Annotated in this window: 45 protein-coding genes and 2 pseudogenes; 18 read left to right on the top strand and 29 right to left on the bottom strand. The window is 70.0% G+C overall.

Annotated elements, in window-relative coordinates; translation table 11 throughout:
• The first annotated feature begins 110 nt into the window (after positions 1-110).
• The 4 genes from WME79_RS41495 to csb2 all read left to right on the top strand — a co-directional run bounded on the left by WME79_RS41495 (position 111) and on the right by csb2 (position 5,163).
• On the top strand, positions 111-1,394 hold the full coding sequence (locus WME79_RS41495; RefSeq protein WP_437526600.1) for a hypothetical protein: 1,284 nt from the start codon (positions 111-113) through the stop codon (positions 1,392-1,394).
• Positions 1,395-1,481: 87 nt separating this feature from the next.
• Complete coding sequence (locus tag WME79_RS41490) at positions 1,482-2,213, top strand: PspA/IM30 family protein (protein WP_437526597.1); 732 nt, start codon at positions 1,482-1,484, stop codon at positions 2,211-2,213.
• A 287-nt stretch (positions 2,214-2,500) separates the two neighbouring features.
• A complete protein-coding gene (locus WME79_RS41485) occupies positions 2,501-3,238 on the top strand; it encodes a hypothetical protein (protein WP_437526594.1) in 738 nt (245 codons plus the stop codon).
• A 539-nt stretch (positions 3,239-3,777) separates the two neighbouring features.
• On the top strand, positions 3,778-5,163 hold the full coding sequence (csb2, locus tag WME79_RS41480; protein ID WP_437526591.1) for a type I-G CRISPR-associated protein Csb2: 1,386 nt from the start codon (positions 3,778-3,780) through the stop codon (positions 5,161-5,163).
• A gap of 354 nt (positions 5,164-5,517) precedes the next feature.
• Here csb2 and WME79_RS41475 read toward each other — a convergent pair whose 3' ends face one another.
• A complete protein-coding gene (locus WME79_RS41475; RefSeq protein ID WP_437526588.1) occupies positions 5,518-7,977 on the bottom strand; it encodes a hypothetical protein in 2,460 nt (819 codons plus the stop codon).
• A gap of 552 nt (positions 7,978-8,529) precedes the next feature.
• Between WME79_RS41475 and WME79_RS41470 the strand changes: the two genes are divergently transcribed.
• The 3 genes from WME79_RS41470 to WME79_RS41460 all read left to right on the top strand — a co-directional run bounded on the left by WME79_RS41470 (position 8,530) and on the right by WME79_RS41460 (position 16,548).
• Positions 8,530-10,266 (top strand): S53 family peptidase, encoded by a 1,737-nt coding sequence (locus tag WME79_RS41470; protein WP_437526585.1) that lies wholly within the window; start codon positions 8,530-8,532, stop codon positions 10,264-10,266.
• A 70-nt stretch (positions 10,267-10,336) separates the two neighbouring features.
• Positions 10,337-13,801: a poly-gamma-glutamate biosynthesis protein PgsC/CapC gene (locus tag WME79_RS41465; protein WP_437526582.1), complete on the top strand. Its 3,465-nt coding sequence runs from the start codon at positions 10,337-10,339 to the stop codon at positions 13,799-13,801.
• On the top strand, positions 13,798-16,548 hold the full coding sequence (locus WME79_RS41460) for a hypothetical protein (protein WP_437526579.1): 2,751 nt from the start codon (positions 13,798-13,800) through the stop codon (positions 16,546-16,548). The genes WME79_RS41465 and WME79_RS41460 overlap by 4 nt, the downstream gene beginning before the upstream one ends.
• Before the next feature lie 151 nt (positions 16,549-16,699).
• Here the strand turns inward: WME79_RS41460 and WME79_RS41455 are convergent, their stop codons facing one another.
• Genes WME79_RS41455 through WME79_RS41445 form a run of 3 tightly spaced genes read right to left on the bottom strand, consistent with a single transcriptional unit; the run spans position 16,700 to position 19,217 of the window.
• Positions 16,700-17,227, bottom strand: a complete 528-nt coding sequence (locus tag WME79_RS41455; RefSeq protein WP_437526576.1) for a hypothetical protein — start codon at positions 17,225-17,227, stop codon at positions 16,700-16,702.
• Positions 17,228-17,229: 2 nt separating this feature from the next.
• Positions 17,230-17,949: a hypothetical protein gene (locus WME79_RS41450; protein WP_437526573.1), complete on the bottom strand. Its 720-nt coding sequence runs from the start codon at positions 17,947-17,949 to the stop codon at positions 17,230-17,232.
• Complete coding sequence (locus WME79_RS41445; protein ID WP_437526570.1) at positions 17,946-19,217, bottom strand: hypothetical protein; 1,272 nt, start codon at positions 19,215-19,217, stop codon at positions 17,946-17,948. The genes WME79_RS41450 and WME79_RS41445 overlap by 4 nt, the downstream gene beginning before the upstream one ends.
• A gap of 998 nt (positions 19,218-20,215) precedes the next feature.
• On the opposite strand from WME79_RS41445, the gene WME79_RS41440 reads away from it, so the two are divergent.
• The 3 genes from WME79_RS41440 to WME79_RS41430 all read left to right on the top strand — a co-directional run bounded on the left by WME79_RS41440 (position 20,216) and on the right by WME79_RS41430 (position 27,898).
• On the top strand, positions 20,216-21,304 hold the full coding sequence (locus WME79_RS41440) for a PEGA domain-containing protein (RefSeq protein WP_437526568.1): 1,089 nt from the start codon (positions 20,216-20,218) through the stop codon (positions 21,302-21,304).
• Positions 21,304-22,251: a formylglycine-generating enzyme family protein gene (locus WME79_RS41435; protein ID WP_437526565.1), complete on the top strand. Its 948-nt coding sequence runs from the start codon at positions 21,304-21,306 to the stop codon at positions 22,249-22,251. Before WME79_RS41440 ends, WME79_RS41435 begins: the two co-directional genes overlap by 1 nt.
• Before the next feature lie 244 nt (positions 22,252-22,495).
• Positions 22,496-27,898: a hypothetical protein gene (locus WME79_RS41430; protein WP_437526562.1), complete on the top strand. Its 5,403-nt coding sequence runs from the start codon at positions 22,496-22,498 to the stop codon at positions 27,896-27,898.
• A 105-nt stretch (positions 27,899-28,003) separates the two neighbouring features.
• Here WME79_RS41430 and WME79_RS41425 read toward each other — a convergent pair whose 3' ends face one another.
• The 10 genes and pseudogenes from WME79_RS41425 to WME79_RS41380 all read right to left on the bottom strand — a co-directional run bounded on the left by WME79_RS41425 (position 28,004) and on the right by WME79_RS41380 (position 37,119).
• Positions 28,004-29,083: a hypothetical protein gene (locus WME79_RS41425; protein ID WP_437526559.1), complete on the bottom strand. Its 1,080-nt coding sequence runs from the start codon at positions 29,081-29,083 to the stop codon at positions 28,004-28,006.
• A 19-nt stretch (positions 29,084-29,102) separates the two neighbouring features.
• Entirely contained in the window at positions 29,103-30,386 is a 1,284-nt protein-coding gene (locus WME79_RS41420; protein ID WP_437526556.1) for a glucuronyl esterase domain-containing protein, read from the bottom strand.
• 835 nt (positions 30,387-31,221) lie between these two features.
• Entirely contained in the window at positions 31,222-31,968 is a 747-nt protein-coding gene (locus tag WME79_RS41415; protein ID WP_437526551.1) for an AraC family transcriptional regulator, read from the bottom strand.
• The gene (locus tag WME79_RS41410) at positions 31,965-32,423 is read right to left on the bottom strand and encodes an N-acetyltransferase family protein (RefSeq protein WP_437526548.1); all 459 of its coding nucleotides are present in this window, start codon (positions 32,421-32,423) and stop codon (positions 31,965-31,967) included. Before WME79_RS41410 ends, WME79_RS41415 begins: the two co-directional genes overlap by 4 nt.
• Positions 32,424-32,561: 138 nt before the next feature.
• Complete coding sequence (locus WME79_RS41405; RefSeq protein WP_437526545.1) at positions 32,562-32,948, bottom strand: VOC family protein; 387 nt, start codon at positions 32,946-32,948, stop codon at positions 32,562-32,564.
• 107 nt (positions 32,949-33,055) lie between these two features.
• Positions 33,056-33,664 carry a GyrI-like domain-containing protein gene (locus tag WME79_RS41400; RefSeq protein WP_437526542.1) on the bottom strand — a complete coding sequence of 203 codons (609 nt, stop codon included), beginning with the start codon at positions 33,662-33,664 and terminating at the stop codon, positions 33,056-33,058.
• A 68-nt stretch (positions 33,665-33,732) separates the two neighbouring features.
• Complete coding sequence (locus WME79_RS41395; RefSeq protein ID WP_437540127.1) at positions 33,733-34,152, bottom strand: hypothetical protein; 420 nt, start codon at positions 34,150-34,152, stop codon at positions 33,733-33,735.
• 579 nt (positions 34,153-34,731) lie between these two features.
• Positions 34,732-34,857: pseudogene (locus WME79_RS41390) on the bottom strand (LysR family transcriptional regulator); the annotation flags it as partial.
• A gap of 382 nt (positions 34,858-35,239) precedes the next feature.
• Entirely contained in the window at positions 35,240-35,536 is a 297-nt protein-coding gene (locus WME79_RS41385) for a hypothetical protein (RefSeq protein ID WP_437526539.1), read from the bottom strand.
• 740 nt (positions 35,537-36,276) lie between these two features.
• Entirely contained in the window at positions 36,277-37,119 is an 843-nt protein-coding gene (locus WME79_RS41380; RefSeq protein ID WP_437526537.1) for a hypothetical protein, read from the bottom strand.
• 669 nt (positions 37,120-37,788) lie between these two features.
• Here WME79_RS41380 and WME79_RS41375 point away from each other — a divergent pair.
• Complete coding sequence (locus WME79_RS41375; protein ID WP_437526535.1) at positions 37,789-39,612, top strand: cytochrome-c peroxidase; 1,824 nt, start codon at positions 37,789-37,791, stop codon at positions 39,610-39,612.
• A 226-nt stretch (positions 39,613-39,838) separates the two neighbouring features.
• On the opposite strand, the gene WME79_RS41370 is transcribed toward WME79_RS41375, so the two are convergent.
• On the bottom strand, positions 39,839-41,131 hold the full coding sequence (locus tag WME79_RS41370) for a hypothetical protein (protein ID WP_437526533.1): 1,293 nt from the start codon (positions 41,129-41,131) through the stop codon (positions 39,839-39,841).
• Positions 41,132-41,503: 372 nt separating this feature from the next.
• Here WME79_RS41370 and WME79_RS41365 point away from each other — a divergent pair, with 372 nt between their 5' ends.
• The 3 genes from WME79_RS41365 (at position 41,504) to WME79_RS41355 (ending at position 43,279) form a co-directional block, all read left to right on the top strand.
• Positions 41,504-41,647: a hypothetical protein gene (locus WME79_RS41365; protein ID WP_437526530.1), complete on the top strand. Its 144-nt coding sequence runs from the start codon at positions 41,504-41,506 to the stop codon at positions 41,645-41,647.
• Between the two features lie 55 nt (positions 41,648-41,702).
• On the top strand, positions 41,703-42,383 hold the full coding sequence (locus tag WME79_RS41360; RefSeq protein ID WP_437526527.1) for a TetR/AcrR family transcriptional regulator: 681 nt from the start codon (positions 41,703-41,705) through the stop codon (positions 42,381-42,383).
• Between the two features lie 143 nt (positions 42,384-42,526).
• A complete protein-coding gene (locus tag WME79_RS41355; protein WP_437526524.1) occupies positions 42,527-43,279 on the top strand; it encodes an SDR family oxidoreductase in 753 nt (250 codons plus the stop codon).
• A gap of 187 nt (positions 43,280-43,466) precedes the next feature.
• Here the strand turns inward: WME79_RS41355 and WME79_RS41350 are convergent, their stop codons facing one another.
• The gene (locus WME79_RS41350; RefSeq protein ID WP_437526521.1) at positions 43,467-43,952 is read right to left on the bottom strand and encodes a DUF4260 domain-containing protein; all 486 of its coding nucleotides are present in this window, start codon (positions 43,950-43,952) and stop codon (positions 43,467-43,469) included.
• A gap of 113 nt (positions 43,953-44,065) precedes the next feature.
• Here WME79_RS41350 and WME79_RS41345 point away from each other — a divergent pair, with 113 nt between their 5' ends.
• Entirely contained in the window at positions 44,066-45,028 is a 963-nt protein-coding gene (locus tag WME79_RS41345) for a LysR family transcriptional regulator (protein ID WP_437526518.1), read from the top strand.
• A gap of 600 nt (positions 45,029-45,628) precedes the next feature.
• Positions 45,629-46,042 (top strand): LIC_13387 family protein, encoded by a 414-nt coding sequence (locus WME79_RS41340; RefSeq protein WP_437526516.1) that lies wholly within the window; start codon positions 45,629-45,631, stop codon positions 46,040-46,042.
• Between the two features lie 141 nt (positions 46,043-46,183).
• On the opposite strand, the gene WME79_RS41335 is transcribed toward WME79_RS41340, so the two are convergent.
• The 3 genes from WME79_RS41335 to WME79_RS41325 all read right to left on the bottom strand — a co-directional run bounded on the left by WME79_RS41335 (position 46,184) and on the right by WME79_RS41325 (position 47,095).
• Positions 46,184-46,396: an addiction module protein gene (locus WME79_RS41335; protein WP_437540044.1), complete on the bottom strand. Its 213-nt coding sequence runs from the start codon at positions 46,394-46,396 to the stop codon at positions 46,184-46,186.
• Positions 46,397-46,554: 158 nt separating this feature from the next.
• Entirely contained in the window at positions 46,555-46,815 is a 261-nt protein-coding gene (locus WME79_RS41330) for a type II toxin-antitoxin system RelE/ParE family toxin (RefSeq protein ID WP_437540042.1), read from the bottom strand.
• Positions 46,816-46,843: 28 nt separating this feature from the next.
• Positions 46,844-47,095 carry an addiction module protein gene (locus WME79_RS41325; protein ID WP_437526513.1) on the bottom strand — a complete coding sequence of 84 codons (252 nt, stop codon included), beginning with the start codon at positions 47,093-47,095 and terminating at the stop codon, positions 46,844-46,846.
• A gap of 108 nt (positions 47,096-47,203) precedes the next feature.
• On the opposite strand from WME79_RS41325, the pseudogene WME79_RS41320 reads away from it, so the two are divergent.
• Positions 47,204-47,514 (top strand): annotated as a pseudogene (locus WME79_RS41320) (hypothetical protein); the annotation flags it as partial.
• A gap of 31 nt (positions 47,515-47,545) precedes the next feature.
• Here WME79_RS41320 and WME79_RS41315 read toward each other — a convergent pair.
• The 10 genes from WME79_RS41315 to WME79_RS41270 all read right to left on the bottom strand — a co-directional run bounded on the left by WME79_RS41315 (position 47,546) and on the right by WME79_RS41270 (position 56,991).
• Positions 47,546-48,496 (bottom strand): TauD/TfdA dioxygenase family protein, encoded by a 951-nt coding sequence (locus WME79_RS41315; protein ID WP_437526510.1) that lies wholly within the window; start codon positions 48,494-48,496, stop codon positions 47,546-47,548.
• Positions 48,497-49,399: 903 nt separating this feature from the next.
• Positions 49,400-49,840: a hypothetical protein gene (locus WME79_RS41310; RefSeq protein WP_437526507.1), complete on the bottom strand. Its 441-nt coding sequence runs from the start codon at positions 49,838-49,840 to the stop codon at positions 49,400-49,402.
• Between the two features lie 152 nt (positions 49,841-49,992).
• Positions 49,993-50,217 (bottom strand): hypothetical protein, encoded by a 225-nt coding sequence (locus WME79_RS41305; RefSeq protein WP_437526504.1) that lies wholly within the window; start codon positions 50,215-50,217, stop codon positions 49,993-49,995.
• A gap of 529 nt (positions 50,218-50,746) precedes the next feature.
• Positions 50,747-50,971, bottom strand: coding sequence for an addiction module protein (locus WME79_RS41300; RefSeq protein WP_437526501.1), 225 nt, complete (start codon positions 50,969-50,971; stop codon positions 50,747-50,749).
• A gap of 508 nt (positions 50,972-51,479) precedes the next feature.
• Positions 51,480-53,813, bottom strand: coding sequence for an NACHT domain-containing protein (locus WME79_RS41295; RefSeq protein ID WP_437526499.1), 2,334 nt, complete (start codon positions 53,811-53,813; stop codon positions 51,480-51,482).
• The gene (locus tag WME79_RS41290; RefSeq protein WP_437526497.1) at positions 53,810-54,607 is read right to left on the bottom strand and encodes an SIR2 family NAD-dependent protein deacylase; all 798 of its coding nucleotides are present in this window, start codon (positions 54,605-54,607) and stop codon (positions 53,810-53,812) included. The genes WME79_RS41295 and WME79_RS41290 overlap by 4 nt, the downstream gene beginning before the upstream one ends.
• A gap of 495 nt (positions 54,608-55,102) precedes the next feature.
• On the bottom strand, positions 55,103-55,303 hold the full coding sequence (locus WME79_RS41285; protein ID WP_437526494.1) for a hypothetical protein: 201 nt from the start codon (positions 55,301-55,303) through the stop codon (positions 55,103-55,105).
• Between the two features lie 247 nt (positions 55,304-55,550).
• On the bottom strand, positions 55,551-55,805 hold the full coding sequence (locus WME79_RS41280; RefSeq protein ID WP_437526491.1) for a hypothetical protein: 255 nt from the start codon (positions 55,803-55,805) through the stop codon (positions 55,551-55,553).
• Positions 55,802-55,939, bottom strand: a complete 138-nt coding sequence (locus WME79_RS41275; RefSeq protein ID WP_437526488.1) for a hypothetical protein — start codon at positions 55,937-55,939, stop codon at positions 55,802-55,804. The genes WME79_RS41280 and WME79_RS41275 overlap by 4 nt, the downstream gene beginning before the upstream one ends.
• A gap of 248 nt (positions 55,940-56,187) precedes the next feature.
• Positions 56,188-56,991 carry an SDR family oxidoreductase gene (locus WME79_RS41270; protein ID WP_437526485.1) on the bottom strand — a complete coding sequence of 268 codons (804 nt, stop codon included), beginning with the start codon at positions 56,989-56,991 and terminating at the stop codon, positions 56,188-56,190.
• Between the two features lie 188 nt (positions 56,992-57,179).
• On the opposite strand from WME79_RS41270, the gene WME79_RS41265 reads away from it, so the two are divergent.
• A complete protein-coding gene (locus WME79_RS41265; RefSeq protein ID WP_437526483.1) occupies positions 57,180-57,575 on the top strand; it encodes a winged helix-turn-helix transcriptional regulator in 396 nt (131 codons plus the stop codon).
• The last annotated feature ends 96 nt before the right edge of the window (positions 57,576-57,671 follow it).

The raw sequence follows: 57,671 nt of genomic DNA, 5'->3' as shown, positions 1-57,671 counted from the left end.
GCGCGGGCGGCGGCGGCGCGTCCGAGGGCGGCAGCGGCAGCGGCGATTTCGTTCCGGATAACGGCCTTGGCGGGGCTGCCCCTGGCGACGACGACGCCGGCGATGCTGCCGTGAACCCGTGCGGGACCCAGTGCGGTCCCGAGGAGCTCTGCGACCTCAACCATCTCGGCCTCGACGACGACTGCGACGGTCGGGTCGACGAGACGTGCTCCTGCGTCGCGGGGCAGGCGCACGCGTGCTTCATGGGCGATCCGTCGTACCGCGGGGCGGCGGGGTGTTTTCCGGGCACCGAGCTTTGCAACGAGGTGGGCGTCTGGGGGCCCTGCGTCGGCGGCAGCCACGCGACCGAGGCCTGTTTCAGCGAGAACCCCGCGGGGTGCCACGCGCTGAGGGTGCCTCCGTTCGCGAACGTGGATCTGAAGGAGGGGACAGGCACGTTCAGCGTGGACGCCGAGCCTGGCTCGGAGACCTGGAGCGTCGTTTGCCCCGCGGGCATCGATCCGTGTCCGGCGGTGTCCGGAGCGAGCCCGGCGGATGATTACAAGCCGCTCCAGTCGGGGGAGTACACGGTCATCTACACGAAGCGCCTCGCCGACGGCGCGACCGACTCGTGCGAGTATGCCCTTTACGTCGGCGCGCCCGGCCTGCGGGTCGAGCTCGAGTGGGAGCACGATCTCGGCGGCGAAGGGGTGGATCTGGATCTGCACCTGCACAAGCCGGGCGATACGCAGCCGTGGCAGGTCGCCGGCTCGCCGAGCGACTGCGGATACAACAACTGCACCGTGGACACGCTGGGGTCGGATCCGGAGCTCCGGTGGTTCAGCGACGGCGCGTCGCCGCCGGAGCCGGTGAGCTGGTATTCGGACCCGGAGGAGGCCAAGAACACGTGTTATTACGCCCCTCGCGGCGCCGGGCAGGCGTGGCGCGATCTCGGTCAGGGGTGCTACAACCCGCGGCTCGATATCGACAACATCACGTGCGACCCCGACGTCACGAACCCGGACAGCGATGATTTTTGCGCGCCCGAGAACATCAACGTCGATTTTCCGCCGTTCGGGCAGTGGACGCGGATCGGCGTCCATTACTACTCGGCTCATGGCCGGAATTACTCGGTGCACCCGCGGATCAAGATCTTCTGCAATGGCTCCCTCGGGGCGGATCTCGGCCCGACCGGGTTCCACGACCCGGAGGCGCCTGTCACGTTCGCGCCGGCCGACGGGAGCACCCGGTACTGGCTGGTCGCCGACGTCGCGTTCGTCGAGGGGGGTGAGTGCGGGGAGGACACCTGCGTGGTGAGGCCGCTGTACGAGGACGAGACGCTGAAGACGCCGCTGCTGACGACGCGGTCGTCCGTGGAGTCGAGCTTCGGTCCGGCGTACCCGCCGGCGCCCTGATCGCCGGTCTCCCCGGGGCCGCGGGGGCGCCCGCGGCCCCGTGCGCGGGCGCTTTACAGGGGCGGCGGGGCGGTGCACGCTAGCGGCATGGGCATCTTCGACCGGATGGGAAAGGTCATCTCGAGCAACGTCAACGCGCTCCTCGACAAGGCGGAAGATCCGAAAAAGTCGCTGGATCTCATCGTCGAGGAGATGAAGGACCAGGTCCGCGCGGCGCGGAAGGAGCTGGTCGACGCGGTGGCGGCCGAGAAGGTGCTGCGCAAGAAGGTCGACGAGCTCGATGCCGAGGCGGAGAAGTGGGAGAAGCGCGCCGAGCTCGCGCTGAAGGCGAACGACGAGAAGCTCGCGCGCGAGGCGCTCGTGCAGAAGAAGCGGGTGGTGGGCGAGCGCGACCGCGCCGAGGCGATGCGCGCGGAGCAGCGCTCCGCGGTGCTCTCGATGAAGACCGAGCTCGAGCGCATGGAGGCCAAGCAGGAGGAGTTCCAGGCGCGGAAGGGCACGCTCGCGGCGCAGATCCAGCAGCAGCGCGCCGGCGGTGGCGCCGAGGGGCTCGGGGCGAGGGGCGGCCAGAGCGCCTTCTCCGAGTTCCGGCGGATGGAGGAGCAGGTCGAAGGGCAGGTGGCGCAGGTCGCGGCGTCGCGCGAGATCGAGGAGGCGATCTCCGGCGGCGGGCTATCGGCGGCCGAGCTGGAGGCGAAGTTCGCCCAGCTCGAGCACGGCCGCGGCAGCGCCGGCGCCGGCAGCGCCGACAAGCCGGGCGGGTCGGCCGTCGACGACGAGCTCGCCGCGCTGAAGAAGCGGATCCGGATCGGGTCCTGAGGGGCTGAGAAGAGCGGCAGGAGGGCGGGGAGCGGCAGCCGTCCTCGCCGGACGCGCCGCGGCGCCGGCGTCTCGTCGAGCGCCACGCCGCCGCATCGAGCGCATTCCTTCGACAGGTGAAGAAGGCTCCATCACGGAGCGGCGCGGGCGACATCGCTCACGCCGGCACGCGTGGGCCGCGGGGGAGCGCGCGCTGCGAGATCGCGGGGGAAGCCGTCCGGGCCGATATTTTTGCGTATCTGTAGCTCATGTTACGCTGCCGCGCGTCACAGAGAGCCGAGGTGCAAATGAAGTGGATATCGATCGTCTTTCTTGGGTGCTTGCTGGTTGCCTGCGGGGATGATGAGGTCAGCTTTGGCAGCGGCGGCGCGGGTGGCAATGCGGAGGGCGGCGGCGGCGCGGGTGCGGGCGGCAATGCGGAGGGCGGCGGCGGCGCAGGCTCGGGCGGCAATGCGGAAGGCGGCGGCGGCGCGGGCTCGGGAGGCCGTGCGGAGGGCGGCGGCGGCGCGGGCTCGGGCGGCAATGCGGAGGGCGGCGGCGGCGCGGGCTCGGGCGGCAGTGCGGAGGGCGGCGGCGGCGCGGGCTCGGGCGGCAATGCGGAAGGCGGCGGCGGCGCGGGCTCGGGCGGCAATGCGGAAGGCGGCGGCGGCGCGGGCGGCAGCAGCCTCGACAGGACGGAGCTCGCGATCGCTTCCGATGAATTCGCCACGGCGGGGTGCGCGACGTTCGTGAACGGGGCCTGGGGCGTCGGGGAGACCGACTTCATCGATGGTGAGCCCACGAACGACGCGTGTGCCCTGGTGCCCGTGCTCGTTGAGGGGAATTCCTACTGGATCGCGTCGCGCGAGTTCGAGGGGGACATCCATATCGACAGCCTGGAGCACTCGTTTTCGGACGCGACGGCGGCGATCGGCGAGGGGAGCTATTCGTTCGTCCTCCGCAACTTCACGTTCGATGCGATCTTCACCGGAACGCTCGACGTGGAGAACGTGACGGACGATGCCGTCACGTTCTCGATCGAATAGAGAACGTCGCCCCTCGCGCCTCGCCCGGATCGACGCGCCGGCGCGGCTGACGCTCACGGTCGAGGCACCGGGCGGCCTGCTAAGGATGCTGAGGATGGCGTCGTAGGGAGCTCTCGGGAACGACGCGCTCGCGTCCCGGGTCGTCTACGCCGCATTGCCGGCGGCGTCGGCCAGGCGCGCGGGCCGCCGGCCGGCCCCCCCGCCCTCCGGCGGAGGCCGCCCGGAAGGCGGCAGCGGACAGGCTGCGGCTCGCGCGGGTAGGGCGGCGACTGCCGCCGGTGCTAGACGGATCTACGCTATGGCGCTGGACAGCATTTGGCCTTGCGGCGCAGAGCCGATCCGTAAGATTTTTGGTGGGGGAGGTCATAAAAGGCGACGATTTAGACAAACCTGGTCCGGCGGCTTCGGTTGACCAATCGATTGATAGTTTGGGGGACCGGCCGATCGGCGCCTCATCTACGGTACCAACACCGTTGCCTAGGCACTGCGGACCTTTCATCGCAGTTGCGGTCGCGACAAGTGTTGAGTAGCGTGCCTCCATGCCGACCAAGCAGCAGTTTACGGAAGGAGCAGGAAGCGCTAGCGCCGAGATTGCGAATCCTGCTCCGATGTTGGCGACGGAGGATGAATACCACAGGATGGTATTCCCTGGGCCGCGAGGTAAGGGGCCTTTCGGCGATCTGCTGGTGCTGAGAAAAACCTCAGGCCCCCGCCTTCCTCTAACAGCCGCCGGGCAAGTTGCCCTCGCCCTCCGCGGCGCTATCATGAAAAAGATTGAACGTCAGCCGGTTCCTGACGTTCTTACCGGTCGGCACGCTATTGGGAGCTCGAACGCTAGGCCACATCCTGCCTATGTTGCGCTACCTGGTATCTCACGAGGCGACGGGGGCTTGTTGGGAGCCGCTGTGGTACTGCCGCGGAGCTTAAAGTCCGAAGAGCGCCGCATGGTAGAGCGGGCCGCACAATCGGTGACGCATCTCGTAATGGGCGCAGCGGGTGCATGGGAAGTGATGCCTGCGGGCACCGAGGAGATGCCTAAAGAACTTCGACCAGAGACATGGATGCAGGACAGCCACTACTGGACCACGGTAACGCCTGTTCTCCTCGACAAGTTCCCAGATGCTCCATTTGGCATGCAGGCGGAAGCTATTGTCAAGGAATCTTGCGAGCGGTGTGGTCTATTGGTCCCTGACAGCGTGACTCTTGCAGTCGCGTCTGAATTCGATGGGGTACCGCCCAGCGCTCTCTTTCACGTTCCTGAAAGGAGCAACCTGCCACCGAGGGTTCGTGTACATGTCACCATGAGCTTCCCGGTGCCGGTTCGTGGGCCCATACTACTTGGAGCGGGGAGACATGTAGGGCTTGGGTTGTTCCACCCATTTCAGCCTAGGTCCTTTAGGGAGGACCTGGTCGGCGCAGCCTTGCAAACCATGGCTGAAACGGGGAGCATCCTTCCCGTGCTGGGCGTGATCTATGAGCAGATTCTAAAGCTATCACGTCGAGACTTGATCCACACAGATGAGAAGAGTTTCAAGTTACTCTTGATGGCCTATCTGGGGTTGAGTCCGATTTTTTCGATCTTCAGTGAATTTGAAGGATCTGGGGGATACGCAGATCTTGCTCTTTTCTTGAACCGAAGCTACCAGCGGAAGGGGTACAATTTTCTAATCGAACTCAAGTACGTCAAGGCATCAGCGTCTCGCTCTAAGGCGTCACGGCGAAATATGGCGGCTCGTATTGAGGACGCAATGGTTCAAGGCGAAGGGCAGCTGCAGCGGTACATGTCGGACGGTCGACTGGTGGAGGTGTCAGGGAGCAACCGCTGGAAGACCGTGACCGTGGTATTCGTTGGGATTGAGGACATTTGTTTTCGTAGCCCGGGGCAGCCTACGCAGTCAGTAAAGAAGCTCTGGGAAGTTGATTGAGGAAGATGAAGCAGCTGCGCGAAGCGGGCCCCTCCCCGTCTCCCCGTCTCCCCGTGTGCTCTCTTGCTTTATCTCCCGCCCAACAAGCCGCTGGTGCCGACCACGCTCCGCGTGGCGACACACCGGCAAGACGTCAGGCGACGCGGAACGAGCGCTGCTGTCGGAAGTCGAGGCGCGAAGCGACGCGCTATGACGCCAAGAACCACGGGAGCAGGAGGGGCCGGGATGGTCCTCGCCCTCTCTTCTTGGCGGTCTAGGCGCTATGGCCATTCTTCTGCGGATCCGGGGCGACCCCAGCGGTAATGCTAGAGGGGCCGCGTTGCACGACCGGCATCGCAGCCGCGCGCCCGCCCCCTACTTCGGGCTCGCCCTGCCGATCGCGATGACGTTCTGCTGCGCGGCGGGCTTTCCGCCCTCGTTCGCCGACACGAACGCGCGGGGGTGCGCCCTGAGGAGCGTCACGGTGAGCGTGATGCCCCAGCCGTCGTTGGTCTTGAGCTCGGCGTGACCGTGGCTGTCCTCGACCGCCACGATCAGCCGTCCGAGCGGCTCTAGGCCGGCGGGCGCGGAGCCAGGGGCGGTGAGCACGCGCTGGAGCGCGGACTCCGGCAGCCCCAGGCCGAAGCCGACGTCCAGGATCGACAGCTGCACGCCCTGGGGCGCCTCGCGCACCGACACGACCGGGCCGTGGCCAGGGAGCCCGCGGCCCGCGACGTCGGTGAGGAACGCCTCGAGCACCTGGCCGAGCTCGCCGCGGTGCCCGAGGGCGTGGGTGGCGCCGCGGATGGGCTCGAGCCGCACGGCCCGGCCCGTCGCGCGGGCGGCGCTCGCGACGGCATCGGCCACGACGTCGCCGAGCTGGAAGGCGCAGAGCGGATCGGCGGCGTCGCGCACGGCGAGCGGCCGCACGTTGTCGGACACCGGGGCGGCCTGCTGGACGGGGATGAGCGCGGCGACGTAGCCCGCGATCCACGAGGAGCCGTCGGACTCGCGCCGCAGCGGACGCACCGAGAGCACGGCCGGCTCGGGCGCGCTGACGCTCAGCTCGATGCCGTCGTCGCTCGCCATCACGCTGGAGAGCGACACGGCAGCGTCGCTCGCGGACGTGGCGCCGAGGACGTCGCCCAGCGTGAGCGAGCCCGGCGGGAGCGCAGCGCTCGCGCTCTCCGCGGGCACCGTGACGTCGCGCGCCCGCAGCCACTTCGCGAACTCCGGCGCGACGAAGCGGACGTCGCCGAAGGCGTCGGCGTACAGCAGCCCGACCGGCGCGCTGCGCAGCATCGAGCCGAAGAGCTGGAGGTCGTCGAGCGCGACGCGCGCGCCCTCGACAAGGTCGTCCTCCGGCGAGCCGCCGCCGCGCGCCTCGCCCGCGCCGCCCTGCGCCGTGCGGGCGAGGCGCTTCCTGCGCAGGAGCAGCGCGAGCTCGCGGCCGACGTGATCGGCCCGCTCCGGCTCGCGCGAGAACGTCGACTCGGCGAGCGGGCCGCAGAAGAACACATACCCCTCGATCTCCCCGAACGCGATGAGCGGGACCACGACCGCCGGCATGTCCTGCTTGGCCAGGAACCGGCGCGAGAGGCGGATCGCCGGCACGCCCTGCTCGCTGCTGTACGGCGGGCGGCGGACGTCGCGGCGGAGCTCGGCGACGAGGCTCTCGCTGCCGCCCTGCCGATCGTTCCAGAACCGGAGGTGCCAGCTCCCCACGGGCAGCTCCGCGACGAGCACGAGATCGGCCGGGTGCGCCTGCTCCGCGAGGCGCGCCACGCGCGGCCAGAACTCCTCGTCCGGGAGCGTGTGGACCCCCTGCATACGGAACAGCGCGGCGCGCTGGATGAGCTCCGCGGCGCGATCGACGCAGCGCTGGACGACGAGCCCGCGTACGATCATGACCCCCGCGAACGCGACAGAGAGGCCGAACAGCGCGCTCGGCAGCGCGATGAGGCTCGCCTCGACCCGCGCGGCGAGCACGCCCTGCCCCGCCGCGAGCGCGAACACGCCGAGGAAGAGCGCGGCCGTGGCGACCAGGCTCCCGTAGCGGCGGCGCGCGATCCACACGAGCCCGCCCGCGAGCAGCACGAACAGCGCGGGGACCCACGCCGGCGCCGCGGCGCGCCGGCCGCCGTCGAGCAGCCCGCCGAGCACCGCGGCGACGCCCCTCGCCGGCGGCAGCGCCGACGTCGCGACCGCCTGGGGCGCAATGCCGCCGGCGCCCACCGCGACCACGGCGACGCGGCCCTCGAGCGCGCTCGAGGGGACCTGGCCGTCCGCGAGATCGCGCAGGCTGACCGCCGGGACGCTCTGCGGCGCCTTCTTGAGCACCCAGGGCGCCGCAGAGACGCCGAGCGCGCCGAGCTCCGGCGCGCGCTCCGCCGCCGCCAGCGGGAAGAAGCCGACGACCTCCCCGGCGCTCAGGCGGAGCAGCTCGGGCGGCATCCGGACGACCGGCGCGGTGCCCGCGGCGCCCGTGGCGCTGGTGGCGCCCGTGGCGCTGGTGGCGCCCGCGCGGCTCGCGGCATCGCCGCCGCAGAACGCGTCCGCCGGGGGGATCAGCAGCGCGCCGCGCGCGCGCCCGCGCTCGAGCAGCCCGGGGAGCGAGCGCTCGCAGAGCCCTTCGCGCAGCGCCTCGGGCGAGGCCGTGACGAGCAGCACCTGCGCGGATGGCGCGGCGTCGGCGAGCGCGGACGCGGTGAGGCCGCGCGCCACGTAGTCGAGCCGATCGAGCGGCGCCACGGCGGCGATCAGCGCCCCCGCGACGATCGAGAGCACGTCAGGCGTGAGCCACCCGAAGCGCGTCGCCTCCCCCTGCGTGGCCATCGGGCGCGGGATGCGAAAGGGCTTGGGGATCCGCGGACGGTAAGTCTTCGCCATAATCGCTGAAGGCCGCGGCCCTCGAGGGGGGCGCGGGACGCCCCGGGCAGCCTGAGCGTCGCATCGTGGTCGAATCAATACAATTGTCCACCCGGGTCCGCCGCGCCAAAAACATCGGCTGTGCGACAAGAAGGTCGCTCCCTACGGCCGCAGGCGCAGCCGTTGCGCCCGCCTCTATCGCCCTCCGGTGCGCCGCGATCTCCGACCGGGCCGTGGCGCCGCGGTGAATCCCGGGCCGCGGAGAAGCCGTTCGCGACAGGGTGCGACGTGGTGCTCCCAACGCTCCGCCGACGCGCGTTGTGTTGCGGGCGGCGCACGTGTGATGCGACGTCCGCGCCCTGTGACGATTCGGCTGGATCGGCCTCTCGGAAGGGGTTTGAATCCTTGATGCGTATGCGCCGTGCTTCACCTGTGCTTCGTACCGCGCCCGTCCTTGGTCTGCTCAGCTTGGTCTGCAGCGTGGCCTTCTCGGCCTCTGGCTGTGGCTGCGAGTCGGATGTGCAGATCGCCGATTCTTCGGGCAGCGGGGGCGGCGGCGCAGGCGGCGGGGGCGCCGGAGGCGCGACCGGGAGCGGCGGCGAGGGCGCGGCTGAGGCCGGCGGCGGGGGCGCGGCTGAGGCCGGCGGCGGCGGGGCTGGCGGCGCCGGTGGGGAGGAGCTGCCGGACGAGCTGCCCGACTTCACCGAGGAGGAGCGTGAGCCCACCGAGGCCACGGACGGCATCCCGAGCCCGCTGCCGGACGTGTACACCGACAAGGGCGTGGCCGGGGGCGACGAGGTGGTCCGCGCGCTGATGGGCTTCCCCATCCGCAACTCGGGGCTGCTCGAGCAGAGGATCGCGGAGATCTACGACCCGACGGGCCCGCGGTTCCGCCAGTACCTCACCCGGGACGAGTGGATCGCGGCGTACGCGCCGCGCGAGCTCGACGTGCACCTCGTGAAGCTCTGGCTCGAGGAGCAGGGGATGCAGGTGAACTTCACGGCCACGAACCGGCTGCTGATCCAGTTCACCGGCACGGTGAGCCAGTTCAACGAGACCTTCGGCACGGAGCTCCGGGTCTTCGAGCGGGAGAACCCTCAGGCGGGGAATCCGCCCTTCGACGTCTACGGCACCCTCGGCCAGCTCACCGTGCCGACGTGGGTGTCCGATCGCACGACCGGCATCATCACCGCGGATCTCGCGGCGAGCACGAGGCCGCTCCCGGGCGAGGCCGGGGAGATCGAGCCGGATCCGCCGGCCGACGTCGAGAGGGGGCTGACCCCCGCGAAGATCGCGGGCGCGTACGACGTCGACGACCTCTACGAGCTCGGGTTCACCGGCGAGGGCGTGAAGCTCGGGGTCACGATCGGCGCGACCTTCAAGTACAAGGACCTGCAGTCGTTCTGGCGGGCGCTCGGCGTGGAGCGGGCGAACCCGGAGGTCATCGAGACCATGGAGCCCGTCTCGACGCGCTATGTGGAGTCGACGCTCGACGTGGCGTGGTCGGGGGGCCTCGCGCCAGGCGCAGACCTCGTGGTGTACCAGGGCCCCGACGCGCGCAACACGTCGATGGTCTACACGTTCAACGAGGCCATCGGCCGCGGCGAGGTGTCGGTCATCACGGACTCGTTCGCCCACCGCGAGGACTCCGAGCCGCCGGCCGTGCGGCTCCAGTACCACCGCTCGGCGCAGATGGCCGCGGCGCTCGGGATCACCGTGGTCGCGGCGACCGGCGACTCGGCGCAGACCGACACGCCCTCGGCGAGCCCGTACGTGACAGGGGTCGGCGGGACGTCGCTCTCGCTCGACGAGGACGGCGAGGTCGAGGACGAGCGCGCCTGGTCTGGCTCCGGCTCCGGCCCGACGCTCTCGTTCGCGATCCCTTCCTGGCAGGTCGGGGTCGTCGAGGGGTCCGACGGCAAGCGGGCGGTCGCGGACGTCGCCATGCACGCCGCGAGCTCGCCGACCCCGTACTGGGTCTACTACCTCGGCGAGTGGCGGCAGTACGGCGGGACGTCGTTCTCGGCGCCCTGTTTTGCGGGGCTCATCGCCGTGGTGAACAGCTACCGCGCCGCGGAGGGCCTGCCGCGCGCCGGGTTCCTCAACTCGATCCTCTACACGACCCCCGCGGTGCAGGCGACGTTCCGCGACGTCGTGCGCGGCGAGACGGAGTTCTTTGCCGCGGAGCCCGGCTGGGACTACCCGACGGGCTGGGGCGCGCCGAGCGCGATCGGCCTGGCCACCACGCTGCCGTAGCGCGCCCGCGCTGGCAACCGCGCCGGGCGGCGGCGCGCGCCGACCCGCCCCGCCGCCGCCGTCCCGCCGCATGCTCGAGAACCTGCCGCTCTTTCCACCGAACGGGCTCGATCGGAGCCTCCACACCGCGGTCCTGATCGGCCTCGTCTTCGGGACGTTCTTCACCGAGACGCTCGGCTGGACGTACGCGGGGCTCGTCGTGCCCGGCTACCTCGCGACGGTGTTCTTCGCGGCCCCGGTCACCGCGGTGTTCATCGTGGCGGAGTCGATCGTGACGTACCTGTTCGTCGCGCTGATCGGCCGCTGGATCACCCGGACCGGCGCGTGGTCCACGGCGTTCGGGCGCGAGCGGTTCTACCTGTTCATCGTCGGCGCGGTGATCGTGCGGCTCTTCGTCGAGGGCTTCGTCGTGCCCGAGGTCTCGGCGCGCTACGACTTCGTGCACTCGCGGGAGCTCTACAGCATCGGGCTCGTGCTGGTGCCGCTCATCGCGAACGCCTTCTGGAACAGCGGCTTCTTGCGCGCGGCGCCGCGGCTCGGGGTCGTCACGGCGCTGACGGCGCTCGTGCTCGGCGTGCTGCTCCGGACGACGAACCTCTCGGTCTCGCGCTTCCAGGTGCTCAACGAGAGCCTGTCGCTCGAGTTCCTCGAGCTGCCGAAGGCCCACATCATCCTGGTCATCGGCGCGCTGATGGGCGCGCGCAACAACGTCCGTTACGGGTGGGACTACAACGGCATCCTCGTGCCCGGCTTGCTCGCCGTGGCGTGGTACGAGCCGACGAAGCTGCTCACGACGACCATCGAGGCGCTGGTCGTCTTCTACCTCTCGCGCTGGATCACCTCGGTCCGCCCGTTCTCCCGGATGCTGCTCGTGGGGCCGCGGCGGATGATCTTCGTGTACGTGCTCGGCTTCTTCGTGAAGATGGCGATCGGCTTCGCCATGGTGCGGTACGCGCCGGGGCTGCAGATGGTCGACTACTTCGGCTTCGGTTACCTGCTCCCGAGCCTGCTCGCCGTGAAGATGTGGAACAAGGAGCACGTCGGCATCGTGATCATGCCGACGATCCAGGTGTCGTTCACGGCGTTCCTTGTCGGCAACGGCGTCGGCTACGCGCTCGTGGCGCTCGGCTGGGGCGGCGCGCCGCCGCCGCCCGCGGCCGCGGCGAGGCCGGTGCCGCGCATCGAGAGCGCCGCGCTGTCGCTCGTGCTGGCGGACACGGCGCCCCGGCCCGGCCCGCGCCCGAGGGCGGCGGCGATCGCCGCCGACATCGAGTCGCGGCGGATCGCCCACCGGCTCGCGCGCAGCGTGCTGCGCGACGGGCGGCCGGCGGATGAGCTCCTCGGCGCGGCGGAGCGCGCGCGGGTGTCGGTGGCGCGGGAGGGCGACGGCGAGCGCCCGTGGTACGTGCTGAGCCCGCGGTTCGACGATCCGGACGACACGCCGAGCGCGCCGCGGGCGGCGCTCCGCAAGCGCGTCGGTCGGAGCCCCACGTCCGCGCCCGAATGGCTGGTGCTGGCGGCGCCCACCGAGCTCGGCTCGGCGCTGCCGGCGGTGGCGCTCCGGGTCGCGGAGCTGCTCGACGCCGCGGGGGTCGTGCTCCTGTCGCGCCACGGGGCGATCCGGCGCCACGACGAGGCGTTCGCGGCGGCGATGATCGACGCCCTGGAGAACCCCCAGGTGCTCATCGTCGAGCCGGGCGGCGGCGACGGGCCGGAGCTCAGCGTGGTCGGCTCGCCGGCGGGGCTGCCCGTGGTGTCGATCGGCCTGGGGCTCGGCGCCGACACGGCGATGACGTTCCGCCCGGCGGCGGAGCCGTCCACGCCCCTCGGCGACGCGCCGCGCTTGCACGTGCCGCGCGAGGTCGCAGAGGCGGTCGGCGCGCGCTCGCTCGGCGCGCCGGAGGCCGTGCGCTGGACCGGGACGCTGGAGGAGGAGCTCGCGAAGCGGATGGTGTCCTTGACGGAGGTCCAGCCGGGCCGCTTCCGTCCGCCGTCGCTCGAGGAGCTCAGGCTGTTCGACGCCGTGGTGGCGCCGCGGCTGATCGCGGCGGCGACGCGCCCCGGCGGCGCGTCCGGCGCGGCGCCGCCGACCGCGTGGGAGCGGGCGATCCTCGGGCGCCTCGGCTTCCGCGAGGTGCGCATCGGCGGCTCCGCCGCGGCGCCGGCGGCGTGGGGCATCGCGGAGCCCGGGCCGGCCGAGGGCGGCCCGGAGCGGCGCGGGAACCCTGCGTGGCTCGTGCTGGCGCATCAGTCCGCGTCGCGCACGCTGCCGCCAGCGGCGTCGACGGGCGCCATCTTGCCCGCGCCGCCCTCGACGGAGGCGGTCCGGTCGCCGCTGACGGGCGCGATGCTTGTCGAGGTGCCCGCGCCGCGGTGGCAGATCGGGGCGTTCGGCGCGGGGCTCGCGCTCGCCGACGCGCTCTCGGCACAGTCGCTGCTGCTCGCCGGGGCGGTGCCCACGGCGGAGCCGAGCGGGGCCGCCGACGTGCGGCGCACCCCGGGGCTGCGCAGCTACTTCCAGCGGGCGCACGAGGTCTGGGTCGGGGACGGCGGCAACGCGCTGTCGGTGCAGGCGATCGAGGCGGATCGGACCTACGAGCGGGACGCGGTGATCTCGTTCGGGTACGAGGTCGTGCGGCCGGGGCACGTGCCGACGTTCGCGGGGCCGCTGCTGGAGACGCTGCGCGATCTCGAGCTGCGCGTGGGGATCTTCGACGGCACGCGCGAGCAGGTGCCGTTCAGCGGCGCGACGGACATGGCGATGGCCTACGCGAAGCGGTTCGCCGAGGGGCGGTTCGCGATCGTGTACCTGGGCAGCGCGATCCGCCGCTTCTTCGAGCTCCGGCGCTTCGTGGAGCCGGGGCAGGGGGAGACGCGCCTCGAGGCGCGGCTCACGCGGCTCGGCGTGACGCCCGAGCCGATCGACGTGGCCGCGCGCGCTCAGGCGCTCGCGTCGTGCGCGGGGAGCGCCGGCGCAGGTGCGAGCGGGGACGAGCTCTGCCCGACCCGAGGTGTGACGGCGGAGTGCGATCTTTCCGCTGCGATAGAGCCCTTCCGGCGCTACACGACCGAGCGGAACCCGTATTACCTGAAGGCGCACTTCTCGCCGCAGGCCGCGGGGCCGGGGGGCGCTCCGGCGAAGGCGGACGCGTCGAGGGCGGGCGTGGCGGACGCGCCTCGGGCCGGGTCGGACGCGTCGCGGGCAGCGGTGGCGGTGGCGCCTCGGGCAGGGGTGGCGGCTGCGGCGCGCGCCGCAGCGGCGGCCGCGCTGCGTGGGAGCGCGCCGGCCGCGCCGCGGCGCGAGGCGCAATGCCATGTGGAGATCGGGCGCGACGTGATCACGGGGCGCCCATGGGTCATCGCGGCGCGGCCGGGGGAGGCGCAGGTGCTGCCGATCGACGGCGCGCTCGTCGCGGTGCCGGGCGCGGCGGTGCCCGGCGGTTCGCGGCTGCGGCGCGCGGTCACCGTCGGCACGAGCGCGCTCCGGGTCGAGGCGGCTGGTCCCGCCGCGGCGCCGCAGCGGGGGACCCCATGACCGCCCCGGCGAAGCGCCGCGAGCCGGCGGGCCACAAGGCGGCCGCGCCGCCGCGCTCCCACGCGGCGCGGCCGCCGTCCCGGGCGCGCCTGGCGACGGCGGGGTTCCGCGCCCGCGACGGCGCGCCGCGCAGGGCGCTGAACCCGCGGTGGCTCATCGCGATGGCGCTGCTCGGGGTGACGGCGTTCGCGCTCTCGCAGCTGTCGAGCGCGCCGCCGCTGGTCAGCTCGCTGCCGGCCGAGGACGAGATCCTCGCCTACCACATCGAGCCGGAGCGGGACCTCGTGATCAAGGTCCCGGCCGAGATCGACGCGGTGGAGGTGACGACCTGGGGGAGCGTGAGGGCCGACGCCTGCGACTCGGCGCGGCGCTACCCGTACGGGTTCATCGCGGCGTTCGTGAACGAGCGCGGGGAGGAGGTCGCGCGGCACGCGATCGATCTGGAGAGCCGGGTCAGCTGCGATCCGGATCGACCGCTCGGCGAGGGCGAGTACGCGGCGCGGCTCGCGAGCGGCGGGGGCGCGGTGACGGATCCGCGCTCGACGCTGCTCATCACGCATGACGTGCTCCCGCAGGGCGGGCAGGTGCGGCTCCGGGCGAAGCCTGCGGTGGGGAGCGACGGCGGCGATGGCGCGCGCGTGCCGAGCGAGCTGACGATCCTGTCCCGGCTGGAGGGGCGCTACCAGCGCAGCGAGGCGTCGCGCGCGGTCTACGAGCAGAGCCTCGACGCGGAGGAGCGGCGGCAGCTCGGGCTGCGGGTGTCGGCGCTCGGCTTCGCCGATCTGCCGGAGCCGGCGCGGAAGGAGCTGCTCCGGGGCTGGGCGCGGCGGCTCGAGGCAGGGGGCCGCGAGGGGATCGACTACGAGATGTCGCGCCTGCTCTTGCGGCGGTTCCGGATGCCGTACCCGCGCGCCGAGGGGCGCGGCGCGTCCGAGTTCGTGATCGGCGAGCGCCGCGCGGCCGCGCTGAACTTCCGCGGTCCGCTGTCGCTCGACATCGAGGGCCCGCCGGGCCGCGTGGTGCGGCTCGCCGACGGCGCGAGCGGGTCCGCGGGCGTCGAGCTCGGCCCGCTCGGGCGGGCCACGGTGCGGCTCCTGCGGGAGGACATCCGGACGGTGGTCATCGACGGCGTCGGTCCGGATTTCGGCGTGCGGTTCGGCGCGTCGCAGGCGCAGGCGATGCAGCAGGTCGGCGAGATCGTCCACCCGGCGATGCCCTCGCCCGCGGGCGCGGGCGGCCCCGGCGCTGCGCCGGGGGCGCTCCCGACGGGCGCCGCCGCGGAGCCGCCCGCGCCCGCCGCTGCGCCGGCGGAGGCGGCTCCGGTGCGGCTGCAGACGCCGCCGGACGTGCGGATCGTGCGCTACCTGGCGCTGGATCCGAGCGACCCGGTGATCGCGCGGATGGCGCCCGGGCAAGAGCTCCTCGGGCTGCTGATCCGGGTGGAGATCGACGCGAGCGGGGGCGCGAACCAGGGCGACGCGACGGTGGTGGCGCGGTGGGGTCCTGGGCCGTCCGAGCGCGCCGAGCTCAAGGTGACGCTCCCGCGGTCTCGGTTCGAGTGGTGGAACGAGGGGTTCGACGCGTCCGAGCCGCGGCTCGCGATCCTCCGGCCGCCGGCGGGGGTGGAGCGGATCGAGATCACGGGCGACGCGAGGACGCGCCTGCGGCTGCGCGCGATCGAGCCGGGCGTGAACGAGACGCTGTACCGGCTGCCGTACCGGGTCACGCTGGCCGAGGACGAGACGTGGCGCTACGCGCCGTTCGACGTGAGCACGTGGACGGACGTCCGGGCGCTCAACCTCGACGATCTGGAGCGGAAGGAGCGCTTCTCGGATCTGCGCGAGCAGGTGCGGATCGAGCGGGCGGGGGAGGGCGGGAGGTCGGACGCGGATCGGCCGGAGCGGGTGCTCATCCCGGAGCACGCGCCGGTGCGCCGGCGGCTGCTGATGCCGGCGTGGCAGTCGGCGGGGGAGCCGTCGCCGGGCGATGCGTGGACGCCGCTGCTCGTGGCGAAGGACGTGCGGGTGGACGGGGCGGGGGCGCGGGCCGGGCGGCTGTCGGTGATCTACCGGGCCGCGCGCGCGTCGCTGGGCAAGGAGGTGGCGGTGCGCGTGGACGGCGAGGTGGCGCTGAAGGAGCCGATCGTGGCGCTGTCGGGGTCGCTGCGGGTGGCGGCGCCGGCGGGCGCGCGGCGGGTCGAGGTCGAGGGGCTGGGCGAGACGGGGGTGGCGTACACCGACGCGCCGCCGGCGAACGGCGGGGCGATCGTGCGCCGGCGCGACGTGTTCGAGCTGACGCGCGGCCGGCCGATGACGTACGAGTTCGAGCAGGAGGCGGGCGAGACGCTGCACCTGGTGCTGTTCGTGGTGACGCCCGGGGAGAACGCGGACTACCGGATCCGGTACCGGCTCGACGGGGCGAAGCCGGCGTCGCGGGAGGCGGCGTTCTTCCGGCGGGTGACGATCCCGGACGGCGTGCTGGCGGGCCGCGGCGGCGACCTGACGCGCGCGACGCTGTGGGAGGCGGCGACGGAGAAGCGCGGCACGGATGGCGTGGGGCGCGGGGTGATCCGTCTGGGCGACGATCTGGCGCCGGGGAAGCGGGCGGTGAGGCTGTCGCTGCTGGGGGCGCAGCCGGGCGATACGGGGGAGCCGGCGAAGGCGGTCTGGGTGGCGGCGGTGCTGGTCGGGCAGAAGGCGCCGGGGCGGGACGACGGGCCGAGGCTGTGGGTGGAGGACGATCCGTGAGGACGGTCCGGATGAAGCGTGGCGCCGGGCCTCGGCAGGGGATTCCAGCGCCGTCGGGGACCGATGTTGGAGAAGGCGCGCAGCCTCTTTTCTTGACCGAGCCCAGGCGGAAGGCAATCAAGCCAGCTCGATGAGCGCTTCCTCCCCCGAGTTAGTCGAGCGCCCGACGAACCTGATCGCGCCGTCGCTGATTGTCCTCGTCGTCGGGTAACAGGAGCGAGAAATTTTCGCCGTCGATCACGAGGAGTATCCCGTAGTGCCGAAGGAAATCCCGGCCGAGCAAAAGATCTTCATAGCCTGGCATTTCTCGGAATTGCGGCCGCTCAGCCCCGCCGACCTGCCATGCGAGCTGGGGCGATGGTGGGAACTCAAGCACGCTGCCGCCGATGCTGATCGCGACCTTCTCGCGGATCCAGCCCTCAGGTGAGACGAGCGGCAAGCGCGGCTTTTCGTGAGGCAACGCAGTCCTCCAGCACGCCTCGAGCCAGCGATGGCTCAGCAGCGTGCAGTCGGCTCCAGAATCGATGAAGACATCAGCCTCGAGCAGCTTGCCACCGAGCCACCGCTCGAACTGGATCCTGACCGGGACGACGAGACCCAGCTCATGTTCCTGAGGCTGGCCCTTGTGCTTCGTAAAGAACCGGGAGACGCCGAACGGCTGACGTTGGACGATCACCATGCTCAGGCGCCGCGCAGCGAGCGACCACGGACTACCGGATCGCGTTCAGGTAGCTGAACCCCAGGCTCGATAAAGACTGGCGTGCCGTCGAGAGCCTCCTCGAACGCCGACTCATAGCTGTGGATCGCCTCCTCCCGATCGGTGGAATGAAAGAACACTCGCGTCTCGATCATGACGACGAACTCGCCAGGGAACTTGCTCGCTTCCTCATACTGGCGCCGGATCAAACGCCGCCGTGCTTGTGACGGCGAGTCATTGACATGAGTTGACGACCGCTGGGCCGCCTCTATGTCCTCTTCGGCCGTATCGTCAGGGTCGCTTTCCAGGTTCCATAGAGGTGGACTGATGAAGCTCGACAGGTTGGGCGCGGCTCTGGCCAGCAGATCCAGGGATCTCGGCGAGAGGACAAGGATGGTGGGCCCTTCGCGCGAGAGGCGGCTCCTCAGCAGATCGAGGCGCTTCCACTCGTCACCCGAGAACGCCTCCAGCCCGGAGACGACGAACAGCGCGTCTCCGCTCGCGCGCAGACGCCTCGCGAGCGCGGATGCATCCGGGGGAGCGTCCAGATGCTGCCCCCTGGAACTGTGAGCGATGCGCCGCGCCAGGGACAGCGTGTCTCCCTCGGAGACGACGACCGCCCGGATTCCGCCAGGAGCGAGCTCTGCGTCGTTCCTGCGGCACAGCTCGTCAAGGCGAATCGACGGGAGCCCGACAGCGCTCATGCCGCCCCCTGGCGATGGGCCATCTGCTCGAGGAGAGGTTCCAGTGTGGGCTGAACGACGAACCGCGAGCTGCCGTTCCGATACTCCAGCACGCGGCGGGTCATGAGGAGCACCATGTCGTCGTCCGACGTCGGGACGAAGGTCCCTGTCTGCCGTACGCGCTGCAGGAACTCGATTTCGGCGGGCTTGAGCCCGAAGATCAGCTGACGCCCGAAGGCGTCGGCTATCACATCGATGTGCTCTTCCTCGACACGATCCGCGCCGCGCATATACGCCTCTTCTCCTGCCGAACGCGCCAGAGAAATGAGATCGCGGAGTACGCCGCCGGAGCGCTCGGCGAGCTTTCGACACACAGGTTCGGGGAGCAACTCCGACGGCGCTCGCCTTCGAAGGACGTCGACCAGGAAGGCGCGCCCTTGCTCGTCCTGCTGAACGTCGACCGCGTGCTGCGGGTAGAAGTGCTGAAAGTAGTCGGTGATCGTGCGGTGCGGACCGAACATCGATCGGAGCGGCCCCACAAGGACGAGACCGATGCCAGCCTTCTGGATGGCGCGGACGTCCTGCTCGACCACGGTCGCGAACGCCGCCGGGTCCGGTAGCCGGTCGAGTGAGTCGAACAAGAGCACGAGGTGCGGGAAGCGCCCGCGGAGGCCGCTGCGGATCTGAGCGAGCCGGTGGGCCTTGTCCTCCACAGACCATTTGATCGGCTTCTCCGGCGAGGACAGGAGCGGCTTCTCTTCAATGATGTCGTAGTAACCGCGCTCCAGCTCATCATCGGGCTCACCGGGGTCGTCGTCGAAGGGGATCCATACGTGATGACGATGACCGTACGCCCAGCGCCGGAACTGCTCGCCGGCCTCGTGCGCCACCTTGTCATCCCCGGGTTCCAGGTGTCGATGGGCGGCAAGCCCGGCAGCGATGATCAGCGTCCCAGGTGCCATGTCCTGGAGATCATGGATGAGGCTCAGGTCGATGTACTCGGCGCGCGTGTCCGCGAGTTGATTCAAGCGATCGCACGCGACCAGGAGCTGCGTGGTCTTGCCCGAGCCGATACCGCCGACAATCAGGTGCGACGAGGTGGGGTCGATCTCCAGCCGCGCGGCGACCTCGTCGGCCGTGGACCGCCCCGGTCGTGGTACGTAGAGGCCGTCGCGGACCGTGCCGCGCGGATCTCCGGCGGGGTTGAACCGCGCCATGTACTCACGGAATTTTTCGAGCCGCGTGGTCACCTGGGGAGTATGGCAGCTTGCTCCCGAGGACGTCCACATGCGCGGCGCGTGAGCCCACGAGGGGCCCAGACGTGGACGTGGCCCCCTGTACGCTGCCCTGGCGCATGCCATGGCAGCACCACCGGCAGCAAGCACGCCCATGGAGACCAGCGCCGACCCCGCCGCGTTCGACCGTGACGATCTCCTGGCGCGCTTCCCGCCGGCGCCGACCGGCCGAGGTGGTCGCCGCTGGGGCCGCAGGCGGGCCACACGGGGGAGCCGGCGGGGGCGATCTGGGTGGGGATGGTGCTGATTGGGCAGCGGGCGTCGGGGCGGGACGATGGGCAAAGGCTGTGGGGGGAGGACGATCCGTCAGGCGGAGCCGGGGCGGAGTGGAGCACCCGGGCGATGGCTGGACGGCGAGGCGTATCGTTGTTGACGGCGGCTATCGTTCAGCTCCAGGGAGCTCCGATTTTTCGAACAGGTCCCACGCGATGCACGCGATCCCGAACGATTGGTATCTGCAAGTCGTTGGCACACGAGTGACCCCAGATCGGTCTGGAGGGCAGAACTTCGTCGAAGCGCTTCGCTCGTGGTGCGCCCTGGACTTCGCTTCTCGCGTTGCTCCTGTTGCGTGTTTGCTGCTCGGGTCGGTGTGGACTCCATCATCGGGCCAGGAGACATGCGTCGCGTCCACGGCCATGGCCATCCGAGAGGCCTACTCGTCGCCGACGGGAACGAGCTGGCACAGGGCCTCTTCGCACAGGTCTCCTTTGCCGCCGTGGCCGCAGCTGCCGCAGTCCGCCGCGTCGCTTCCGGTGCGCATGCGCCGCCCGCCGCACGGGACCTCGGGCGCAGCGCAGCCTCTCGCTCCATCGGGGCTTGCGCTGATAGCACCGCCGGCGGTGCCTCGCGCTCCGACGACGCTGCCGGCGCCCGCGCCGTCGGCGTCCTCGTGCTGGCCGCTCGCATGGCGTTGACAGGTTGGTCGTGCGGCCCTTTTTGTTGTAGGGTCTCCCCGCGCGCCCCCGCGGCTCGCTGCAGCGGAACGAGCACACATGGCGGAAACGACGACGAGCCCGCTCGGGAAATGCCTTGTTGCGGTGCCAATTCTTCGCCACCCCGAGACCCGTCGTGGTGCCAGCCGCGCGCGAGGCGCGCGCGTCTTCGCCGGCCTCGCGTCTGCTGCCGCGGTCGCGTTCGGCGGCGCGGCGGCGCACGCGCAGGAGCCCGCGCGCGACCCGGTGGCCGCGGAGGCGCTCTTCAAGGCCGGGCGCGCGCTCGTCGACAAGGGGGACGACGCTGCGGGGTGCCCGAAGTTCGAGGCGAGCCTCGCGCTCAACCCCTCGGCGAGCACCCAGATCAACATCGCGCGTTGCCGCGAGCGTGAGGGCAAGCTCGCGACGGCCTGGCACGATTACCATCGGGCCCTCGTCCTGAACCGCGAGACGGTTGGGGAGCAGCGGCGGCGAAGCCTGGAGGAGGTCGCGAACAAGGGGATCGCGGCCCTCGAGCCGCGCGTGCCGAAGCTCGTGATCGTGGTCAAGGGCGCGCCCGCCGGCATGGAGGTGCTGCGCGACGGCACGGCGCTCCCGGCGGCCGCGCTCGGAGAGCCCCTGCCGGTCGATCCTGGCCCGCACGAGATCCGCGCGAGCGCCCCCGGGCACGAGGCAGAGACCCGCTCGATCACGCTTGCAGAGGGCGAGACGACGACGGTCGAGCTCACGCTGCGAGAGGCGGCCGGGGCCAGCACCGCGAAGCCGCCCACCACGGCGAACGAAGCGCGCGGCGGGGGCGCCCCGACCTGGGCCTGGATCTCCGGAGCCGCCGGGATCGCCCTTGCCGGCGCGTCGGTCGGGTTCCTGATCGACGACCTCTCCGCGATCAGTGCATTGCGCGAGAACTGCCGCGATGTCTCGGGCGGGACGTACTGCGAGCCCGGCTATGACTTCGCGGCCGACAATGCGCGCAAGAACCGCGATTTCGGCCTCTTCGCCGGCCTGGGCGCGGCGGGGCTCGTCGCGATGGGGGTGGCGGTCTATGGGATCGTCCGGTCGAGCGACGAGGCGGCGCCCGCGCCGGCGGCTGTGGCGGTCCCCTGGATCGCGCCGTCCGGCGCTGGCGCCAGCATCTCCGGGAGCTTCTGATGCGCATGGGCGAGAGCAACCGCGTGGTGTTCTTCAGGCCTCTTGCCGCGCTGGCGATCCCGCTGGCCGCGGCGGGCGCGTGCATCCCTGACGTGGAGCCCGACGTCTTCGTCGCGCCGCACTGCGAACAGGTCGCACCCACCTGCGGTCCGGCGGCCGACGAGAGCTGCTGCGCGGCGGGCGAGGTGGTGGGCGGCCAGTTCAACCGCCTGAACGACGTGCGTTATCCGGCCACGGTCGCCGACTTCCAGCTCGATCGCTTCGAGGTGACGGTGGGCCGGTTCCGGCAGTTCGTCGCGGGCTACCCGGCGACCAGGCCGAAGGCGGGAGCGGGCGCCCATCCGCTCATCCAGGGCAGCGGCTGGGACCCGGCGTGGGATGCGAGCTTGCCCGTGGGGCAGGACGAGCTGCGGGCCTCGCTGGAATGCGACGCCAATTTCCGGACGTGGACCGACGAGCCCGCCAGCAACGAGGCGGCGCCGATCAACTGCGCGAGCTGGTATCTCGCGTTCGCCTTCTGCGCCTGGGACGAGGGCCGGCTGCCCACGGAGGCGGAGTGGAACTACGCCGCGGTTGGGGGGAACGATCACCTCGCCTATCCGTGGGGAGACGAGGTCCCGAGCCAGGATCTGGCGGTGTACGGCTGCGATACCACGACGACGGTGTGCCCGATCCCGTCTGTCGGATCGAAATCCCCTGCGGGCGACGGGAAATGGGGACAAGCCGACCTGGCGGGCAGCTTGTTCGAGTGGGTCCTCGATTACCACGCCGATCTGACGGGGACGTGCACCAACTGCGCGGCGCTGACCGACGGAGGCTTCGGGAGGGGCTCTCGCGGAGGGGCGTTCTCGCACGCCGAGGAGACGCTCAGCCCGACGTACCGTATCGGTGAGCTGCCGGAGAGGACTCTGTCTTTCTACGGTTTCCGCTGCGCGCGGGACGAGTAGGGGTGTTCGGCGACGCGACGCGATGGTGTCGTCGACTCGATTGCTTTCAGGAACCGTTTCCGGTGTTCCGGGGCTGTCGGACCGGTCGGCCGGGAGCGTTTCCGGTGTCCTGCGGGTGGTCGGACCGGTGCCCGGGAACGTAGGCGCCCTCGCCGATCCCGTGCTTGCGCTCCAACCCGGAAATCGGGTAGCCCGGTAGCTCACGGCGCGGGGCGTAAGTGGGCATGGTGCAAGGGTAATCGCCGTGGATCTCGATGCCTTCCCCGGGGCCGCCGCCCGCCGCGCGCTGCTCGCCGCGGCGCTCGTGCTCGCGTTCGGAGTCGCCCACGGCGTTCCGGGCGCACGCGAAGCCGCCGCCGCTGAGCCCCTCGCCTGGGTGGCGCCCGAGAGCGTGCGCGTCGTGCCGTGGAGCAACGGCCCGCAGCAGGGCGCTCCCGCTCCGGACGAGGCGCGCGCCGCGCCCGTCGCAGCCGACCCGACCAAGCCGGTCGCGCTCGCCGCGGGGCAGCTGCTCCTCGTGCCCGTGGAGCCAGGCGACCGGCTGGAGGTGCGCGGCGACGTCGCGGGGATCGGCCTCGGCTCCGGCATCGGGAGCGCGCCCGACGTGATCACCTGGATGCCGCTGCCTCCCCTCAGGGCCGGCGCGCGCGATTTCGCGGTGCCGACGTGGTCGAGCGCGCGCTTCGTCGTTGTGCGCGCGGCCGCCGCGCGCGGCGCCGGGAGCACGCCGATCGCCGTGCGGGTCGCCGCACGGGAGAGCGCGCCGCTCGCCTGGTACCGCCTCGACGAGGACGTCGCCGCATGGCTCGGCGGCCGCGCGCCCGCGCCGGTCACCGCGCCGGGCGAGGCGGGCGCGCTGCTCCGCTGGGTCGACGCCGCGCGCGCGGCGCTCTCCGCCCCGGCCGCGGCGGGCGCGCCCTCCGCGCGCCTCGATTCGGCCGCCGCGCGCCTCGCCCCGGCCGCGGCCGCATGGCTCACCGCGCGCTATCTCGAGGAGTCGCTGCTCCTCCGGCCGCTCGTCGAGCCGTACTTCGTGGCGCGCGGCGTCGAGCTGCGCGGAGGCCGCGAAAGCCCCGATCTCCCGGCCGTCGAGCGCGCCACGCCATGGCGCTCGCTCGGCGCCGGGGCGCGGCTCGAGCTCCGCGCGCCCGGCGCGGACGTGCTGCGCATCGCCCTCCGGGCGCGCACCTACGGGACCACGCGCGTCGTGGTGCGCGCTGGCGGTGCCGTCGTCCGGGAGCTCGTCGTTCGCACCGGGTCGCGGCTCGCGGACGCCGCGCGCTGGAGCGAACCGCGGTGGATCCGGGTGCCGCTGCCGGTCGATGCGCGCGCGGCGACCGTCGACGTCGTCGAGGGGGAGCTCGCCGTCGCCGCCAGCGGCCACCAGCAACGCGCCGGCGTCGCCGAGCTCCTTGCGCCGCAGCGCGACCGCGCCGCCCTGCTCGATCGCGCGGCGCGGCGCGATCAGGCCGGCGACGGCGATCGCGCGCCGCTCCACGCCGAGGCGCCGCGGCTCCTCGCCGCCGCAGACCGGGCCTTCGCGCCGGCCGCCGCGAAGGCCGCGCTCGACCTCGCCGCGCGGCCAGCCGTGCCGCCGCCGCTCCGGGCGCTCCTCCTCGCGGAGTCGGTGCGGTGGGCGCCCTCCTCCGGCGCGGCTTTCGCGCGCGCGGCGCAAGCCTACACGGCGGCGCAGGCCTCTGCCGCGGCGCGAGGCGATGCGGCGGCGCAGGGCCGCGCGGCCGCGGGCGCCACGTCGCTTCAGCGCGCCATCCTCGCGCGGCTCGCCGCGGCGCACGCGGACCCGGGCGCCGCGGACGCGCCGTGGTCGAGGCCCGCCGGGGCCGCGGCGCCGCCCGAGCGCGCCGGAGGCCGCGCGCACCCGGACGACGTCGCGGCCGTATTCGCGCTGGGCGCGGCGATGTCGCCGCCGCGAGATGGCCGCCGGCCAGCGGGGGCGCCGCTCGCGGAGCGCTATGCGCTCGGCCATGGCGACGTCGAGAGCGCGGCGCCGCTCGCGCGCACCGCCTGGGCGCGAGAGGCCCCGTGGGACGCGCTCGACATCCCCGATGGCGTGGCCGCGTGGAGCGCGATCGCGCCGCCGCGCGACGCGCTGCCGCCCGCGGGAGGCGGCACATCGGGGCGCGCCGCCGCGGAGGGCCTCTGCGAGGTGGACGCGGAGTCCGGGCTCCGCTGGACGCTCCTCGACGCCGCGCGCGCGCAGATCGACGTCGAGGCGCCGCCGGGGGCCCACGCGCGGGTGCTCCTGCGGAGCGCCTCGAGCCAGGTGGTCCCCGAGTCGCCGGTGCTCATCGACGGCACGCCGGCCGCGGTGCACGGCGGCGCCGGGCTCACGTCGGTCGTCGCCGTGGCGCCCGGGGCGCGCACGTTCCAGCGGCCGGCGGGCGCTCCGCCGGTGCTCGCGCGCATCCCGCGCAGCGGGCGCGTGCCGTGCGCGTCCCTGCGCGAGATCGTGCAGTGGGCCTGGGTCGACGGCGCAGCGACGTTCGCGCTCCCCGACCCGGAGCGCGCCACGTTGGCCCGCGTCGTCATCGCGCCGCCCGCCGTGGCGAGCGAGGCGGCGCTCGCGTCCGGAGCGCAGGGTGCCGCTGCGCCGGCGCCCGGAGCGCAGGGTGCCGCTGCGCCGGCGCCCGGAGCAGCGGCGCTGGCGCCCGGAGCGCAAGGCGCGTCGCCCCCTGCCGATGGCCCCGCGCGCGTGCTCCGCGTGCGCGCAGGCGCCGCCGTCCACGAGGCCTGGGTGCGCGCCGGCGCCACGGGCTCGATCGAGGTCCCGGTCCCCGCCGGCGCGCACGAGCTGCGCGTCGAGACCGATGCGCCGGCGCTGCTCCGCGCCTCGGTGCGCCTGCACCCCGCCGCGCCCGGCGCGCCGCGCGCCGTCACGCCGGTGCGCCCGCCGGACGGCGCGCCCGTCGACGGCACGCTCGAGCAGATCCGGGGCGCCACGCGCGCCCTCCGCGCCGCGCCCTCGCCTGCCCGCGCCGCGCTCCACGCGCAGCGCGCCACGGCGCTCGACGCCCTCGGCTTCCCGGCGCTCGCCGCGCTCGACCGCCCCGCCGAGGAGGATCCCTGGGACGTGGCGCATCTGCCGGGCGCGTCGACCGCAGGCGCCCCGCCGAGCACCGTCTTCTCCCTGCCGCCGGGCAGCCCGGTGGCGGTCCCGCTCGGCCTGCCCGCGCGCGTGCCGCCGCTCCCGCTGCCCGACGACCGCGCGCCGCTGGCGGCCGCGCGCGGCGCGCGCGTCAGCGGCGACCCGCGGCGCGGCGTCGCGCTGCTCGCGGGCCCTGCGGGCGACAGCTCGGGCGCGGACGCGCTGCTGCTCGGCCTCCTCGCCGAGCGCTCCAGCGAGGTGCAGATCGCCGCCGACGCCTTCACCCGGATCGGGCTCGCCCACCGGTCCGCCGCAGCGCTCGCCCGGGCCTCGAACCTGGCCACGGACGTGGCTTCCGCCGCCCCGGCGCCCGATCGACGGCTCACGCTGCGCGCCCTCGTGCTCGCCGAGCTCGCCGTGCAGGAGGCCGCCCGCGAGGCCTCCGCCGGTCAGCAAGGCGCCACGCCTGCAGCCTCGGGGAACACCGCGCAGGGCCCGGCCATCGCTCCTCCCGCCGGCGCCGCGCCGGGCGCGCTGTCGCCGTCTGTCCAGCTCCCGCCGGCCGCCCTCGCGCGGCTGGCCCCGGTGACCGGCTGGGCCGTGCCGCCGCGCGCCGACGCCACGGCCGGCACGGCCACGCTCGAGATCCGGGCCAGGGCCGATCGCGATCTGCCGCTCCGCGTGCGGGTGCGGCGCGCGCTCGTCGATGCGCCGGAGGCGTCGCTCCTCATCACCGACGGCGCGCGCGCCGAGTTCCGGCTCGACCGCGCCGCGCCGGGCGCGATCGTGCTCGACGGCGTCTGCCGGGCGCTCGACCGCGAGGAGACCCCCTGCGCGTTCTCGATCTCGCTCGACGGCGAGCCGGTCACCTGCTCCGCGGCGGCCGCGCCCATGGCGGACCGCTGCGTCGTGCAGGTGCCGCGGGGCAGCCACCGCATCGAGGCGCGGCCTCCGGCGGACCGGAGCGTCCTCGGCTGGATCCGCGCGACCGCGGCCGGCGCGGCGCAGCCCTTCTCGGGCCGCGTCCTGTCGACCTGGAACGACATCGACCCCGCGCGCCCCCTGGAGCTCGCGTTCGTCGGCCCGACCGTGGTGCGCATCCGCGCCCGCGCCGCCTACGAGTGCGCGTCGCCCCGCGCGCGCGCCGCGCCCGCGGACGGCGGGGATCCGGCCTGCCATCCCGAGGTCGCCGCGGCCACGCCCTCCGGCCAGCTGCGCTTCTCGGTGGCGCCGCTCGACGGTGCCGGCGGCGAAGCCGGCAGCGGCGCGGTGGAGGAGGGCACCCTCGCGCTCGACGCCTCCGAGGACCGCGCCGCGCGCCGCCTGGGCGTCACGCGCGAGCCGTTCTTCTGGCTCGGCGGCGAGGTCGAGTCCCGCGTCGCCGTCTTCCCCGAGGGCCCGCATGTGCTGCGCGTCGCCTCGCCCGGCGGCAGGGCGCTGCTCCGCGTCGAGCTCGCCGTCGCGAACGGCGCGCCCCGCCCCCGCGTGCCGCCGCCCGCGCCGCCGCCGCCGCCCGCGCCGCTCGCGCCCGCGGACGAGCTGCTTCGCCCGGCGCCCCCGGTGGGAGAGGACCCGGACCCGGGGCCGCTCTCCGTCGGCGGCTACGCGCGCCTCGTCGACAGCGAGCTCGCCGAGGAGGACTACCGTCTTCCGGTCCGCTTCCTGGAGCTCGGCCTCGACGTGCATCGTGAGCTGATCGAGCGGCGCGCCTGGATCGCGGCCGCGGGGTTCGGTCGCCTGCGCGACGGGCCGGAGAGCTTCGGCGCGGAGGCGCGCTTCGACCTGAGCTCGAGCGGCTGGGTTCCCGGCGGTTCGCTGAGCGGCCGCGTGGTGTTCCAGCCGGACGCCAGCGACGCGATGGGCGCCAGGGCGAGCGCGAGCGCGTTCTGGTCCATCCCGCTCGGCGAGCTCACGCTCTCGCCGTGGGCGGGCTTCACATGGCTCGCGGTCGACGAGTCGCTGCGGGGCTTCACCGGCGCCGACAAGGACGTCTACACGCCGTACGGCGCCGAGCACAGCACGCAGGCCTCGCTCGGGGCGCGCCTGCGGTACCGGCCGTTCGTCGATGCGCTCGTCACGGCGGGCACGTCGCTGCGCCTGAGCCCGGTGCCGTCGGCGCTCGACCGCATCGACGCGACGCTCGACCTCGACCTGCTACCTGGCCGGGGGCTGTGGCCGTGGATCCAGCTCGGCTGGCTCGCGAGCTACCGGCCGGTGAACGAGACGCGCGACGAGGCCTTCCTGCGCGACGCGTTCACCGCGGGGCTCACGTTCTGGAGCTGGCTCGCGCACGGGCACCGCGTCTCGCTCGGCGCGGAAGGGACGTTCCTGTTCGACGTCCCGAGCCCAGCCGAGGACTCGCCGCGCGCCTCGCCGCGCGTCTCGGGGTTGGTCTTCCTCCGCTACGACTACACCGCCCGCCGCGGCCTCCGCGACTTCCCGCCGGCGTCGACGCCGTTCCGCGACCGGCAGGAGGAGGGGAGCGGGCGCATCATCGAGCGGGAGCGGCCCGCGGTCGAGCCCTCGTGGGAAGAGCCCTAGTGCCCCAGCGGGGCGCCCTCCGCCGCCGCGTCGCCCGCGGTGGAAGGCGCCCTGCCGTGCGTTAACCGCGCGGCGGTTCGACGCGAGCGGCGAGGGAGGTCGCCCTCACTCCCAGCCGGACACGCCGTTCGTGTCGCGCAGGATGGCGTGGACGGCGTGCACCTTACCGCCGGACATCTTGATCATATGCATGTCCAGATGCCCGTCCGTCATGAAGTCGAAGATGGTGAGACCGATGGCGATGCCGCGCACCTCGTCGGCCAGGATGACGCGCGGGACGAAGGTGCCGCCGGACCCAGGATCGGCGGCGCTGCAGGAGGCTGCGGCGCCGCAAGCGAAGTTGCCGCCCCCGTTCTCCAAGCGCTTGCAGGCTCCCGTGACGTTGCAGACGCCGGAGGGGAACGCGCGGAAGTACTTGTCGATCCAGCTCGTCAGCTCTTCCCGGGTGGCCCGCTCGGCCACCGGGACCTCGTCGTGCCACCCGATCTCGTCCGCGATGGCGATGATCGCGGCGGGATTCGAGGCGACCGAGAAGGATGCCGTGTAGTCGCCCGGGCGGACGACGATCGTCTCGATCTCCGTCAGCTCCGAGCCTTCCACCTTGATGCGGAGGGCGACGGGAAGATCCCTCCCGCCTTCCGGGATCACCGCCTGAGCGCCGGCGCTGCAGGCCTCGGTATCCAGGGCACGCTGCGAATGCTTCACCTCGCCAGCGCCCCTCCAGAAGTCCGTCGTGCCGATCTCGGCCTGCTTGCCGTTCTCGGTGAACTTCACGCCGTCTGCCAGGGGTAGGCTGGAAGGATCCCCGGCGGCGAGGGCCGCGAAGTAGTCGTCCAGGAGGCCATCCAGGAGCTCGCGCGTGCAGGCGCCACCCGGAGCGCCGCCCGCCCCCGTCGCTCCGCTGGTGGCCGCTCCGGAGCCACCGCCGCTGGAGGTGCTGCCGCTCGTCCCGGCCCCGCCGGTCGACGTCGCGCCGCCGCTGGCGCCGCTCGATGAGGCGCTGCCGGTCTCTTGCGGCGTGCCGCCGGCGCCTCCCGCGGAGCTCTGGCTGCCCGAGCCCACCGTGCTGCCCGAGGCTCCACCGCTTCCGGTGCCGCCCGTGGCGTCATCGTTTTCGCCAGGGCCGCAAGCGCCCAGCGTCAGGGCCAGGGCGACCCCGAGAGAGAGGAACGAGCTAGGGTTCATGCGCTACCTCTGCGCTGGATCAAAGCTCGCCGCTGAGCGTCGGCGCCGTCCAGTCGATGTGGTCCATGTGGTTGGGCTTGTTGGGCAGGTCCGTGGCGAAATTGCCCGTCGCCGTACCGTTGTTGCCCTTCAGGAACTTGTCGACCATGGCGTTGAGGGATGCAGTGTACTGCGAGCGCCAGCTGCAGTGGCTCCCACCTGCGCCCGTGTAAGCGATGTGGTCTCCGACGCCGAGCGCCTCGAAGATCATCTTGCCGACGTTGGCGGTGACCCACGCCGAGTTCCGATCGAGCCCGTTGTACATGGTGCTCGGGTTGTCCACGATGTAGAGGCCGCGTGGAGCGATGAGGCCCATCATCTCGTGCATGTCGACGGGCAGCTTGTTCGTGTTGTCGGCCCCAGCGTTGTTGCCCGTGGTGAACTGACCGAGCGCCACCTCCGAAAGCCAGCGGACGTAGCTGATGCCATGATAGGGCCATTCGGAGCCGCTGTAGCTATCGAGCACCTCGACGAGGCGCAGGCCAATCGTGCCCCCGAGACCCGACTCCACCGGGATGGTCAAGGCGATGCGGTTGTCGAGCACGCCGGCGACGAAGGCACCCTTGCCCCAGCGTGAGCAGCCCGTCACACCCACCCGGCGCGGATCGATGACGCTGGGGTTCTGCTCCAGGACGTCGAGGACGCGGCTGATCTGCCAGGCCTGTGCCGTGAGGTAACCCGCGGGATGGTCCGAACCGTACACGCTGTAGAACGGCCCGTTCTTCGCGCCGCTGGTGCCTTGCGACTCGATCGCGCTGAAGGTGATCGTCGCGACGCCGCTCGGAACCGGCATGCCGCTCAGGCCACCGTAGCCGATGATCGCCGGGGCGGGCGCGGTCGCCCCGTTCATGTTCACGGTGAGGTTGAACGAGGCGCTGCCGCTGCCATCCTTGACCTCGACCGTGATCCTGCTGTTGCTCACGGTACCGGACACGGCTGACTTTGCCGGGATGGGCTTGTCGCCGTAGATGAACTTGAAGGCTTGCTGGAGGATCTCTTCGCGCCGGCAGGCCCACTCGCTCTTGCTGGTGATGCGGTTGCCGTCCATCTTCTTGAAGGGGTCCGGCAGCTTCGAGTTCGCCGTGAGCGAAGCGACGCTCGGCATCGCTCCGACGGTGCACCCGGCTCCAGGGTCTTCCGCCTCGCCCCACTCGGCGCTCACGGCGTTGCCGCCGTCGCCGCTGCCCCCGGCACCGCCGGTTCCCGGCGCTCCGCCCGTTCCGGCCGGGCCCCCACCACCGGTGCTGGCTTCGCTCGTCGTCACGTCGCCGCCCGTCGTCACGGTCGGGGTACCGCCCGAAGAGGCCGATCCACTGGTGACTGTCGACGCCCCTCCGGTGCCGCTGACGCTCCCCGTGCCGACCGTAGAGCTTCCTCCTGAACCGGTGGGATCCGAGTCGTCTCCGGTGCCGCAGGCGGCGAGCGCCCAAGGCAGCGCTACGAACAAGGCCAAAGAGATCGTGGGACGTCCAGTGCGCAGACGCATGTTGAGCGCTCCTCTTGAGGGGGTCGTGTAGCAGGATCCCGCCGGGGTCGGGCGATGGGATGGCGGACGAGGGCCCGACCCGCGAGTGCCGCCGAAGTTATTCCCCATTTTGCCGGTCGTCTTCAAGCTGATTTTGTGCTACTTTTCGTAACGTCCGTGCGCTGCGTGTACCGCTCAGGTGGACTGTTCTCGGCGTTTGCGAAATGTCGATTCGTGTGGGATGCGCCGGGCGGGCGGGCGCGGCTTCGACGGCCTGCCACCGAACGAGCTGTCTGCGTCCTTTTCGATGGCCGCGATCCCTACGGCCGCGGCTGGTAATCGTCCCCTTCGCCCACGCCAGGGGCCAGGAGCAGGCCGAAGCCGATTCCCTATTTGACCCTTGACGGTACGACGAAAGAGGCCCTTGCCTTCCACGCGAAGGGTTTGGGATGCACGAGAGTGCGTCCGGGCGTTGCTGGATGATCTGTTCTTCGCTCATGGCATCACGTCGGCATGGCATCACGCAGGTCGTCCCCGCGCCGGCGACTCCAGCCCACGCCGCCAGGCGGAGAGGGGTAAGGCGCCTGGGTCGTCGCGCGAGGTGCTATGACTCTCTCCGTCTGTGCCAGTCCCGTCAGGGATCCGTGGCGCGCGGGGCCCGGGAGCTCTCGTCGCGACCCTGCCGCCGCAAGGCGCTCGGCGGCACGCCCGAGAAGCGCTTGAACGCACGGCTGAAGGCCGCCTCGGAGTCATAGCCGAGCCGCGCGGCCGCCTCGGCGACGGTCACGCGGTCGTCGCGCAGCCAGCCGCTCGCGACGTGCATGCGCCAGCGCGCGAGGTAGCGCGCCGGCGGCACGCCGACCACCGCCGCGAAGCGCTCCGAGAAGATGGAGCGCGACATCCTCGCTACATCGGCGAGCGACTCCACCGACCACGGCTCGCCCGGGCGCCGGTGGATCGCGGCGAGCGCGCGGCCGATCTGCGGGTCTCGTATCGCGGCGAGCCAGCCCTCCGTCTCGTCCGTGCGCGACTCGACCCACGCGCGGACTACCCTCGTGATCACCACGTCCGCGAGGCGTGTCATCACCGTCGCGGCGCCGACGCGGCGTCTGAGCACCTCGTCTGCCATGGCGTCGAGGAGCACAGGCAGCACCGCGTCCTCGGCGCCGCCGCCCCGCACGAGGAGCAGCGGAGGCATCAGCTCGAGGAGCGGATTCACGGCCGGCTGGGCGAACCCCACGCTGCAGCAAACGAGGATCGTCCGCGCGCCCGCGCCGCCGGCGCGCATGTCGAACACCCGGTCGCCGATCTCCTCGAGCGGCATCTCCTCGAGCGGCTTCACGCGCCCGCGCGCCCTGTCCGCGAGCGCGTGGCCGCTCACACACGCTTCATCATGGCTCGCTCGCCCAATTCGCGAGACGGACCGACGTCGATGAATCCGTGGCGGACGTACAACGAGATGGCGCTGAGATTGTTCTCCTTCACGTCGAGGCGGAGCTCACTTGCGCCCTGCTCGCGTGCCCACCGCAGGATCTCCTCGAGCAGTGCGTCTCCGACTCCGTGGCCGCGCACTTCTGGCGCTACCCACATGCTGATCACCTCGTAGGTGCCTTCGAAGGGCGCGCCTGTAGCCATGCCGACCGGCTCGCCGTCAACGTAGGCCACGAGGTTGTGGGAACCAGGCAGCCCCAGGCGCGCGCGCCAGCGCTCCTCGGATGCGGTTTCCCATTCCTCGAGCGTCGAGCCGAAAGCGTGGGGAGCGTCCGCGAGTGCGCGCAGCCTGACGTCGCGCCAGGCGGCCCAATCTTCAGACGTCAAGGCCCGCAAGTTGATCACGTGAATCCCTCATCTGCTGGTGGCGAACTGCCCAAGCCGAACGTTTGAGCTGAGCCGCCCGCGGAGGGCGCACCCCGGAGTGGGTCGCCTTGACCGACGGGTCAGGCCGCAGATTCATGCTGAGGCCGATCGCCTTGGTCATTGACCAGCAGGCGGCTGCCAGAGTTCTACCTTGTTTCCTTCTGGATCGATGACCCAGGCAAACTTCCCGTACTCGGAATCGTCAATCTTCTCGAGGACGTTGCAGCCTTCTTCGCGCAAGACCTTGACGAGGGCGTGGAGATCCTCGACCCGGTAATTGACCATGAACGTTGCAGTGCTGGGCGCAAACTGGTCACCTTGCGCCGAAGCAATGGACCAGACGGTTGTTCCGGCGACCGGCTTACCTTCACCGTCGGTCCAGGTAAAAGCCGTGCCACCCCATTCTTGGACATCGATCCCGAGGTGCCGCTTGTACCAAGCCTGTAGCGCAGGAGCGTCTTTGGCTTTGAAGAAGATGCCGCCAATGCCAGTGACTCGCTTCATAGAACCTCCGAGGACGGGTGTGGTGAGGGAGCGTGCGGTTTCTGCGATCTGACGCCTGGGTTGAGCCGTGTCGCGAAGCAGCGTCGGCTCGAACGATCTGTTGGCTATCACTCCATAGGTTGACGGATGATGGTCTTCCACTTGGCCGGATCGGCGCGACGTATGTCGCTCAGATACACCTCGTGATGCTTTCCTGCAAGCGCGGAGCGCGCATCAATGAAATCATGGACTCGCTGAATGGTCGGCCCTTCTTCGGTGAAGGGGCCAATGTGAAGTATCTGAGCACATGATCCTTCGGTGAAGTTCTCCAGTCTGAGCGCGTCTAGCGCGGGAAGCGCCTTCTTTCGCCTCACCTCCACCATGGCCGCCTGAATCACCGCCTCCTCCACAAAATGAGGCTGCATGATCATCATCGTCCATTTCCACCTTGACCTATCGTTGGAGGTGAAGACGGACATGTCATCCGACCACCAAAGGCCTTCGAGAGGCATGACCGCATAGTCGATTCCTTGCGCCCCCTTCTTCATCATGAACTTCGTCGTGTAGGCAACGGAGAATAGCGCTTCCACTGCCTCGGTATACTTTTGTGATGTGTTGGGGTCGCCCTCGCCGTCGATCATGAGGAACTGAAATGTTGGCACGTCAACCTGAATCACCTCCTTCGCGGCTGCCTGGTAAAGATGTTTGAGTTCCTTCTTGAGATCAATTTTCGACACGAATGTACCTGATGAAATCTGGAACAGTCTACAGGCCCGCCAGGTCAGGTGCAGCGCCTGGCTCGGCTCTACCGGCTCTTCTCCGCGAACCAGCCGTTGTAGTCAAAGAACGGGTGCCCCCGAACCCGGTGCCCGCCCCGTAGCTCGTTCAGCGACCACAGGTGCGGGGTGTAGTCGTCCATCGCCGCCCCGCTGAACCGGGACAGCAGCCCGGCCACGAACGCGGCCACCTGCTCGTCGCCGGGGTGCCGCCCGGACACGTCGGCGATCACTCCGACCGCCGGCTCGCCGCCGAACCTCTGGACGATGTCGGCCCAGTCCTCCGGCTCGTCCTCACGAGGGCCGTCCCGGTACAGGTTGATGTACAGGCAGGCGTCACCCGCCACGAACACCACCCACGGGTCCCGCTGCTCCGGGTAGGCGGCGTCGAGGTACGCCGTGACCGCAGACTCTATCGTGTCCCGCAGGAAAACGACGACCGAACGCATCGTGCCCCTACCGCCTCCGCTCGCCGAAGGTACCGGCGCTTCAGCGGCGAGCGCAAGCTCGTCCGCGGCAAGCGCCATGTGGCCGCGAGGGCAACACAGCCATTCCCTCCTGTGCACTACCGCCGCCGCCGGGAGAGGCGATATTCGCCACGGCCAAGACGAATGGAGGATCTCCCGATGAAGAAGGACGACGCGAAGCTCGAAGCGCTGGACAGGGTCCGCCGGACGTTCCCTGCGGATACCCCGGCCTACATGGTCAACCTGCTCCGGTACCGCGAGCGCGCCGCGTATCCGGAAGGCGCGGCCGACGCCGTGGCCACCGGTCGCGAGGCCTACTTCCAGAGGTACCTCCCCGCCTTCCAGGAGGTGACCCGGGGGATGGGCATCAAGCCGCCTGAGGAAAGCGACGGGCGCGCTGATCCGCACCCGGCCGGCGGCCCCGCCGGTCACGACCTCTCCGATCGAGGCTTCGAGCCGGTCGACGCCACGGACCACCTCGCGGGCTGGCTCGATCAGCTGCCGACCGTCCTCGGTCAGCGACAGCGCGTGCGTCGAGCGGTGCAGCAGCTTGACACCGTACGTCGCCTCGAAGCGGGCGATCGTCTTGGAGACGCTGGACGTGGACATGCCGATACGCCGGCCGGCCTCGGCGAACGACCCCGCATCCACGACCGCCACGAAGCACCGCAGCTGCGGGAGGGACATCTCGGACAGCGACGTGGACATGGCGTCGACGATAGGTCGATCGCAGCGCGTCGCACAATTCCCGCGAGCACTCTCGGCGAGGACCAACGCGAGGAGGCTCTCCTGTACGAGCTGACGGTGTGCGCGGGCCGGGCGCTCACGAAACGACCACGTATCAAGTGGTATTCGGCAGATTTAAAACGGATCGTCCCCTGAAGGGAAATGGTCGAGGTCAATCTCCCCCAGATCAGGAGGTCTTCGGTATTCGACGACATTCTTGACCCGGCGCAGCCTCGGCTCGAGGAGCCGCTCTCGCAGGAGCGCTGCGTAACCATCAGGGTCGAAGTAGATCCAGGTTGGATCACGATCGTGATCGAACGGGCCGCAGAATCGCCGCAGTCCGTCAGCCTTCTCCCGTCGGTGACGAGCCAAAGCCAGCAGTGTGTGTCGAGCAGCAACCTAATGTCTCGCCATCGAACGCTCGCTGTAAGTCCTCCGGCAGCGGCGCGTCGAAGTCATCGGCAATCTGGACCGATCCCCGATCCATGCCAAGCGCTGCCCGCTTGTCGTGTGGCGCAGCCTTCTGCGGGACGGTGATGAGGACGATCACCTCCGCTGGACCTTCTGGAAGATCTGCGGGCACCTGCAGCTCTACCCGACGGTCTGCCGGGATGACGATGGAGATCTTGGCGGCTTGCACGGTGCTTCCTCCTGCTCCGTTACCGGCGATCTCAGTCTAGCGTCAGAGCTCCCCGACGTCACGCGCGATGCCCGAGGTGGGCCGGCCGGCGCGCGCGGCCCGGACGAACACGTCCGGCAGGCGCCGGCTCGACCCGGCGCGATGTACCGGAGCCTGCGCCTGAAAGACCGTACCCCGGTCTTTACCCGCCCAACGACTGCGGTTCTGCCGTCGAGTTGGGCGGCACTGTGCCGCGAGAAATCCGCCGGGATGGGCGCAGGCTCAACCACCGCCGACCACGATTGGGACGAGGCCGGAAAGGTCGATCTGCGTGACGGTGGCAAATCGGATGCTTGGGAGGCGGACAAGGCGTGCAGCGCGACGAAGAATGGGGGGCGCCTCGGGCTCCAGCAGAGGCCGTACGGGTGCGGCGTCGAGATAGTAGACCGTCTGTCCCCCGTAACCGAGGTCTGCATCAAAGGAGTAGAGGCCACAGGAAGCTTCGAGCGACGGGAGTGTTGGAGACGCCCCTGATGCGCGCCACCGAGCACTGAAGACGGCCTCCGTGATGAGGGGAGCGGACGCGAGGAGCTCGTCGGCCGCTTCGACCGCTTGGTAGTCATCGAATACCGACGCAGGCCACGCCGCGTACGGTCCCGTGAAGACACCAAGTTGGGAGTCCGCATCGACGGCGAACCAGCGCGCCAGAGTGCCTTCGAGGTCCCATCGGGTAATCGTGCATTCATCTCCGCCCGCCGTCCTCAGGCCCGGCCGAGGATGCTTCGGAAGAAACCGGTCTTCGGGGGCGGCGCCTCGACGGGTCGCCCGACCAGCCAGCAGTCGGCGACCACGAGCGTCGCGCGCTCCGGGACCTCCACGGCGTCGGCCGGCGCGACGATGTCGATGGGACCGCCGAGGGTACGGACGCGCGTATGTACGAACCTGCTCCCGGTGATCTCGTTGCGTGCAAGGGTGACCGACTCGACGTTCCCCGTGAGGAGGGCGCGGGCGCGCGCGCCGAGCTCGCCCTCGGCGCCGAACATGCCGTGCGGCAGGAATGCCTGGTCCGCGAGGCGCATGGGCTTGCCGGGCTCGCGCGGGACGCCGGGCTCTGCATCGCCGAAGAGCGCCGCCTGCGCGCGCTCGAGGTCGTCGGGCGTGGCGCAGAGTGACAGGGACGAGGCGAAGCCGACGACCACGACCTCGAACGTCCGCTCGTCCGCGAGCCAGGCCTGATAGGGCTCGAAGAACAGGAATTGCAGCGCGGTCCGCGTGTACATCTCGCCGGACGAAGGGTCGAGCACGTCGCAGTCCGCGCCGCTACAATGCAGGCACTCGCGATCGAGGTGCGGCGCGCTCGTGTGCACTCGCCAGCGCGTGCCGCCGTCAGGCGCGGCGAAGAAGGGGGTGATGCATTCGATCTCCTTTCCGGCGTCAAGCCGGACAGCGAGCGCGGCGCCGCTCGCGTCGCGGAACCAGAGGTAGTGCGCCGCGGACGCGCCGAGGTCCGGTGGCGGAGCGGCGCGCTCGAGCGCGGCGCCGACCGTACGCCGCAAGTCGTCCTCGGAGGAAACAGCGAAGCCGATCGCGGACAGGTTGCTCATGGGGGAGGTATACCCGAGATCTGCACGCGTGCGTTCATGCGCGCGATTTCCAGGACGTCGTGGACATCGTCGCCCGCGACACCGACCGCTACGGCGCCCGCTGCCCAGGGTCGCGATGAACGCGCTGACCTCCGCATGCTGCAGCGGGGGTCCATTGCCGATGCGCTACCGCCTGACCGCGAGTGCCCTGCCGCCAGGGCGTAGTGTGTCCTTCACGCCATGGCGCCGCGTGGGAAGGCGCCGGATTGCGAGCAAGGCAACGCGCGCGGGTAGGGGGCACGGCGAGATGGCCAGCAGGTCGTGCGGCGAGGACGCGGGGACGTGGCCGACGTGGGCTGCACGCACGGGAACTACGGGATCTACGGCGCGCGAGGCGCCGCCGCACGCCCTCGCGCCGGAGCTCCCTCCCGCTCCGCGCTGCCCCCGTGTGGCTGTCCGTAACACTGATGCCAGAACACTGATGCCAGGCGACCACACCCACCTTGCCGCCGCCCATCGCTCCCCGCACCTCAACACCGCGCCTCCCGGGCGCGCCGCGCGCCCCCGCGCGCCCGCGCCCCCGCGCACGCGCCTTGCTCTTGCTCGGCCGCGCGCCGTCGACTCCCCGACAGCGTTCTGGGTTTGCTGTTGCTCGCGATCGCCGAGCAGCCCGCCACCTCCGGAGGCCTCATGCATCGGAACCTCTCCTGCACGACAACCCACCTGGCCCTCGCGGCCTTGAGCGCGATCGCCGCCGGCGTCGCGGCCTGCTCCTCTCACCCCGACGACTCCGGGAATCGGTTGCCATCGAGCCCCGCGATCGACGAGCCCCCGCCGCCCATCAGCGGCGGCACGCTGCTGATCGCCCGTGACGGACACACCGCCGTGGCGGCCGACCCCGATCGCGACGGCGTGTGGGTGGTCGACACCGACGGCGGCGAGCCCCGAGCGATCCCCCTCGCGCGCGGCGACGAGCCCGGGCGCGTCGTCGAAGACGGGGCCGGCCGCGTCCACGTCGCCCTGCGCCGCGCAGGCGAGCTCGCGACGATCGATGTCGGGGCGGCGAAGGTGCTCGACCGGCGCGCCGTCTGCCCCGCGCCGCGCGGCCTCGCCTACGACGCGTCGCTCGACGCGATCCACGTGGCCTGCGCCGGCGGCGAGCTCGTGACGCTCCCGGCCCAGGGCGGCGCCGCGCTCCGGAAGCTACGGCTCGACGCCGACCTGCGCGACGTGATCGTCGAGGGCGATCGCCTGCTCGTCAGCCGGTTCAGATCCGCGGAGACCCTCGTCGTCGGCCCGGACGGAGAGGTGCTCTCGCGGCGGTCGCTCCCGTCGTTCACCATGAACGCCGGCGTCGCCCCCGACTACCGCCCCTCGGTCGCCTGGCGCATGGTCGCCCTCCCCGGTGGCGGCGCGGCGATGGTCCACCAGCGCGCGTTGACCTCGCCCGTCGTGCTCGGCCCCACGGGCTACTACGGGGGTGACTACTGCGATAGCGACATCCTGCACGGCGCCGTCAGCGTCCTGCCCCCGGCCTCGGCCGCGCCAGGGAACGGAGCCGAGCTCCCGACGCCGGCCCTCTGGAAGATGCCGCTCCCGGTCGACATCGCGGTCGCGCCGGACGGAAAGCGCGCAGCTGTCGTGAGCGCTGGCAGCTACATCATCGAGTTCATCGACCTCGACACCATCACGAGCGAGGAGGCCTCGGGCACGTGCCGTATCAACAAGCAGGTGCAGCACTCCATCCAGCCGATCGCCGTCGCCTTCACGGCGCGAGGCGTTGCGGTCGTCCAGTTCCGCGAGCCGGCGAGGATCGAGGTGATCGATATCGACGGGCGCGATCACTACTACTCGCTCGATCGCGGGGACGTCGACCTCCCCGGCGACAGCGTGGGGGACCCGGGACACGCGCTGTTCCACGAGCCGCCGAGCGGCTCCCGCGGCGTCGCGTGTGCCTCCTGCCATCCGGAAGCGCACGAGGACGGTCACACGTGGCGCTTCGACAAGCTCGGCCTCCGGCGCACCCAGACGGTCGCGGGCGGCGTGCTCAAGACAGCTCCCTTCCACTGGAGCGGCGACCAGATCGACCTCACCCACCTCATGCAGGAGGTCTTCGTCTCGCGCATGCGCGGCTTACCGCCCGGAGCGCGGGATATCGAGCTCCTCGGGCGCTTCCTCGACAGCGTGCCGGCGTTCCCTGCCTCGCCCCCCGACGATCTCGCCGCCGTCCGGCGAGGAGAGGCCCTGTTCCATGACCCGCAGGTAGGCTGCGCGAAATGCCACGCTGGGCCGATGCTCACGAACAACCTCAACGAAGATGTCGGGTTCGGCGAGGCATTCCAGGTGCCCTCGCTCATCGGCCTCTCCGCGCGAGCGCCGTTCATGCACGACGGCTGCGCGAAGACGCTCCGCGACCGGTTCGACCCGGCCTGCGGCGGCGACCGTCACGGCGACGTCTCCGCGCTCGCCCCGGCGCAGCTCGACGATCTCGTGGCGTACCTCGAGTCGCTCTGACGCCACGGAACACGCTCCGCCGCTCACGGCCAGGGATCGCGTCGTGAGGGGGTATGCGTACGTTACTCGCTCACGGAATCGAGGCGCTTGTTCGCCTGCCGACGGCGGAGCTCCTCCGACGTGTCCGGTCGCACGGCCACGGTCGGTAGGTGCGAAATCCAGCAGGGACGACGTTGCGGACGCCACGTTCCCCTGACGCCTTCTACTCCTCCCGCCTCCGCTCCCGTCAGGGCATCGGGTACACGAGCGAGAGCCCGGCGACGCACATCTCGTCGAACGTATTCCCCTCGCCGTAGGCCACGTCGATCGTCGAGATCATGTTCGCCTCCTTGAGCGCCTTGACCACGTACGGGTTCTCCGTCGAGTTATTGTACGTGCACCGGATCTGGAGCACATCGCCCGGCTCCAGCGTCGGGAGCGTCTCGATGGGCGCGTCGTACGAGTACGAGCGCTGCCAGCCGAACTCCCACTTCGGCGCGTGCGCCAGGCACTCCTCCTTGGGTTGATCGGGTGAGCCGTTCGCCCGCGTGACCGTCACCTTCTCGTCGAAGCCCAGGTAGTGCATGTGCAGAAATTCGCCATAGATGCGCGTGCCCGGCGGGAACGGCATCTCTTGCGATCCGGGCGAGCCGGGGGCCGGGACCGTGAGCTGCTCCGTCTCCACGTGGTTCTTGCTGTCCGCGGGGATCAGGAACTCGACGCCGTTCTTGTCGCCCGGACCCGGTAGCAGCCCGAAGCCAAGCTCGCCGACCGGATCATCGAAGTTGCCGATCAGGTGGTACAGGAAGCCGTACTTCGGCTTCTCTTGGGTGAGCCTGAGCTGGATGCGTGTCAGGTCCGGGTCGGCCGTCGTGCCGGCGGGGTGGTAGTGGATCTGTATCATGATGAGCGACCCCTTCGGGATCAGCTGACCCACCCCCTCGGGCAGATCGACCGGGTCGGCGCCGGGAGCCCAGGCCGTGAGCATCTGGAGCGATCCAATCTCGACGCCATTCGCGACCTCGCCGGCGCCACACGGAAAGCTCCCGTCGGGGCCGGCCAGGCTCGCGGACCTCCCCTCCGGATCGATGGAGATCACCCCATGGTGAACGACCTTGGGGTTGCCGGGCACCATCTGTATACCATTCAGGTACTGGTCCTCGGTGAGCCCGGGATCGATGACGAAGCAGCGGAACTCGTCCTGCTCACCGGAGGTGACGTAGGGCTCGTTCGGATGAACCTCGAGGGTCATGCCCGGCAGCTCGGGGCTCTTCGGCACGAACGCGGCGGGCGCGTCGTTCGGATCACCCTTGGGGGTGCCGGCCTTGCTCCAGGCCTCCAGCGTGCCGATCTCCTCGTCGGAGAGGCGGATGTCGCCCTTCCACGCGTGACGGGTCGAGCACTCGTCCGTGTCACGCACGGCGAAGGGCGGCATCGTGCCCGCCTTGGTCGTCTGGACCATCAGCGCCGCGACAGCCTTGGCGTCGTCATACGAGGTGATGCTGAAGGGCGCGATATTGCCCGCGGAGTGGCAGCCCATGCAGCTCCTCTGCAGGATGGGCTCGACGTCCTTGTGGAACGTGGGGCTACTCCCGGTAGCCTGGGGCTCCGTGGGCTCGTCGCCCCCGGAGCAGCCGGTGAACGAGGCGGCGGCTGGCAGGGCGAGAGCGAGGGTAAAGGCGGACAGCGAGACTCGGGCGACGGCACGCGAACGTAGTGAAGCAGGCATGAGACCTCCGGGCAGCCGGATCCTTCACGAGCGGAGGGGCCGGGCGCTTGGTAAGGAGCCACGTCTTGTTCGACTGCGATTTGTTTATGTGTACTATGCATATAGTTGTCCTTTCCGGGGCGTCAAGAAAATTTGTGCAAAATACACGGATTACAAACGAAGCTCCGCGAGCTCCACGGAGCCATGGTCGATCTGATCGCGCTCATGAATCAGCCGCAGCGCGATCAGGCGCTGCTCGGTCGAGTCGACATCGTGGTGACCGAACGCTGCAACGACGACGCGACCGGCACGACGCGCTGGCTGCTCGACGCCTCCACCTGCAAGTAGTCAGAGAGCCATGGGGCGCTTTACGCGCGAGGTTCACGGTGTCACCCTCCGTTGGATGACGGACGCCAAGGCCGCCTATCACCACGGAGATCTGCGCAATGCGCTGGTGGAGACCGCGACCGAGCTCGTGCGCACCTCCGGCGCGGAGGGCTTCAGCCTCCGCGACGCCGCCCGGACGCTCGGGGTCTCGGCGAACGCGACCTACCGGCACTTCGACAGCAAGTCCGCGCTGCTCACGGCGGTCGCGAGCGCGGAAGCGGACAAGCTCGCGCGGAGGATGCGACGCAAGATGGCCGACGCCGAGCGAGCCCTCGAGGGACGGGACGACGCGGAGGTCGCGATCGAGTGTTTCAAGGCGATCGGTCGCGCGTACGTCGCCTTCGCGACCGAGGAACCGGAGCTCTTTCGTCTCATGCACGGGCCGAGCGGACTGTGTCAGATGAGGCACGAGCCACGTGCGGACGCTTCGGACCATCCCACGGCGGATCGGATCCTCGGTGAGGCGCTCGACCGTCTGGTGAGCGGCGGGGTGATCCCGCCTCAGAGCCGCATCGACGGCGAGATCCGCGCCTGGACCGTGGTCCACGGCTTCGCCTCGCTGGTGCTCGACGGCGCCTTCGCCACGGTCGCTTCGCGCGCGGAGGTGCTCGAGGGCCTCTTGGACTTCGCGCTTCGAGGGCTCGGCGCGAGCCAGGCCGGCGCGAAGGGGCCTCGGCGACAGCGGCAGCGCCCGTGACCCTCGCGTCCTGACGACCGGCACGAACCGCGCCGTTCGCGCGCTCGCGCGCTCGCGCGACGCGATGTTGACACTGTGAACTCTGGCGCCTATGTTCACAGTGTGAATATCGGGGGTGCGCATCCACAAGGAGCGAGCGTCCAATGGCGAAATTGAACGGGAAGGTCGCGGTGGTGACGGGAGGGAGCGACGGCATCGGGCTCGCGACGGCGAAGCTCTTCGTCGCGGAGGGAGCCACCGTCTACGTCACGGGTCGGAGGCAAGAGAGGCTCGACGAAGCGGTCGAGGAGATCGGAGGCGGCGCCGTCGGCGTCCAGGGCGACGTCGCCAACCTGGCCGACCTCGACCGGCTCTTCGCGCGGATCCGGCGAGAGCAGGGCAAACTCGACGTCGTGTTCGCCAACGCCGGCATCTCCGGGGTCGCGACGATGGGCGCGATCGACGAAGACCACTTCGACCGCATTTTCGGCGCGAACGTCAAAGGGCTGCTCTTCACGGTGCAGAAGGCCCTGCCTCTCATGAAGAGCGGAGGCGTCGTCGTCCTCAACGGCTCGATGAGCGGGAGCAAAGGCTTCCCGAATCAGTCGGTCTACAACGCCACCAAGGCCGCCGTGCGCTCGTTCGCGCGGACCTGGACGACCGACCTGAGAGGCCGCGGCATCCGGGTGAACGTGGTCTCGGCGGGGGCCATCGACACGCCGGGCATGCGCCGCTTCGTCGGCGGCCACACAGAGGCTGCAGAGGCGCAGATAGCGGGCCTCAGTCAGTCCGTGCCGCTCGGGCGGTTCGGGGGCGCGGAGGAGGTCGCCAAGGCCGTGCTCTACCTGGCGTCGGACGACAGCAGCTACGTCGCGGGCGCCGAGCTGTTCGTGGACGGCGGGGTCGTCGCGGTTTGAACGTCGTGACGTCAACTCCGCGGCGTGAGCCCCACCTTCCTGGATAGCCCGCCCGCGCCCAAGATGGCGGCGTGAACACCTCGCCCCGGGGCGTGGGCGCAGGCGGCCACGCGACCAGCGGGCGCGCTCGTCGAAGGTGGCGCGACGCTCCACCTCGGGACGGTGGCCGACGCGCTGGAGCGGCTGGTCACCGCCGCCCTCTGGGGACGAAAGAGCGCTTCGCGCCCACGCGGCCGAGGTGCGTGTCGCCGAACGCCGTCCCGTACTTGAGCCCATAGCCCAGCATCCGATCGAAGCCGATGTGCCCGACCCAGATCGCCGCGCCGAGCAGCAGCGCCGGCGAGCCAAGCGCGACCGACGCGGCCGCGAGCGACGCCGGAGCCAGATGGCTGTGCCCCGCGTTGTAGGCCACCGCGCCCACCCGCGGGCCCGCAAGGTAGCCGAGCATCGACAGGTCGGGCAGGAGGAACAGCGCCGCGAACCATCCCCAGCTCCCGCCCAGGTGGCCGTAGGCGAGCAGCGCTGCTCCGAGCACGAGCGCGCCCTCGAGGCGCAGGAGCGCGCGCGGCATGCCCGTGGCCCCGCCCGCCGAGACCTCGCAGGTGGGCTGCGGCGCGGGGCGGCGGGTAGAGGGAGCGAGGTCGAGCGCAGGGAGCATCGCGGCGGTGGTCATGGTCGTTGTCCTCGTCGTGCGTACCGGCGCGGGTGCCGGCGACGTGGAGAGCATGGTCGCTGCGGGTGCTCATGAACATTGTACAAATGTGTCCATCCGCTCATCATCTTTTGATGAGCCCAGCCGAGCCCTCGTGGGACCTCTACGGTGCCTTCCTTGCCGTCATGCGCACCGGCAGCCTCTCCGCCGCCGCGCGTGCCCTCGACGTCGCGCAGCCCACCGTGCGCCGCCAGATCGAGCAGCTCGAGTCGCAGCTCGGCGTCGTGCTGTTCACCCGCGCGCCGAACGGCCTGGTGCCGACCGAGCTCGCGCTTGCCACGCTGCCCTACGCCGAGTCCATCGCCGCGAGCGCGCGCGCCCTCGTGCGCGCCGTGTCGAGCCCCACCGATGCCGACCGCGGCACCGTGCGCGTCACGTGCAGCGAGGTCGTTGGCGCCGAGGTGCTTCCCCCGATGCTCGCCGCGCTCCTCGTTGCTTATCCGCGCCTTCATATCGAGCTCGTCGCCACGAATCGCACCGAGGATCTCCTGCGCCGCGACGCCGATGTCGCCGTGCGCATGGCGGAGCCGACGCAGGCCGGCCTGGTGAGGCGCTGCGCCGGGCGCGTCGAGCTCGGCCTCTTCGCCACCAAGGCGTACCTCGCCGCGCACGCTGCCCCGACGTCGCTCGCGGGGCTCGTGCCGGGCCACGCCCTCATCGGCGCCGACGGCTCCCGGGCCATCATCGACGCGCTCGCCGCCGCCGGGCTCGTCACCACGCCGCGCGATTATGCGTTTCGCAGCGACAGCGACATCGTGAAGCTCGCCGCGGTGCGCGCCGGCCTCGGCATCGGGGTGTGCCAGCTCCCGCTCAGCCGGCGGCCGGTGCCGCTCGTGCGCGTGCTGCCCGCGCTCGCCTTCCACCTGGATGCCTGGGTCGTCATGCACGAGGATCTGCGCGCCGTGCGCCGCGTCCGCCTCGTCTTCGAGCACCTCGTCGCGCAGCTCGGTGCCTACGCGACCCAGGCGCGCGAAACACGGCCGGTGGCGGCGAAGGCCCGGCCGCCGGGCACGCGGGGAAGGCCCAGCTCGGGCTGAGCGGCGAGGATCCCTTCATGACGACCGAGGTGGGGTCTCCCACCTGGCCTACGTTGACACTGCGCCCGCCAGTCGAACGTCGCGATCCGTCGCGTCGCAGGGCCTGAAGGCGGGTTATCGCATGTAGGCGGCGAGGCGCTGCGGCCAATAACGCTGAGGCGCTTGGCGGATCGTCAGGGCCCCGTGATGAGGACCTCGGACCCGCAGGCGCCCAACGTGAACGTGCCGAGGATGAGCACCGAGGCGCGCGCGCCAACGCACCGATGCCGAGGAGCGCCATCTCCTCGCGGAGCCGGGCCGACGTCGTCGCGACCACGGTCGTCTCGCTCGATACCATCCCCAGATCGCATCGGCCACCCCTCCGCTGTCCTGTTCAGCCGAGCTCCACGCTAGCGGTTTCGCGATTGCACGTCGAATCTTCCCACGCGGGGCGCGTGGTGGCGCTGCCGGATGGATTCGGCTGAGCTGTCGGTCACGGTGACAATCGCACCGGAGGCCATCCGGTGCCGTATTGAGATCTCCAGGGCCGTGCTCTAGGTCCAAACGGCAGCATGTGGAGCGCACCCGCCAGGGACCGGCGGCAAAGAAACGAGGGCTGTCATGAGTAGCCGTGCACAGGTGCTGTTTCAGGTGGGCGCGTGGGCGTGGGTCGTCACCGGGATCGGGCACCTCGCGATCACCGCGCTGCTGCTCGGTCGCCCCGCGCCGCCCGCCGCGGAGACCGCGGTCCTGGACGCGATGCGGGCGCACCGGATGTCCATGATGGGGCTGTCGCGCGACCTGCTCGGACTCTTCAGGGGGTTCAGCGTGGCCATGGGCCTGGTGCTCGCGCTGCACGGCGCCGTCTGCGTGCTCGCCGCGCCCGCCCTCGCCGCGCTCCCGGCTGTCGTGGCGCTGAACGCGGCGGTGTCGCTGGCGCTGCTGGCCATCGCCGTCCGCGCGTTTCCGCCGCCGCCGATCGTGACCATGCTGGTCGCGACGGCGTGCTTCGGCGCGGCGCTCGTGGTGCGCTGAGCGTGCGGGCGAAGATAGCCCATCGCAGTTCGGTTCAATGCCGCCTCGATCTCTTCGGCGAACCGTGCCGCTACGTGTGGATCCCGTTCCGCGTACCACGCCGCAGCCTCCTTGGCTTCCGCGAGTGCGGCTGGCAGGACCTCAAGGAGCTTCACGACGGCCGTTTGCAGCCGCCAGGATGCGGCGCCTGGCTTCCGGCCAAGGGACCGGCGTGACGACTCCGGCGTCGACGTCGGCGAGACGTTGCTGGATCTCCTCGGCCCACGCAGCCTCGACCCCCTCGGTCGTCTGCTCGGTCTCGTCGAGGCTCTGGATCCACGCGGCCGCCACGGCCGCTCGGTCCTCCGCCGACAGACGCAGCGCTGCGACGAGGACATTCCTGGCTCCTTCGCGACCAGAGGCCGCTCATACCCGAATAGCTGGATTGGAGCGCGCCCGCGCCCGCACAGCGTCTTGGCAATCACCCGCAGCGCAAAGCGGCGTCGGGTGCATTGTCGTATTGGGCGGGCCATTCACAAGGCACGAGTGAGCCAGTACAGCGGACGTCGCTTTGCATGCGCGATGGCGAGCACGAGCGTGTGCTCGGGGTGCATCTCAAACGCAATGACGTACGGAAAACGGTCGACGATCGCTCTGCGAATGCTCTGTGGTGCAGGAGAAGTCCCTGGCCAGATCTGAAAAGATGTCGGGGCCTCTCCAATCTTATCGAGCATCGACGAGACCTCGGCGATGAACTCGTCGCCCAGCCCGGGGCGCCTCTCGTCGTACCAGATGGCCGCCGCACGAAGCTCAGCGCGCGCTTCAGGATGAAGCTCGACCCGCGCGCCGGTCCTCGAGCTCCTTCAGGATCTCCGCCCGCGCCGTGCCCCAGTCGACCGTCTTGACCTTACCCTCCGCGACCTCGCGCGCCCGGCGCGTCAGCTCACCCGTCCACGCTGCTGCGACCTCCTCGACGTCGGGCTCCTCAAGGCTGGAAAGCACTTCTTCTGCCAGCCGGGCCCGCTCGTGGCGGGGCAATAGCAGCACCTGCGCGAGAAGTTCCTCGGTGGACATAGGGGAATTGTAGCACGGCTCGGGTCCGCCACGCAGGGCGATGCCGCCCTCAGCTCGATGGCTCGCCGCGCCCGCGCCAGGCTGGTCTGCTCGCGGGCCAGAACAGGCATCAGGGAGGCCGGCTGGGAAGCGGACTGGGCCGGCGACGGCGGCTGAGGCACGCTGGGCCAGGGCGGCGGCGGAGGCGGCCGCAGGGGCGGGCTCGGCGTGTGCGGCGCGGCGTCCAAGGCGGGCGCCGGGGGAGACTCGGGCGGGCCGGCGACTGCGGTGGCCGAGGCGGCAAGGGGGGCGAGAACGGGTATCCGAGCATCGGCATCGTCGCGCTGCACGCCAGAGTGACCGTACGGGACAGCGAGATAGAGACGCTCGACGCCGGCCAGGGCGGCGACGGCGGCGAGCCCCAGCGAGGCGGACGAGGCGCCGGCGCGGAGACGGCGTGGGGGCGCGGCGTCAACCGAGCACGCCGAACAGCTCGCCTTCGAGCGGCCGCGAGCGGAACCCGTCGGGCCCCTGGGGCAGCTCGCCTGCGACGGTGATGCGGCGAACGACGCGCGGCAGGTCGAAGTGGGCGTAGTCGATGGGGCCGGCGTGGGCGGTGGCCTGGTTGTCCCATACGGCCATCGCGTTGGGCGTCCAGCGGAAGCGCACCGCGTACTCGGGCCGCGTCACCTCGTCGGCCAGCATGTCGAGCAGCGCCTGGCTCTCGCGCTCTCGCAGGCCCACGATGTGGCTCGTCGTCCCCGGGTTGACGAAGAGCGATTTGCGGCCGGTCCGCGGGTGCACGCGCACGAGCGGGTGAAGCGCGGCGAACGGGCCTACGGCCCTGCGGCCCGGCCTGGGCTCTCCGCTATCGTAGCTGCTCGTCCGGTGGACGGCCTGGAGCCCGTCGACGAGCGCCTTGATCGTGGGCGACAGGCCGTCGTAGGCGCACTCGAGGTTGCTCCAGAGCGTGTCGCCGCCGTACGGCGGGATCTCCACGCCGCGCAGGATAGAGTACCTGTTCGGGTTGGCGACGAAGGTGATGTCGATGTGCCAGCCCTTGTAGTCGCGCGGCGGCTTGGCGGTGGGGATGGAGAGGTCCGACCGGTGGTTCTCCTTGTACTCGGCGGCCTTTCGTTCCCAGATCTCCGGGTGCTCAGGGAGCCCCAGCGCGATCGGGTGGGCCGGCGTCAGCGGGCCGAAGGTGCGGCCGAAGGTGAGCAGCTGTTCGTTGGAGATGTCCTGCTCGCGGAAGAAGATCACCTTCCATTGGAGCAGGGTTTGCTCGATTGCCTGCGCGGTGGCAGGGGCCAGCGGCTTGCGCAGGTCGACGCCGTGGATCTCCGCCCCGATCACGGGCGTCAGCGGTCGTATATCCAGTCGCAGAGGGGAGGTCTGTTGTTCGGCAATGAGGGCGGACATGGCACTCTTCTCGCGATCTTGAACGATGAGCGAGCCTGGACGCCAGCTCGCGGCTGGCCCTGAGCATGCGCCGTTCCAGTCCGGTGACTCGAGAAATTCTTGTAGGGCCGCACAGCTCGGGGCATGGCGCCAACCCGCCGTGGCGAGGCGGTCGCGCGGTCCGTCGCGCGGAGCGCGCGTGGAGCGAGGGGTTGCTCTCGACGATGCGAGGTGGCGGAAGCGTGATGTGCGGCCGCGCCTGTTGCGCAGGCAGCAGCCTTGCGGGTGCAGTGTTGCGCACGAAGCAGTCCCCGGGGGACCGATCAGCGAGGCCGGCCGGGAAGCGGACTGGGCCGGCGACGGCGGCTGGGGCACGCCGGGCCAGGGCGGCGGCGGAGGCGGCATGCTGGGCGCGCACTGCAGCGAGGTGATCGCGGAGCGGGGGAACCAGGCGGACCGGCAGCGCAGCGGCCGCCTACGTAGCGCCGTCGGCCGTCCTGTACAAGACGCGGCGGTCTCCTGCGCAGCCCATTGGCCTTCCGGCACAAGACGCGGCGGCCTCCTGCGCAGCGCCGTCGACCGTCCTGCGCAGCCCATTGGCCTTCCTGCGCAAGACCCGGCGCCCTCCTGTGCGCCCCGTCGACCCTCCTGCTCAGCCCCGGTGGGTCTCCTGCGCGGCCTGGGCGTCTTCCTCCGCACCCCCGTTGGTGTCCTGTGCAACACTCGCCCCCGTCCTGCGCGGCCCCCGCGCCCTCCTGCGCGCCCCCGTTGGTGTCCTTCGTCACGATCGTCCGGCTCCTGCGCAGCCCTGGTAGGTCTCTGCGCAGCCTCGGGGTGGTCTCGCGCGCCTTTTGTGGTTGCTGCGCAACTCTTTCTCCCTCCTGAGCGGGTCTGGCGCGACGCCCCAGGTGGTATTCGGCACATTCAAAACGGATCGTCCCCAGAAGGGAAATGGTCAAGGTCAATCTCCCCCAGATCAGGAGGTCTTCGGTATTCGACGACATCCCTGACCCGGCGCAGCCACGGCTCGAGAAGCCCCTCTCGCAGGAGCGCTGCATAACCATTGGCGTCGAAGTAGATCCAGGTCGGATCACCATCGTGATCGAACGGGCCGCAGAACCGCCGCAGTTCGTCAGCCTTCTCCACGAGATCGTTGGCCGCGGCAACGAGGGCCCCACACAGTCGATCCCGGGCGTCGTCCGTGTCGCTCGAATTCCCCAGATCGAGTCGGGCTTGCCTGAGCATTCTGGCTCGTGGAGAACGCCCTCGAATCTTCAGTTCCGCGATGAGCGAAACCATCTCCTGGACGCCCCGCTCCGGATCATCATCCCACCACGAGGTCGGGAAGATGGCCTGCGTCGCCACGAATCGGTCGAGAATCGTCGAAAGAGGATCCCAGAATGGAAAGTCGGGAGCCGCGAATTAAACAGAGGCATCGGGAGCGTCGACGGCGACGCCGGCCCTCTTGAATCTTTCAAGAATCTGATGATAGCGCTCGTAGTCGTCGGGACTCGGTTTCAGCTCCCTGACCCCAATCGCCACGTAGCAAGGTGCGCCCCCGCGGGCCCGGGCTCGAGGTCGGCCAGGATCGCATCGCACTGCCACGCATCCAAGTACGTTCGAACGCGATCGTCGACGATCGTCTCCGGCGTCAGATAGGTCACCCGCCCGGCGCCGTTCAGCTCGAACCGCTGGTGCCCCAGCTTGCGGCCGATGAAAACCCTATGAGTCTTGACGTTCATGGGTCACTTCTCGCGCTCCTCGAAAGGATACCTGGGGTTCGACGAACGATGCAAGTCGCGGTCGCTCGCCGAGGCGCATGCCGGCGGGTTCATTCGCCGGGGGGAGCCGTCGACGAGGAGTCCCAGCCCTCTTCATGCCACCCAACGGCCCAAATCATGGTGCGCCGAACCCCAGCAACCACGGACGGCGAGGATGCGGGGATGTGGCCGACGTGGGCTGCGCGGACGTCGACTACGGGATCTCACAAGGCACGAGTGAGCCAGTACAGCGGACGTCGCTTTGCATGCGCGATGGCGAGCACGAGCGTGTGCTCGGGGTGCACCTCGAACGCAATGACGTACGGAAAACGGTCGACGATCGCTCTGCGAATGCTCTGTGGTGCAGGAGAAGTCCCTGGCCAGATCTGAAAAGATGTCAGGGCCCCTACAATCTTATCGAGTATCGACGAGACCTCGGCGATGAACTCGTCACCCAGCCCGGGGCGCCTCTCGTGGTACCAGATGGCCGCCGCACGAATCTCAGCGCGCTTCAGGATGAAGCTCGACCCGCACGCCGGTCCTCGAGCTCCTTCAGGATCTCCGCCCGCGCCGTGCCCCAGTCGACCGTCTGGACCTTACCCTCCGCGACCTCGCGCGCTCGGCGCGTCAGCTCACCCGTCCACGCTGCTGCGACCTCCTCGGCGTCGGGCTCCTCAAGGATGGAGAGCACTTCTTCTGCCAGCCGGGCCCGCTCGTGGCGGGGCAACAGCAGCACCTGCGCGAGAAGTTCCTCGGTGGATATGGGGGAACTGTAGCGTGGCTCGGGTCCGCCACACACGGCGATGCTGCCTCCAACTCGATGGCCCGCCGCACCCGCGCCAGGCTGGTCTGCTCGCGGACCAGAACAGGCGATGGTACCGGCATACCGATGCTTCTCCGGGCCGCGCAAACACCGAGGTCGAAATCCTCCAAGGCAGGTTTCGCCCCGTCCATGGGTAGGGGGGCCATGATGGCGAGGACTTGCCCGGGCCGAGCAATGCAGCCGACGGCGCCGATGGGATGTACGGCGGCGACGCGTGCTCGGCGGAGACCGTGGCCGGTGGGCCCGTCGTGGTGAACGCGACTTCAAGGGGGTCGCCCCCCGGGTCCCGCGCCGCTCCGCCCTCGCAACGTGTGGGCTTCTGCCGCGCGTGGATGCGCGGCAGAAGCCTGACTTGGGCAAGCAGGTGTCCGAGGAGCCGCGGGTTACGCCGTCTTCATCGAGCCAGATCACACCTTGCGCTTCAATCGTCTTCTTCCCTCATCCAAAGCCTGCGACTTTGCTCATCCATGTAGTGCCGCGCATACGAATCGTTCAGACATTCGGTGAGTTTAATGACAATGTATCTCGCGCGCTCAGCATCTCCAACGCTAGCGAGAGCAATGGCCGCCTCACACCTCCGCCAGTCATCGACGCCTTCGTCAACGGCCATGCGCTCCAAAAAGGGCATTGCCCATGAGAACTTTCGCTCCTTCAAAAATGCCATGAGTCGATCAAACGTACTCTGCGAAACACCCGGATCTCGTACTAAAAACTCCAGATCTTTAACGACGATAGACCTTTTGCAATTATCCAGGTTCCGAACCACATCCATCCAGAGCTCGATGGCGAGCCCACGCGCCCCACTGCCGGTCCCGTCGGTCTTGCGAACCAACGAAGAGAGCACGGACAGGGCCTTGTCTGTTTGCCCGATCCCATAAAGTAGCTCGGCGATGTCGGCTCTCGCAGAGTATGCCACGTCCGCGAACGTAGCATCGTTCGGATACAGTGCTTTTTCTCCGATGCCCCACTGAGCCAGCAGTTGGACATCGGAGTTGGTCTCGCGCAAGTAAACCAAAGACCTCATGGCCAAAAATCGAATATAGCCTCCCATGGCGGGATCTCGTGCAATCTTCCTAAGTCCTTGTGCGGCACTGGGACTAGCACGCAGCATGCGCAGTGCGTCAAATGGACTTGACGGCGTCTCTGCAATATGCGCGAGATCCGAGCTGTCGAGGCACCGAACGATCGTAAGATAGTACCCTGCAATTCTGTCGTACTCCGAAAGGTTCAAGCCAATTCCATCTCGAATCGATTCAGTGGCAAACATGAGCGCGCCATTGGGCTCAAGAAGTTCGTCGACTCCGTCAAGGCCAGATTCGGCAATAACTTCCCGCACCTTGTCGGTAGAAATGTTCGGCATGACAGCGCGAAAAATATCATTGATGTCAACTTGCTGCTCGCTTAAGATTCCCAACGCAAATAGAGCCACCTCTCTCCATTGGCGCGACTGCCACTTCGAAATATACTTCTCCCACAGCGCATCATTTCGACTGTCACATTCGCGCGTGATCGCGACGGCGGCCAAGTATTCCTGGATAGTAGGATGGACATATCCAAGAACTCTCCCGCGGCGGATCAGCAGCCCGCTGCGTCGCGCCATAACGTCAATGAATCGCTCGGCGTCCACGAGTGATTCATCCGGTGATGTGCCTAGGGCCTTCTGGAAGTAGCTTGCGAGGTTTCGATGAACGCCGGACTCGCTACTGCTCCCAGCAGACTCCGTCATATGGAGCGCGATACGTGAGAGCGCGAATAGGGACACCTTGCCAATGCGTTCCCCCAGCTCAGATTCGATACCTTTCTGGCGAGCTTCGGCAATGGCAATGTTCACGAAATTTTCGTAAAGCCGGGCGCGCCGTTCCGGAACATCGTGATGCTCGCTGAACACTTTAGCAGCGATCGCGAGTAGTAGTGGCGTGCGCTGGAGATCGCCAACGTGTGTCCTATGGAAACCCTTTAGGAAAAGTGATGCCTCGCTGCCGAACCACTTCTTCGCAAATTCATTTGTCTGCTCCGGCGCGAAAGGCAAGATTTCATAATGACTCAGTGGACTTGTCGAAATGTCTCCTTCGCGATAGCTACTGCTGCGTGTCGTGAGCACGAGCCGGTTTGGAGCTAGCTGCATCAACGTGCCGCCAAGCCAGCGAAGAAACGACGCTCTCAACCTGTTCGGAACTTCATCAAGCGCGTCTAGAAGCACTAGCCATCGAGCACCTGTCTCTGCAGGCCACATATCGAAGAAACCAGCAGGCATAGCGCGCGCAAGCGACAACTCTTGCTCAAGAGCAACTGCGATACGCTTCTCGAACGGTCCAGAAATAGCAGCGATCGCGGGCAATGGAATGAGCAATGGAAGGTGTGGTTTTCTGAGACCGATGCTCTCCGGTGCTGTCCAGGCTCGCTCTGCCAAATGGCGAAGAAGGGATGACTTTCCGGAACCCGGATCCCCCAGAATAACCGTGCAGCCCTCACGAGAATCAGCGAGCACCTCCGCTACGGAGATTTCGCTTGTTATCGGACGGCCAAACTTATCGTAGCCAGCACCCGCTGCCGCAGAATCTCTGGCTCGAAGTGCGACGTATGTTTCAGAGAGTGTCTTATTGGGGCGAATATCGTGCAGCGAAAGATATGGAAGACACGCGCAGTAGTCCTGAATCCGTGCGAGGTAGTTCTCGATGTGTTGCTTGTGTGAGACGCCTCTTTCTCTGAATTCAACGCCCGCCGCCATGGCGCCCGCCGGCGGCGAGCTGTTCAAGGGAGTGTGCGGAGAATACCGGGCACGTCGTCGTGCTTATCATACTCGACAAGCCGGAGACCGGCACGCTCGAGCCTCGTTCGTCGGTACGGCGGGATTGGCGCTCGTACGAGTGCGAAGTGGACAGGCGGGTTCGCGCCAGCGAGCGCTCGCGTGGCCCCAAGTGTCATATCGAAATCATCATCGCTGAGACCATACCCGACAAAGAGGATTGGATAGGCACGGAAGAGCGTCTCGAAGGCGCTTCGGTGATTCGGCCATCCAAACGTCGCTTGATCGTACTCATCTCGTGCAAAGATCCAAGTGCGCCGGTCGATTCGCGTACCATGCAGCTTCAGTATATAGCGGGACTTCTGGGCCAGATCGCCGGTTGGGGATGATAGATCTTGCCAATCACCACCGAACGCACGTTCCAGGAAGCGATCGAGGTTCGTGGTGATTACGGCGCGAAGCTTGGGTTTCAACTCGGCGATGGCCTTCGCGAGATCGGGAATTGTGGCCCGTTCGTCGTCTACCGCCTTCTCGATCGCCAGATTGAACTCGTGCTCGCCCAGCGCTTGCTTCGCCGCTGAAAGCGCATCGATGAACTGCCGTCGTTGCAGGAGGTCGCTGATCTCGGCGACGACGTCGGGCGCCTTGCCTTCGCGTTGTACGCGGGTTCCGAGTTGCGTGGCGAGTGTCAGCCAGTCGGGCAGACCTGCCGCAGCAGGAACACCTGCGCCAGCGAAGACGATCAGATTACCAGTCTGGTAGGCATCACGAAGGTCGTGGAGGATACTCGGAGACGGAGGCATTCGGCAGACCATAACATGGGCTGGCTCTGGTGCCAACCACCATCGCACAGTTCGCCTGCGTCACAGTGTACATGACCCGGCTCGACGTGGCGTTCACGGATGCTCGTCCTCGGGTGGCGCAGCACGTCGCGGAGCCAAGGGCCCGGCGGCGGTCACACGAAGAATTCCGCCCAACGCACAAGCTCACCTGCCCGGCGGGCTCGGAGAGCTACGAATCTGGAAAAGCCTACGGGCCCGCCGGGTCGAAAGCCTCCGGCGTACCGCCCCCGCCCGCATCTCCGCAGCCTCCGGCAGCCGCACAACGAGCTGGAGTACGCGGAGCCAAAGGCCGTGGCTTGGCTCCCCCAACCTCGGTCGGGTCACTCCGCCTCGTGGCCGGGGAACCGTCGCCTCTGACCACGAGCGGCGCACCCAGGCGCGGGTCGAGCGGATCGTCCGGCAAGAAAGGCGTGGTCGCGCGGACAGATCTCACGCCGGACGAAGCCCTGTCGAGGGTCAAAGAGTGACCTCGGGTGGATCTGGAGGGATCACGATGCGCGGCGAGCTCGGAGCGGTAAATCGGAGGAATTCCGAGCCATTGAACGTCACGAGCGCATCCGCGCCGACATGCTCGGCAGCCACGAGGTGCAGAGCATCGAAGAGGACGCCGGAAGAGAGCAGGCGATCGGTGCACCGCTGCATCGCCTCGTCGTACACGGCCGGATCCACAGGGCGGACGTCGTACACACGACCCGACGGACGACTTGCAACGCCTGCTCCGGGCTCGCTCGCGCCGGCTTCGGCAGGCGGGTGAGCACGGACCAGAGCTCCGCGAGGGCGTGCCAGGTGGCCAGGCCGCTCACCCGTCCCTCGGCCACCGCGTCGATCCAGACGACGGCGCGATTGTGGAGGGGATGCGCCCGGTGCAGTCCGGCGACGAGCACGCTCCTATCGAAGGCGAGCTTCACGAGTCTCCCAGGATCCGGTCCGCTCGTGCATCGCGATCGGGGCGATGGTCGAACGCTTTGGCCGGCATGGTGGCGTCAGTGTCGATAAGCAGCAGGCCATGCCGCTCGGTCAAGGTGACGCCCTCACGTTCAGCTGGATGATCTGCAGCAGGGACGTCGCTGGCGGCCTTGTGTGCGACCAGCTCGATCACGCGAAGCCGATCGGTGACAGGGAGGGCGCGGATGGCGGCGACGATCTGCTCGACGGTCATGCCCGGCAGGATGCCATCCCCGCAGCCAGGAAGGAAGTCGAGGATCGGTTGCAGATGCGTTGAACAGGCGGAACGAGCGCGGCCGCGTCCTCGGCGAGCAACGCCGCCACGTCGTCCATGATATCCGCAACCACGGGCAACTCCTTGCGTAGCCGCGTATCTGTTCGGGCTTGAGCGGCGAGCTCGTCACGCCCAGCATGTCGGCCACCTCGCGGGTGCTTTGCGGCGTCACAGGCCCGTTGCTGCTGGGCCCCTTGGTGGGGCTCGAGCTCTTCTTCGTCGTTGTTCGGAGGGCCATGCCCTCGGCCTGCACCCAGGCCCGATCGGGCTCAGCGGCTGTTCGGCGGGCGGGCGTTGTGCCGAGTGGGTCCGGTGTTTGCCGTCAAACGGTGGGCACAGTGCCCCCGTCGATCAGGTACTCGCTCCCATGGATGGACGCCGCCCTGTCGGAGGCAAGGAATGCGACGAGCTCCGCGACCTCTTCGGGCCATGCGGGACGCCCGATGGGGATACCACCGAGCGCGTTCATGATGCCCTGCCGGGCCGTGTCTTCGTCCGTACCGGCGTTGTCGGCAAGACGCTTCACCAGGGCGTCGGCTGCCGCCGTGCGGATCCATCCCGGGGCGATCGAGTTCACGCGGACGCCCTTCGGTCCTAGCTCCTTGGAGAGCGCCTTGCTGTACGTGGACAACGCGGCTTTCGCCGACGCGTACGCGATCGTCGCGTCGTGGAGAGGGAGCCGGCGCTGGATGGACGAAACGTGGAGGACGACCCCCGCGCCTCGCGCGATCATGTGCGGGAGGAGCGCGCGATCGAGACGCACGGCGGCCATGAGGTTGAGCGACAGCTCGTCGCGCCAGATGTCCTCGGTGAGCGACGCGAAGCCGCCGCCCGGCGCAGAGGAGCCGCCGACGGTGTGGACCAGGATGTCGATCCCGCCAAGCTCGCCCAGGACCGCGCGGACGACGGCGTCCACCCCTGCCACCGTGGCGAGGTCGGCCTGTACGAAGACGTTCGGCGACTGGCCTTCTGGGAGCGCAGAGCGCGCCGTGGTCGCCGTCACGGCGCCCCCGGCGCCGAGGCGGCGGACGATGGCCTCGCCCGCCCCCTTGGTGCCGCCTGTGACGAGCACGCGCTTGCCGGCGAACTCCTCGGGATCGATCGAGAATCTTCGGGGCGTGTTCATCCGTCGATCTCCGGGCGGGCGATCCGAGCTCGATCGAGCATGGCATCGACGCTCCGCGCGTTCTGCGCGGCGACGTCCCCTGCGAGCGGTTCAGGTACTTGCATGGGCGGTGATTCCTCCTGAGGGACGATGACTCGCGGCCCGGCGCGTGGGCCCCCTCGTACGCAAGGTTGGGCTAGGCTCATCGGGTGGCAAGAACGCACGAAAAGGTGGGGTACGCACCTGAAGGTGAGTACGACGAGCCGGCGACTCCCGAGATCGCCGCCGAGCGTGTCGAGCAGGCGCTCCAGCTCCTCAAGGGGCGCTGGAAGCTGGTGATCCTATTCCGCCTCTTCGGAGGGAAGGTGCAGCGCTTCTCGGAGCTCGAACGCGCCATTCCTGGCATCTCGCAGAAGATGCTGATCCAGCAGCTCCGGCAGATGGAGCGCGACGGGATGATCTGGCGCGTCACGCACCCCGAGGTGCCGCCCCGGGTCGAGTACGGGCTCACCGAGTGGGGACAAGCGCTCTGCCCGGCGCTGGACACGCTGCTGCGATGGGCAGCCAAGCGCGGCGCGTCCTCTCCCGTCGATTCGCGCTCGTGATGGCTGCCCCGGTGGCGCTCGCCGAGGGCGAGTCGGAGTGACCGCATCCGCGGACCTCCCCATCAATCCATGGAGCAGAACGAGGGGAACCTTGGC

The organism is Sorangium sp. So ce726, from assembly GCF_051521405.1.
Lineage (GTDB): Bacteria > Myxococcota_A > Polyangia > Polyangiales > Polyangiaceae > Sorangium.
The sequence above is the reverse complement of the archived record's forward strand: the minus strand, read 5'-3'. Positions and strand labels throughout refer to the sequence as shown.

Bases quoted from the DNA above. Each gene is read 5' to 3' on its own strand.
- WME79_RS41490 (WP_437526597.1), top strand. From the start codon at position 1,482: ATGGGCATCTTCGACCGGATGGGAAAGGTCATCTCGAGCAACGTCAAC.
- WME79_RS41485 (WP_437526594.1), top strand. From the start codon at position 2,501: ATGAAGTGGATATCGATCGTCTTTCTTGGGTGCTTGCTGGTTGCCTGC.
- csb2 (WP_437526591.1), top strand. From the start codon at position 3,778: ATGCCGACCAAGCAGCAGTTTACGGAAGGAGCAGGAAGCGCTAGCGCC.
- WME79_RS41475 (WP_437526588.1), bottom strand. From the start codon at position 7,977: ATGGCCACGCAGGGGGAGGCGACGCGCTTCGGGTGGCTCACGCCTGAC.
- WME79_RS41465 (WP_437526582.1), top strand. From the start codon at position 10,337: ATGCTCGAGAACCTGCCGCTCTTTCCACCGAACGGGCTCGATCGGAGC.
- WME79_RS41460 (WP_437526579.1), top strand. From the start codon at position 13,798: ATGACCGCCCCGGCGAAGCGCCGCGAGCCGGCGGGCCACAAGGCGGCC.
- WME79_RS41455 (WP_437526576.1), bottom strand. From the start codon at position 17,227: ATGGTGATCGTCCAACGTCAGCCGTTCGGCGTCTCCCGGTTCTTTACG.
- WME79_RS41450 (WP_437526573.1), bottom strand. From the start codon at position 17,949: ATGAGCGCTGTCGGGCTCCCGTCGATTCGCCTTGACGAGCTGTGCCGC.
- WME79_RS41445 (WP_437526570.1), bottom strand. From the start codon at position 19,217: ATGTGGACGTCCTCGGGAGCAAGCTGCCATACTCCCCAGGTGACCACG.
- WME79_RS41440 (WP_437526568.1), top strand. From the start codon at position 20,216: ATGGCGGAAACGACGACGAGCCCGCTCGGGAAATGCCTTGTTGCGGTG.
- WME79_RS41435 (WP_437526565.1), top strand. From the start codon at position 21,304: ATGCGCATGGGCGAGAGCAACCGCGTGGTGTTCTTCAGGCCTCTTGCC.
- WME79_RS41425 (WP_437526559.1), bottom strand. From the start codon at position 29,083: ATGAACCCTAGCTCGTTCCTCTCTCTCGGGGTCGCCCTGGCCCTGACG.
- WME79_RS41405 (WP_437526545.1), bottom strand. From the start codon at position 32,948: ATGAAGCGAGTCACTGGCATTGGCGGCATCTTCTTCAAAGCCAAAGAC.
- WME79_RS41395 (WP_437540127.1), bottom strand. From the start codon at position 34,152: ATGCGTTCGGTCGTCGTTTTCCTGCGGGACACGATAGAGTCTGCGGTC.
- WME79_RS41380 (WP_437526537.1), bottom strand. From the start codon at position 37,119: ATGAGCAACCTGTCCGCGATCGGCTTCGCTGTTTCCTCCGAGGACGAC.
- WME79_RS41375 (WP_437526535.1), top strand. From the start codon at position 37,789: ATGCATCGGAACCTCTCCTGCACGACAACCCACCTGGCCCTCGCGGCC.
- WME79_RS41370 (WP_437526533.1), bottom strand. From the start codon at position 41,131: ATGGGCTGCCACTCCGCGGGCAATATCGCGCCCTTCAGCATCACCTCG.
- WME79_RS41365 (WP_437526530.1), top strand. From the start codon at position 41,504: ATGGTCGATCTGATCGCGCTCATGAATCAGCCGCAGCGCGATCAGGCG.
- WME79_RS41360 (WP_437526527.1), top strand. From the start codon at position 41,703: ATGACGGACGCCAAGGCCGCCTATCACCACGGAGATCTGCGCAATGCG.
- WME79_RS41355 (WP_437526524.1), top strand. From the start codon at position 42,527: ATGGCGAAATTGAACGGGAAGGTCGCGGTGGTGACGGGAGGGAGCGAC.
- WME79_RS41350 (WP_437526521.1), bottom strand. From the start codon at position 43,952: ATGACCACCGCCGCGATGCTCCCTGCGCTCGACCTCGCTCCCTCTACC.
- WME79_RS41345 (WP_437526518.1), top strand. From the start codon at position 44,066: ATGAGCCCAGCCGAGCCCTCGTGGGACCTCTACGGTGCCTTCCTTGCC.
- WME79_RS41340 (WP_437526516.1), top strand. From the start codon at position 45,629: ATGAGTAGCCGTGCACAGGTGCTGTTTCAGGTGGGCGCGTGGGCGTGG.
- WME79_RS41325 (WP_437526513.1), bottom strand. From the start codon at position 47,095: ATGTCCACCGAGGAACTTCTCGCGCAGGTGCTGCTATTGCCCCGCCAC.
- WME79_RS41315 (WP_437526510.1), bottom strand. From the start codon at position 48,496: ATGTCCGCCCTCATTGCCGAACAACAGACCTCCCCTCTGCGACTGGAT.
- WME79_RS41305 (WP_437526504.1), bottom strand. From the start codon at position 50,217: ATGAACGTCAAGACTCATAGGGTTTTCATCGGCCGCAAGCTGGGGCAC.
- WME79_RS41290 (WP_437526497.1), bottom strand. From the start codon at position 54,607: ATGCCTCCGTCTCCGAGTATCCTCCACGACCTTCGTGATGCCTACCAG.
- WME79_RS41280 (WP_437526491.1), bottom strand. From the start codon at position 55,805: ATGACCGTCGAGCAGATCGTCGCCGCCATCCGCGCCCTCCCTGTCACC.
- WME79_RS41270 (WP_437526485.1), bottom strand. From the start codon at position 56,991: ATGAACACGCCCCGAAGATTCTCGATCGATCCCGAGGAGTTCGCCGGC.